Source organism: Mesorhizobium abyssinicae (genome assembly GCF_049887195.1).
Lineage (GTDB): Bacteria > Pseudomonadota > Alphaproteobacteria > Rhizobiales > Rhizobiaceae > Mesorhizobium > Mesorhizobium abyssinicae.
In genome coordinates this window covers 1-57360 of sequence record NZ_JARAKC010000015.1, presented here as the reverse complement: position 1 = coordinate 57360, position 57360 = coordinate 1, and the positions used below count along the sequence as shown (strand labels likewise).

The following is a 57360-nucleotide window of genomic DNA, read 5'->3' as shown; positions in this document are numbered from 1 at the left end:
ACCAATCGTTTCTCAATCAGCTGATGGAGTCCGTCGGCATCGTTCTCAACACCATAGCGGCGACGATGCGGACCGAGGGCCTGCTCAAGCAATCGCAGCTGCTGACGTCCGAATTGCAGGCCCGCCAGACCGAACTGACTAAAAAGCAGGAGGAACTGCACGCCACGAACGAGGAGCTTCAGGAAAAGGCTCAGCTTCTGGAGAACGAGAAGAAGCAGGTCGAAAACAAGAATCTCGAGATCGAGATGGCACGGCGGGCGCTTGAGGAGAAGGCTGAGCAGCTTGCGCTCACTTCAAAGTACAAGTCCGAGTTCCTTGCCAACATGAGCCATGAGCTCAGAACGCCGCTCAATTCGCTGCTGATCCTTTCCAACCTGCTCGCCACCAACCAGCAAGGCAACCTCAACGACAAGCAGGTGGAGTTTGCGCGCACCATAAATTCGGCCGGCACGGACCTTCTCAGTCTCATCAACGATATCCTCGATTTGTCGAAGATCGAGTCGGGTACGGTCTCGATCGACATCAATGACATGCCGGTCGCGCATCTGCGCCAGCATATGGAACGCACGTTCCGCCAGCTCGCCGCCGACAAGGGACTTGGCTTTGCCATAAAGGTCGACCCGGCTCTTCCCGAGACCGTGCGTACCGACGAAAAACGCCTGCAGCAGATCGTCCTCAACCTGCTGTCAAATGCCTTCAAGTTCACGTCCGGAGGTCAAGTCAGCCTGAATTTCCGGCTCGAGAAAACTGGACGCCGCAACGGCACCAGACAGCCCGCCAGGGCCCTGGCCATTGCGGTGACCGACACCGGCATCGGCATTCCGGAAGACAAGCAGAAACTGATTTTCGAGGCTTTCCAGCAGGCAGACGGTACGACCAGCCGCAAGTACGGAGGAACCGGTCTGGGGCTCTCGATCAGCCGTGAGATCGCTCGTCTGCTTGGCGGTGAACTCAGGGTGGAAAGCACCCCTGGCAAAGGATCGACCTTCACGCTCGTCATTCCGATCGACGGTCCAAGGACTACGGCCGCGACGCAGCCGGAATTGCTTCCGGCCACCGAAGCGATTGCCACGACGGCAGCGCCCACCGGTCTGCCGTCGGCGGAGTTGATGGACGACCGCGACGCCATTTCGGCGGAAGACAGGGTGGTTTTGATCGTTGAGGATGATCCGACCTTCGGCGGCCTGCTGCTGGGCCTGGCACGATCGGCCGGGCTGAAAGGTGTCCTGTCGACTGCCGGGTCCGGAACCTTGGCCTTGGCCCGCAAGCTGGTTCCGGACGCGATCACGCTGGATCTCGGGCTGGCGGACATCGATGGATGGGTGCTCTTTGACCTGCTGCGCCATGATCCGAAGACCACCGGCATTCCTATCCATGTGATCTCTGGCGCGGACGACATCGAAGGCCTGGCCACCAAGGGCGCATCGAGCATTTCCACCAAGCCCGTGTCGTCCGACGAACTGATGAAGGTGTTTCAGGATATTCATTCGAGAAAGCTTCGTGTCCAGCGCCGGGTGCTTGTCGCAGACGCCGATCCGGAGCGTCGCCTTTCGCTGGTCGAAACCATCCGGGATGGGGTCACCTCGGTCACTGCAATCGGTCGCGCGGCGACTGCAGATGACATTGACCTGGCCGCGTACGATGCCGTGGTTCTCGGTCTTGGAAGGTCTGCCAAGGACAACGCTCAGGCGCTCGATGAGCTTACCAACCAGCTTTCAGACGGGCTGCCGCCGCTTCTGTTCTTTGCCCCTCATTCCGACGCCATAGAACAGGTGCTGGCGCTCAATCCGGCTTGGATCGATGTCCCGCGGGCCGAGAATTTTGCTCAGTTGGCTCTCCACATATCGGCAACACTCCCAGGAGGATTGCGCGAGGACAATGGGGCAGGGCCCGGGCAAGCTGAGAACAGGTCAAACATCGCTGGCGCAAAAGTGCTGATCGTCGATGACGATATCCGAAACATCTACTCGCTGACGAGCGTTCTCGAGACCTACGACATCGAAGTTCTCCATGCCGAGCGGGGCCGCGACGGGATAGCGTTGCTGGAGGAGAACTCCGACGTCGACGCAGCCTTGATCGACATCATGATGCCCGAGATGGACGGCTACGAGACGATGAGGAGAATCCGCAATACGCCCGCCATAGCCCACATTCCACTGATATCGGTGACGGCAAAGGCAATGAAAGGCGATCGGCAGAAGTGCCTGGAAGCCGGCGCGTCCGACTATATAGCAAAGCCCGTCGATCTCGATCTTCTCATGGCGTTGCTCCGGGTCTGGATCGGTCGTTCCAGAGCGAGGGTCGAGACCTCGCAAAATCTGCTCATGTCCGTGAACTGACAGGTGCCCGATGCAAAAGCTGTCGCCTATCCGTTCGAAAAAAATGGAAATCGTGCAGCCGACCGACAGCCCTGCCAAAGCACGCATCCTCGCCGTCGATGATGACGAACGAAATCTGTTGGCGATTGACGAACTCCTCTCTCCGCTGGCGGACGTCGTCACGGTGCAATCCGGTGAAGAGGCGCTGCGCTGCCTGTTGAAGGAGGATTTCGCCGTCATCCTGCTGGACGTTCTGATGCCGGGTCTCGACGGTTATGAAACAGCAGCGCTGATCCGCCAACGCGAGCAGTCCAAGCGAACGCCTCTCATCTTCCTCACGGCCATCAACAAGGAGGACGCTCATATGCTGCGCGGTTACGACGCCGGCGCGGTAGACTATGTGTTCAAGCCATTCGACCCGGTCATGCTGCGATCCAAAGTGGCCGTATTTGTCGAGCTTCACGAGAAGACGCTCGAAATCCAGCGAAATGCCATCGCCGAGCAGGCGCTGCTGGCGAAGGCCCTCCAGGCCGAAAAACAGAAGCTTGAAGCCGAGCGATCGCTCCGCACCGCGGAGGAGCGACAGGAAGCCATTCTTGGATCATTGCCCGTCTGCTTTCACGCGAGGGCCGCCGAGCCGCCTTTTGCAGCTCGTTTTGTCACCAAAGGTGTCGAACGTCTGACGGGATTTCCTCCCGAGCGACTGACATCCGATCCACGTTTTGGCCTGAGCCGGGTGCACCCGGACGATTTGCCCAAAGTGCGGGAAGCATTGCTGGCGGCAAAAGCAACAGGCTCCTACACATGCGAGTTCCGCTGGCAGTGCGCCGACGGCAAATATCGCATCTTTCTGGACCAGGGCGTCGTGTCGAAAGGTGCCGACGGGCGCCGTCCCGAAATCCTTGGCACCTTGCTCGACATAACAGAGCGCCGTGAGCTCGAAAATCAACTCCTGAAAACTCAGCGCCTGGACGCGATCGGAAAACTCACCGGAGGGCTGGCCCACGACTTCAACAACCTGCTCGCTGCGATTCTAAGCGGGCTAGGTCTGCTCGAGCGGCATGCCACGCTCGACAATCAGGGGAAGCAGATCGTTGAATTGACCCGCCGCTCCGCCAAACAAGGCGCTGAGCTTGTCACGCGCATGCTCGCCTTTTCTCGGCGACAGAACCTGAAGCCTGCCGCGGTCCGTCTTGCGGCGCTGGGGGACACGATGAACGGGCTGGTGGCACCGGTACTGGGAGGCTTGATCCGGTTTGAATGGATGGTCGACAACTCTGTTTGGCCCGCTCATGTCGACGTCGGCCAACTGGAGCTGGCTTTGATGAACCTGGTTTTCAATGCGCGCGATGCCATGGCCTCCGGGGGAACAATTACAGTGCACGCACAGAACCGGACGATCACAGCAGCATCGGAAGATTTGACGGCGGGAGACTACGTCGTCCTTACGGTCAAGGACACCGGCGCAGGCATCCCCCCGGATGTTCTGGCAAGGGTCGTCGAACCCTTTTTCACCACAAAACCGCTCGGCAAGGGGACCGGCTTGGGCCTCAGCACCGTCGACGGCTTCATGAAGCAATCCGGTGGTTCACTCCGAATAATCAGCGCCGTCGGCCGCGGGACATCAATGGAGCTTTGGTTGCCTCGTTCGGCAGAGTTGCCGGCAGATAATGCGGCCGAGTTCGACGCGGAGCCGGTGATGGGCGAGGCTGAAAAGGCGCTTCCGTCCCTGCTTTTGATCGACGACAGCAGCAGCCTGCGGCAACTGACAGCAGAATCTCTTCGGCAACGCGGCTTCGCAGTCACCTGTGCTGCAGGTGGTGCCGAAGCACTGGCGATTATCGAACGGACACCCCACGACTTCGACGTCATTGTCACGGATTTCGCCATGCCTCTCGTGTCGGGCGTCGAGGTAATTCGCTTTGCGCGCAACCTGCGCTCGAATTGGCCAGCGGTGATGATAACGGGATACGCCGACGCCGACGCCATCGCAAACCGTCCTCCGGATGTTCCATTGGTCAACAAGCCCTTTCGCGAAAAGGACCTCATAGAGAACATCCTGCGCGTCAACGCTGCCTACGCGATCAGCTGATAGCAAGCCAGCGTCCACAGCTATGGTGCGTGCACCACACCGGTTGGGGTCCGCTCGCTTCAGCCTGAGGTCGTCATGTCGTTCATGGAGCATCAGTGCGACTTTTCCGCCGGCATCATGGCCACAATTTTGCAGGTAGGATAGCAACGCTGGCGACGAGGCTCGATGCCGCAAGCGGCCGAAGCGAAGGAAACGATCGATGAAATCCGCGAACGGAATTGCCGAGGTGAGCCGACTGAAAATCGGCTTTGTGCTCGCGCGTTCGTTCACCCTTTCAGCCTTCGCCCTGTTCGTCGATACGCTGCGTCTGGCCAGTGACGAGGCGGACCGGTCGGGCCGCATCTTTGCCGATTGGCAGGTTCTGGCCAGCACTCGGCACCTGATCACCTCCAGCTGCGGCGTGCAGGTCGCGCCGACATCGGATCTCGTGGACCCCAATCTGTTCGACTATATCGTCGTCGTCGGCGGGCTGTTGAACACCGAGTTCCCGGTCGACGACGAGACCGTTCGCTATCTCAAGAAGGCAGCCGCCAGCAAAGTGCCGTTGATCGGCGTCTGCACCGGGACCTTCGTGCTTGCGGACGCCGGCCTGATGAAGTTCCACCGGACCTGCGTCAGCTGGCTGCACTACCAGGCATTCCGCCAGCGCTTCCCGGATCACGAAGTCAGGTCGGACCGCATCTTCAACCTCGATCGGACCAGGGGATCGTGCGCCGGCGGCAGCAGCGCGGCGGACATGGCCGCATCGATCGTGAGGCGTCACATCAGCGAACGCGCCGAGAGAAACGCGCTCGAGGTCCTGCAGATCGACAAGGCGCGCCCGGCCTTGCACATCCAGCCGCGCCGGCCGCTCTCGATCGAATGCAACGATCCGCGGCTTCAGGCGGCGCTGATCGCGATGGAAAACCATATCGAGAATACAATCTCGATATCCGAGATCGCGGCATCGGTTGGATTGTCGCGACGGCAGCTGGAACGCTTGTTCATGGAGAAGACGAAAACCTCCCCGGCGCTCGTCTACAAGAAGGTGCGCCTCGAGCGGGCAAAGCAGCTTCTCCTCGAGACCAGCGTGCCGATGCTCGACATCGCCATCGAAGTCGGCTTCGAAAACGCGTCGCATTTCTCCAGGGTTTTCCGGGAGACATTTGGAATGCCGCCGAGCAAATTGAGATCGGCAGTTGCCGGCGGCACGAGCCTTGTCGATAGATAGACTCAATGCCATCAGGCGCTGCAGTGCAGCGAGTGACGGCTTCAGGTCACATGTTGCTGCAAGGTCGGATCGGCGGTCGTGGCTTGAACGGAAGAGGCTGGCGCCGGAGGGGAACGTCGGCGAGCGACGACCGGATGGGTTTGACGGCAGCAGTGGGTTGAGCGGCGGCTACACGCCTGGCGAGCAGCCCCGCCGACATTGCGGCGAGCTTGGATGCGATACTCAAGGACGACTCCTCCCAGGAGAACTCCAGCACATCCCAATCTACCACGCCCGCCGCCGCGCACGCAGTTACATTTGCTAATCCAGGGAGGATAGGGTCAACCGGTGCGAAGTCTTTCCGTTCTGGCGGACTCAATCTTCCTCAGCCGTGCCTTGGCCTCGCTCACGCGCCGCTGCGCGCCTCTGATCCTGCAGCACAGGGCCAAATTGACGGCGACGTTGCCGTCACCATCCAGGAGTTCTTCCGCCCGTTCCAAGGCCAGTTCCGCTCGGCCGGCACGCTGCCTCGCCTTGTCCATTTCCAAGCTGTAAATTTCAACCATCTTTCCGCTCGCGTTGCGGTCCCTTCAAGATCGAAACCAGTGCCGGTTGGATTGGTTCCGACACGGCGCGCGACAGCTTGTCACAATGCGGGGCGCGTTTAACCGGGAAGCCGGTGGTGCCGTTGGCTAGGATCGTCAGGTCGTTTGATATGCGCCCGGCAGGAGCACTAGCTTTCCCGCCTGGAAGCCCCCTGCAGCCGCAAATGGCGTGGCAACGCTTCTGCGAACCCGTCCTTTCGGCACCTTCTTCCGGTATCTTTTGTGCAGCAGTCGAAACAGTCGTATCCTGTCCCGCCGCGACGGTCGCGGACGAAGCATGAAGGTCTCGATGGGCGAGCAAACTCTACGTTCTTCGCGGGAGCGCATGACGATCCTCGGCGATGTCGAGGCGGCATCGTTTGTTCCGTGGATCGAGCGTCATGCCTCCAAGCTCGGGCTCGCGCAGGCAATATGCGCTGCCGGTCCCGACCGGATCGAACTCGACATTGCCGGTCCGGCCGAACTCATCGACATGATGGAGATGGGGTGCTCCCTTGGACCAATCGATGTCTGGGTCGAGGCCATCCGCCGGGCGCCGATCGAGAGCGAATCGGGCTAGGTTTGCAGCCGCTTGCGAAGCGGCGTGCACCTTTTTTAGGCATTATTGCCAGTGAGGAAATGTTGTGCAAACGTAACCGGGCTTATTAGCATGTCCTTGACCGCGAAGCCGCGCTCGGGAAGATGCTGGTGTCGTTTGAAAGTTGATGCATGCCGCCCTATCCGACCGGCTCATGGATGCCTGTTGCCCTCTCCGCGGACCTGCCGGCGGGAACCGTAATGCCGGCGCAATCCCCAGCCGGGCCGGTTGCCCTTTGGCGAAGCCGTTCCGGCCGTGCGGCGGCCTTCGCCGACAGATGCCCGCATCGCGGCATGCGGCTTTCCCATGGCTTCGTGCGCGGTGAGACCCTGTCCTGCATCTACCACGGCTGGGGCTATGCCCAGGCGGGAAACTGCCTGCGCATTCCGGCCCATCCGGCACTGACGCCGCCGGACACGATCCGTGTCGCGACGCAGCCCGTCGAGGATGGCGGCGGCATCATATGGATTTCCGTAGGCGAGCCCGCCGCCGGGCCGCCCCGGTTCGAGGGCCTTGCTCCGCTGCGCTCGATGATGGTGGAAGCGGACATCGCGGCGCTGGAGGCGGTCGCGGGCACCAAGGCCGACGGAGACCTGCTCGACTACACCGGGAATGCCCCGACCATCCGCCTGCTGCTTGCTCCGCAAGGGCAAGCGCGCACGCTGGTGCATGTTCTGGTGGCCGAGGGCAGCAGTCAGGCCGAGCGTATCGCCGCATCGAGAGCCGCCGAGGCGCTGCGGCGGGCGGCCGAGGATATTGCGCACGGTGGGATCGCCCGATGACCCGCAACGCGATGATCGACGAATGGTATCCGGTCGGCATTGCCGGCCAGCTTGATGCGCACGGGCGCAAGACGGCCCTCATGGGCGAGCCGATCGAGGTGGGGCGCGGCGAAGATGGGAACGCGAAGGTCACCGGCGCCAACGGACGTGCCCTGCCGGCCTGCATCCGCTATGGCCATGTCTGGTCGTCGCTCGGCGACCCGCAAAAGCCGCTGTTTGCGATCCCCGAGGCCGATCAGCCGGGCCGCCGGCTCGTCGATGTCGGGGTGGTGCGTGTGCGCTGCTCGCCGCTGCGCGCGGTCGAGAACTTCCTCGACATCGCGCATTTTCCGTTCGTGCACACCGACATATTGGGGGCCGAACCGCACACCGAGGTGCAGAACTACAAGGTCGAGATCCGGGAGGACGAAGACGAGGTTTGGGCGACCCAGGTGAAGTTCTATCAGCCGCAGGCCGCCAAGTCGGCGGAAGGCGGCATAACCACCGAATACATGTATCGCGTGCCCGCGCCGACCTGCTCGATCCTCTACAAGACATGCCCGCCGCGCCCGGGTGAATGGGACGTCATCACGCTTTTCGTGCAGCCGCTTGCCGAGGACCTGTGCGACGTCTGGCCATGGATGGCGCTGTTCGACGACGAAACGCCGATGACGGACCTGATCCATTTCCAGCAGACGATCTTCGTCCAGGACCGGTCGATCCTCGAAAACCAGATTCCGGGGCTGCTGCCGCTGGATCCCGGCATGGAGATCCCGACGCGAGCGGACCTCACCTCGGTTGCCTACCGGCGCTGGCTGAAACGTCATGGCTACACCTACGGCGCGCAACTGGTGGCGCAATGAAGCTCTACGACTACGTGCTTTCGCCGAGCTGCTACAAGGTGCGCCTCATGGCTGCGCTGACCGGGGTGACGCTCGACATCCGCCCCGTCGACTTCCATCCCGGTGTCGAGCATCGCGGTCCTGAGCTCATGGCGCTGAACCCGGCGGGGTCGATCCCGATCCTGGAGGATGGCGATCTCGTCCTGACCGAATCCTCGGCCATGCTGGTCTACCTCGCCGCCAAGGCGGCGCCGCAATGGCTGGGCAACGATACGGCCGGGCAGGCGGCGCGCGTCCAGCAATGGCTTTCCTTCTCGCATCGGCTGACCGCCAGCCTGGGAGCCGCGCGCCTGCACGAGATGCTGCTGCGTCCGGGCAATATCGCTGTCCTCCAAGGGCAGGGGATAGCGGCCCTGCGGGAGCTGGAGGCTGGCCTTGTCGAACAGCAGATCCGCGGCCAGCGCTTCCTTGCATCCGACCGGCCGACGATCGCCGACGTCGCCTGCTTTCCCTATGTGGCGCTCGCACCGGACGGCGGCGTTTCGCTCGATCCCTATCCCGCGATCCGGCTCTGGTCGCGGGCGATCCGCGCCATCGATGGCTTCATCGAGATGCCGGGCATCCACCGGCTGCACGAGTTGAAACCCGAGCCCGTCCCAGAAGTCGGCGAGGCCTGAGGTGGCGGGCTATTTGCTGAAGAACTGCGCTGCGGTCATCGTCGACGAGGGCAACGGCCCTCACGTCCGGCGCAATGTCGATGTCCTGACCGATGGCCCGGCGATACGGGCCATCGGCGAAGGCCTCGACAAGGCGGAGCTGCCCGCCGGTACCGTCGCACGCGACGCCGCCGGCTGGTTCGTCTATCCCGGCCTCGTCAACACCCATCACCACTTCTTCCAGTGCTTCGTCCGCAACCGCGCCGATCTGGACTGGACGAAGCTGTCGGTCATCGAATGGCTCGACCGCATCTATCCCGTTTTCTCGCGGCTGACCGAGGAATGCTTCTACCACGCATCGGTGACCGCGATGGCTGAGTTGATAAAGCACGGCTGCACGACGGCATTCGACCATCAGTATTGTTTTCCGCGGCATGCCGGCAAACGGCTGATCGACCGGCAGTTCGAAGCCGCCGAACTTCTCGGCATGCGCTTCCATGCCGGACGCGGCGGCAACACGCTGCCGAAATCGCAAGGCTCGACCATCCCCGACGCCATGCTGGAAACGACGGACGAGTTCATCGCCGACTGTGCCCGGCTGATCGACGCCTATCATGACGCCGGTCCTTTCAGCATGCGCCAGCTCGTCGTCGCGCCCTGCCAGCCGGTCAACTGCTATCGCGAGACCTTCGTGGAATCGGTGGCGCTGGCGCGCGACCGCGGGGTGCGCATGCATACCCATGTCGGCGAGGGCGAAAGCCCGGTCATCGAAGCCCGTCACGGCATGCGCACGGTGGACTATTGCGCCGAGATCGGCTTCTGCGGGCCGGATGCCTTCTATGCCCATTGCTGGGAACTGACCCACGACGAGTTGCGCAAGATGGCCGCGAGCGGCACCGGCGTCGCGCACTGCCCGGAGCCGGTCTATCTAGTCGGCGCCGAGATCACCGACATCCCGGCGATGTCGGCCTTCGGGCTCAATGTGGGGCTGGGCTGCGACGGTGCCGCATCGAACGACAATTCCAACCTGATGCACTGCATCCATTCCGCCTACATGCTGCAATGCCTGGCGGCATCGACACGCGGCCATCCGGTTCCGCCGCCGGCCGATTTTCTCGGCTATGCGACGACCGGGGGCGCGGCGCTGCTCGGGCGCCGCGACATCGGCAGGCTGGCGCCCGGCATGGCCGCCGACCTTTTCGCCATCGATACGCGGCGCATGGACTATGTCGGCACCAGGCACGATCCGCTGAGCCTGCTGGCCAAGGTCGGCATCGGCGCGCCGACCGACATGACCATGATCAACGGCCGCATCGTCTGGGCCAAGGGCGAATTCCCGGGGCTCGACGAGGCCCGGCTCTTCGCGCAAGCCGAGGCGGCGCTCGCCACAGTGGAATTCTAGCAACCAAAACAAGGGGAACCGATATGCTGACAAATCTTACCCGCAGAACATTGATGAAGGGCGCGGCCGCCACCGGGCTGGTCGCGACGATGGGCGGCCGCGCGCTTGCAGCCGACGAACCTCTGGGCATCGTGCTGGTGGTCCCGTCGCCGGTCGGCGATGTCGGCTGGGGCCGGGCGCTTGCCGACGGGCTCGAGCCGGTGAAGGCGGCCTATGGCGACAAGGTGAAGGTGACCATCATCGAGAACATACAGGAAGGACCCGACGCCGACCGGATCATGAACAAGGCGGTCGCCGACGGGAACAAGTTCCTGATCGCCGGCTCCTTCGGCTACCAGAACGGCGCCCTGCAGATCGCGCGCCGCAATCCGGACGTCACCGTTCTGCATGCCTCCGGTTTCCAGGTGGCGCCGAACTTCTCGCCCTTCGCGGCCCAATATTCCCAGGGCACCTACCTGATGGGCATGGCGGCGGCCGCGCTTTCGAAGACCGGCAAGCTCGGCTCGGTTTCCGCCTTCGCCATTCCCGAGCTGATCACTTCGATCAACGCGTTCACGCTCGGTGCGCAGGCGGTGAAGCCCGATGTCGAGGTTTCGGTCGTATGGGTGAACTCCTGGTTCGATCCGGCCAAGGAGCAGGAGGCCGCCAAGGCGCTGCTGGCGCAGAAATGCGACGTGATCTTCTCCAACGCGCAGGACACGCCCTCGGTGATTTCGGCTTGCGAGGAGGCCGGCGTCTCCGCCTTCAACCTCAACTCGTCGATGAAGAAATACGCGCCAAAAACCTATCTCGGCTGTGTTGCGACCGACTGGTCGCCCTTCTTCAAGGCCTCCGTCGACGCCCACATCGCCGGCAACTTCAAGGGCGCCAACGCTTTCCTGGGTGTCGGCGACAAGGTTGTCGAGGTCGTCGACTGGAACCCGGGCATCCCGGCCGACATGATGACCAGGATCAAGGAGGTCGAAGCCAAGATCGCCGCCGGCAGCTTCTCGCCCTTTGCCGGTCCGATCGCCAAGGCCGATGGCAGCGAGGGCGTCCCCGCCGGCAAGACGATGACCGAGGCCGAGATCGTGGCAATGGACTGGCACGTCAAGGGTGTCACCACGCCGCTGCCCAAGTGACCATGACCGTCCCGCTCCTGTCGCTGCGCGGCATCTCCAAGAGCTACGGCCAGATACATGCCAATCGAGACATCGATCTGGACGTGGCTCCGCGCTCGATCCACGCGATCCTTGGCGAAAACGGAGCGGGCAAGTCGACGCTGATGAAGCTGATCTACGGCGTCGAGCAGCCCGACGCCGGAACGGTGATCTGGAAAGGCGAACCCCTGGCCCTCGCTTCCCCCGCGGATGCGAGGCGCAAGGGGATCGGCATGGTCTTCCAGCATTTCTCCTTGTTCGAGACGCTGACGGTGGTGGAGAACATCCGCCTAGTCGTGCCCGCAAGCAAATCGGATCTGGCGCAACGCATACGTGCGCTCGGCCGCGACTTCGGACTTCAAGTCGATCCGCTCGCCCATGTGCACGCGCTCTCGGTCGGAGAACGGCAGCGGGTGGAGATCATCCGCTGCCTGATGACCGAACCCCAGCTTCTGATCCTCGACGAACCGACCTCCGTCCTGCCGCCGCAATCGGTCGACAAGCTGTTCGAGACCTTGCGGCGGCTGCGCGACGGCGGCGTTTCCATCCTCTTCATCTCGCACAAGCTGGAGGAGATCCGCGCGGTCTGCGACCGTGCGACCATCCTGCGTGGCGGGCGCGTCACCGGCAATGTGGACCCGCGCGACCACGACGCGCACGACCTCGCCCGCATGATGATCGGCCGCGACATGCCGCAGCCCATGCCGGCGATCGCGCATTCCGGCGGCGACACGCGCCTCGAGATCGTCGGCCTCGACCATCGGCCGGACGATCCCTTCGCGGTGCCGCTTTCCGACGTCAGCCTGACGGTGCGGGCTGGCGAGATCCTCGGCATCGCGGGCATATCGGGCAACGGGCAGAGCGAACTCGCGGCGCTGATTTCGGGCGAGACGGTGCTGCCGCGCGAAAAGTCCGACCGTATCTTCATGATGGGAAAGGATGTCGGCGCGCTCGATGCGGCGGCCCGGCGCCGGCTGGGCTTGGCTTTCGTTCCGGAGGAACGGCTCGGCCGCGGCGCGGTGCCCGAAATGTCGCTTGTCCTCAACAGCCTTCTGACCGCCCATCCGTTCGGCCTGCTGAAGCGCGGCCTCGTCGACACGACGCGGGCGAAGGCTTTCACCGAGGACTGCATCCGCCAATACGACGTGCGCACGCCCGGTTCCGAAGCGGAGGCCGGCGCGCTCTCGGGGGGCAATCTGCAGAAGTTCATCGTCGGCCGCGAGATCATGCTGTCGCCGAAATTGCTGTTCGTGGCGCAACCGACCTGGGGCGTGGACATCGGCGCGGCCGCCGCCATCCGCCGGCGCCTTGTCGCCCTGCGCAACGATGGCGTGGGCATCCTCGTCATCTCGGAGGAACTGGAGGAGCTGTTCGAACTCTGCGATTCGATCCAGGTGATCCATCAGGGCCGGCTTAGCCCGCCGCTGGTGACGCGCGACACCAGACCCGAGGAGATCGGCCGCTACATGATCGGCGCCCATTCGACGGCCAGGAAAGTCCCTGCATGATCGCTTCCTCCAGGCCGTTCCTTCCCGTTCTGGTTCGCCGGGAGCATGCCTCGCTTACCGTCAAGCTGGTCGCCCCGCCCGTGGCGCTCGGCCTGGCGACGCTCCTCAATCTCGGGCTCTACCTGCTCATGGGCCGCGATCCGGTTGCCGTTTTCCACGCGATGCTTCTGGAACCCTTCCTGTCCTGGGCCTCGTTCTCGGAAGTCCTGCTCAAGACCGGGCCGCTCCTGCTCATCGCGCAGGGGCTTGCCATCGGCTTTCGCGCAAAGGTCTTCAACATTGGCGCCGAGGGCCAGTTCATCCTCGGCGCGATCTTCGCATCGGCTATCCCAATCTGGTTTCCAGCCGCGACGGGCCAGTGGATCTGGCCCTCCATGCTCGTCATCGGCGCGCTGGGCGGCGCGCTGTGGGCATCGCTCACCGCCTTCTGGCGCGTCAGGCTCAACGCAAACGAGATTCTGGTGTCGCTCATGCTGGCGCTCGTCGCCGCGCAATTGCTCAACTATCTGCTTCTCGGCCCCTGGAAGGATCCGGCCGGCTTCAACTTCCCGCAATCGGTGATGTTCCAGTATGACGCGATGGTGCCGATCCTGATCCCCGGCACCCGGGTCAACGTCTCGCTGCTTGTCGCCTTCGCATTCTCCCTCGCGGCCTGGGTCTTCATGCAGAGGAGTTTCGCTGGCTACAAGCTGCAGGTCGGCGGCCTCGCGCCGCACGCGGCCGGATACGCCGGCTTCAACGAAGGGCGCGCGATCTGGCTTTCGCTGCTCATCGGTGGTTTCGCTGCAGGCCTCGCAGGAGCGGCCGAGGTGGCCGGGCCGCTTGGCCAGTTGCAGCGCTCCATCTCGACCGGTTACGGCTACGCCGCCATCATCGTCGCCTATCTCGGTGGCCTTCACCCGGTTGGCATCGTCTTTTCCGCGCTGCTGATGGCGGCCCTCTATATCGGTGGCGATAATGCCATGGTCTCGGCAAATCTGCCGGTCGCAGCGGTCCGGGTCTTCCAGGGCAGCCTGCTGCTTGCCTATCTCGTCGCCATCGCCTTCGTCCGCTACCGGCTCGTCTGGCGCCATGCCGCCCACGGAAGCACCTCATGAACGCCGTTGAGTTCATCGTCGCCGGGATGCTGGCGGCAGCCACGCCGTTCCTTCTGGCGGCGCTCGGCGAACTGGTGGCCGAGCGGGCCGGCGTCCTCAATCTCGGCGTCGAGGGACTGATGGCCCTCGGCGCCGTGATTGCTTTCATCGTCGTCTATCAGGGCGGCGGGCATCTGCTCGGATTCCTCGCCGCCGGCCTTGCCAGTGCCGCGCTTTCCCTTGTCTTTGCCGTCATCGCGCTGGGATTCCGCGCCAACCAGGTCGCGGTCGGCCTCGCCATAGGCATACTCGGCCAGGGCCTCTCGGCGCTGTTCGGCAAGAGCTACGAGAGCCTCACGGTCAGGGGGCTGCCGAAGCTGTCATTGCCCTGGCTGTCGGATATCCCGGTCGTCGGCGGCCTGTTCGCTCAGGACATTGTCGTGTGGCTTTCGCTTGCCGCGACCGTCGCCATCTGGGCGACGTTCGCCTACACCAAGACCGGTCTCGTCGTCCGCGCCGTCGGCGAGAACCCCAAGGCGGCGCATGCGCTCGGCTATCCGGTGATCGCCGTGCGCTTTGCCGCCGTCGCCTTCGGCGGCGTGCTGGCGGGTTTTGCCGGCGCCTACGCAGCCGTGGTCTACACGCCGCTGTGGGCCGATGGCATGATCGCCGGGCGCGGCTGGATTGCGATTGCGCTGGTCGTCTTCGGCACCTGGCTCACCAGCCGTATCTTTTCCGGCGCGTGTCTCTTCGGCGCCGTGTCCCTGGCAAGTCTGGCGGCACAGGCGACCGGGCTGGGCGTTTCCTCGCAACTTCTGTCGAGCCTGCCCTATCTCGTGACAGTCATCGTGCTTGGCATCATCTCGTCGAACCGGCGGCTGCTCAAGCTCAACGGCGTTGCCTCGCTGGGAGAGCCTTTCGAGCGCTAGCACCACGGATGCGCCGCAATGCGGCCAATGCCATCTGCCCCGGCGAAACGGCAACGCCGATGGTCGGGTGCCAGTTCGGGGCTGCCGGCCTGCCACGCCGCCGACAGCCCCCGGCAGACCCCTCATTGCGGCGGAAAGAAGCACCGCAACCAGGAGAGTCGACATCGCATGAGGATATCACTATATACCGGCGGCTTCGGCGACGCGCCCCGGGTATTGGGCGGTCGACGGCGCTGCGAATGTGCTGACACCTATTGTGATGCAAATCGGTCTGAAAACCGGAAAAGCAAAATAGAAACAATAGCATGATGCTGGGTATCCCAGCCGCCTCCACCATCATCCTCAACGATCAGAACGTGTCCCTTGACGCTTCCCTCCTCTCGCACGCTGTGGACCTCGGGCAAGATCAACTTGCCGGGAGATGCCGACTCGGCTGGAATGGGTGCATGCATCCTTTGCGGGGTGCCGACGTTTATGATTACCAACCGGCATAGCCGCTAGGGAAAAGCAGTATGAGTGAACATGCGATCGAGTTCTTGCGGGGGTGGATTGGCGAGAAGGTCCATTGCCAGCACTCGCCGGTAAAGATCGACACGCAGGCCGAGACCCTCGCCAGGGAATGCGCGGCCAAGGCGGCCGAGGAGGGCATTCTTCTTGAGGACATCCAGGAAGAGGTCGGCGACATCAAGGAATTGATCGCATCGCGCCTCGAAGAGGCCGCCGAGGCCGAGCAAGAAACCCATCCGGACAAGCCGTCCGAGTGAGCTAGACCCGGGCGGGGCGCGCCTGTCCCAGGCAGCGACTACCCTTTCGGGAATTTGGCCTGAAGCCAGGCCTTCGGCAGCGCCGGCACGAAATTGCCATCCCGCCCTGTCATGTCCTCATTGGCGACCAGCGCGTTGAGGATCGCTTCCTCCACCCCTTGCACCACCGCATCGAAAAACGGATCGATATCGACGTCCGGAACGAAATCGGCACGCGCGATCCGTCCTGACGGTCCGAGCGCAGCCTCCGGGTTGGCGGTCGAGAAGGCGAGAAAAATGTCACCCGAGCTGTGGTAGCCGTAGCCGCCGGTCATGGCGATGCCGAGCGGCACACGCCTTGCCTGCCGCTTCATCTGATGCGGCAGGAACGGCGCGTCGGTGGCGACGATGGCGATGATCGAACCCTTTTCGGCGCGCGGCGTGCCCTCGCGGATCGCCGGTTCGGCGAGATCCGGCCCGACGCGCTGGCCGCGCAGGGTGAAATTGCGCCGCTTGCCGAAATTCGCCTGCACGAACACCCCGACGGTGTAGCGGCTGTCCTGCCATGCGACGATGCGCGATGCGGTGCCGGACCCGGCCTTGAAGCCGAAGGTGATCATGCCGGTGCCGCCGCCGACGCTGCCTTCCTCGATAGCGCCGATGGCAGCGCTGTCGAGCGCGCCGGCAACGTCGTCGAAGTTGACGTGATGGCCGTTGATATCGTTGAGGAAGCCGTCAAAGGTCTCCGCCCCCACCGGCAGGCCCCAGCCTGTGTCGAGCGCGGCCGGCAGCACCTTGTGCATCCAGCGCAGCGTGCCGTCGCGGGTGACGCCGCAGGAATGCGTGTTGGTGATGGTGACCGGGAAATTGAAGGCGCCGGTCTCCTCGATGATGTGCGTTCCCGTCAGTTCGCCGTTGCCGTTCTGGCTGAAGACGCCGGCAAAGACCGGCGTCGCGAGTTCAGCAATCGGCCTGGGCAGGATGGCGGTCACGCCGGTGCGCACCGGCCCCTTGCCGACGACCAGCGGCCCGTCGCCCGAGATCAGCGTCGTATAGCCCACCGAAACGCCCGGCACGTCGGTGATGGCATTGAACTCCCCGGGCGTGCCGTCGAAGCCGATGCCGAAAGCGCGGGCGCGCTGCTTTCGGGACGGCGTCAGGAGATGCGGATCATGTCCTGTCATGCCGCGCCTCAGAACAGCGAGCCTTGATTGCCCGGCTCCCTTGGCTTGGCTGGTTTGGCCGACGCCTTGGGCCGCGCGCCGCCGCCGGTGGCGACCGCGTCGGCGCTGCCGTCGGCGAATTCCAGCGACAGCGCCGCCCCTGGTACCACGTCCGCCGCCAGCTTGATCACCGCGCCTTCGGCATCCTTGACCAGCGCGAAGCCGCGCGCCAGCACCGCCTTGTGCGACAGCGTCGACAAAAGCCGGTCGGCCTGGGTCAGGTTCGCGCGCAACCGGTCCAGCCGTCGCGCGATGGCATGGTCCTGGCGCCGCGTCAGCCCGGTCAGAGTGTCGCCTTGAGCCTTCTGACGCCTGACGATCGGCGCCGGCGACAGCCTTGCGGCGGTGCGTTTGAAGCGTGCCCGCCTCTCGCGCGCGATGGCAAAGAACGCCGCCTGTGCGCGGGCGAGATCGCGGCCGGTCAGCGTGCGCGCTTCGTTGATGCGGCGGGAGAGTGTGGCGGGCGTCAGCCGCTGCCGCTCCAGCCTTGCGCGCTTGCGCTCGATGCTCACCGTCAGGGCCCGGCCGAGCCGGCTCGTCGCCTCGTCGAAGCGGCGGCGTGGCAGGGCCAACAACTGGTCGGGCGAGGGCAGCGCCCGCGCCGCCGCGCGCACCGCTTGGCGCTTGCGTTCGAGATTGCGCGAGGCGCAAGCTCTGAGCCGTGCTGCGAGGCTTGCCAGCGTCGCTTCGAGGTCGGCCCTGACCGGCACGGCGATCTCGGCCGCGCCCGTCGGCGTCGGCGCCCGCATGTCGGCCGCGAAGTCGATCAGCGTCCAGTCCGTCTCGTGGCCGACGGCGGAGATGACCGGAATGCGCGAGGCGGCGACCGCGCGCGCCAGGGCCTCGTCGTTGAAGCCCCAGAGATCCTCGAGGCTGCCGCCGCCGCGCGCCACGATCAGCACGTCGGGATGAGGGATGGCGCCATCCCGGGCGAGCGCGTTGAAGCCGTTGACCGCGGCGGTCACTTCCGCGCCCGCCGTCTCGCCCTGCACCCTGACCGGCCAGACCAGTACGTACAGCGGGAAGCGGTCCTTGATGCGGTGGATGATGTCGCGGATCACCGAGCCGGTCGGCGAGGTGACGACGCCGATGACCCCGGGCATGAACGGCAGCCGCCGCTTGCGGCCGGCATCGAACAGGCCCTCGGCCTGCAGCCGGCGCTTGCGTTCCTCGAGCAGCGCCATTAGCGCGCCGGCACCGGCCGGTTCCAGATTGTCGATGACGATCTGGTAGTTGGACTTGCCGGGATAGGTCGTCAGCCTGCCGGTGGCGATCACCTCCATCCCTTCCTCGGGGCGGAATTTCAGCCGGCTCATCGTGGTCTTCCACACCACGGCATCGAGCCGCGCGCGGTCGTCCTTCAATGCGAAATAGGCGTGGCCGGACGAATGCGGGCCGCGGTAGCCGGAAATCTCGCCGCGCACCCGCACATTGCCGAACGCGTCCTCGACCGTGCGCTTCAGCGCGCCGGAGATCTCGCTAACCGTGTATTCGGTGGCATTGCTGCGTGATTCGGATGCCGTATCGCTCATCGGCCGATTGAGGGGTGGTTGCCCGTCCGCGTCAAGGCGGCGCTCAATCCGCGCTAATATTATAACGCGATCTTAAGCCCGATTTGCTTTGACTTGTCGGCAACGCAGCTGGCCAGGAACGCATGAGCGCACGCGCAAGCAACAGCCCATTGACGCATCAGGTCACGCTGACCGTGCTGATGCTCGCCGCCTTCGCGCTGGCCATGGTCTTCGGCTTCGGCTTCTACGCCACTGCCCAGGCCGATCATGTCTCGCTCGAGCGGCAAAAGATATTCTTTGCCAATGGTTTGAAGGATCAGATCGCGGCGGTGGAGCGCGAGCAGGAGAGCGTGACCGTCTGGGATGATTCCATCATCAACGTGAAGGCGGGAAACCAGGCCTGGATAGAGGAGAACCTCAGCGTCTGGATGTACTCCTATTACGGCCACAACCGGGTCTATGTGCTGGATGCCGCAAACCATCCGGTTCACGCCATGCGGGAAGGCAAGGTGCTCGATCCGTCCGTCTATGGCGAGGACGCGCCCGCATTGCTGCCCACCATCGAAAGTCTGCGCGCCAAGATGGCCGAGCCGCCGAGCGAGGACGCTTCGGCCGTGCCGGCGAAGATGGTCGGCGAGGACCTGGTGTCGCTCGGCGGCAAGCCGGCCATTCTCAGCATCATGCCGCTCGTCCCCAGCACGAACCGGCTCACCCAGGCACCGGGCAGCGAATACCTCCACATCTCGGTCGAGTTCATCAGCGACAAGGTGATCGGCAAGATCGCCGAAAAATATCTGCTGGACGGCGCGCATCTGCTGCCGCTGTCGCAGCCGACCGGCTCGGCTGCCATTCCGCTGTTGGATTCTCGCGGTGTCATCCTCGGCTATATCGGCTGGGACCAGGAACGGCCCGGCCTGACGCTGGTGCGCAAGGCGGCCCCGGCCTTGGTAATCGGCCTGCTGCTCGCGGCGAGCGTGCTCGCCTTCCTGCTGCGCCGCCTGCGCCGCGCATCGTCGGCGCTGCAGACCAGCCAGGACGAGGCGCAATACCTCGCTTTCCACGACACGCTCACGGGTCTGCCCAACCGCGCCCTGTTCGAGGATCGGCTCCGGCGGGCCCTGCTCAGGACTACTCACGACACGGCCGGTCACGATATGGGGAAAGTGGCGCTGCTCTACCTCGATCTCGACCGCTTCAAGCATATCAATGACACGCTCGGCCATCCGGCTGGCGACGAACTGGTGCGCCAGACGGCGGCCAGGCTCCAGCATACCGTTCGTGAAGTCGACACCGTGGCGCGCCTGGGCGGTGACGAATTCGCGCTGATCCTCATCGACATCCGCGATATCCGCGCCGCGGAGGATATCGCCGAGCGGCTGCTGCAGAAGCTGCAGGAACCGTTCAAGCTGATCGACGATCAGGTCTTCATCAGCGCCAGCATCGGCATCGCGCTGTCGGTCGGCGCCGAGATCGATGCCGACGATCTGCTGCGCAAGGCCGACATCGCGCTTTACGAGGCCAAGAAGAATGGCCGCGGCCGGCACCAGGTCTTCGCCGGCGACATGGACGACCTTCTCTTGCGCAAGCGCAAGGTCGAGACCGAGCTTCGCAAGGCCCTCGATGGCGGCACCGGCATCGGGCTCGCCTACCAGCCGGTGTTCGCGGCAAACGGCAAGACGATCCTTGGCGCGGAGGCGCTGATCCGCTGGGGGCATGAGGTGCATGGCGCATTGCCGGCGGCGCAGTTCATCGCCATTGCCGAGGAGCGCGGCATGATCGGCCAGCTCGGCGCATGGGTGCTGCAGGAAGCCTGCCGCTTCGCCGTACGCACCGAATTGCCGTGGCTGGCCGTCAATGTGTCGCCGCTGCAGTTGCGTGACGCCGGCTTTGCCGAACAGGTTGCATCGATCCTCGCCGATACCGGCCTGGCGCCGCAGCGCCTGCAGCTCGAGATCACCGAGAGCGTGCTTCTGGAAAACAGCGATGCCTCGCGGGCGGCTCTGACGGCCTTGCGCGAGTCCGGTGTCGGCATCGTGCTCGACGATTTCGGCACCGGCTATTCGTCGCTGAGCTATCTGCGCCGCCACGCCATCGACAAGCTCAAGATCGACCGCTCCTTTGTGCGGCTGCTCGACGGCGAGGCCAATGCGGCGGCGATCGTCAAGGCGCTGATCGACCTCGCCGTCGCGCTCGGCGTCGACGTCACCGCCGAGGGCGTCGAGACCGAGGCGCAGAAGATCCTGCTGGTCGCCATGGGCTGCCGGCAGTTCCAGGGCTATTTCCTGTCGCCACCGCTCGAACCGGCCCAGTTGCTCGGCCTTTCCGGCCTCGCTTCGCCGCACGACGTCGTGCCAGCGGCCGCGCGTGCCTAGGAAAGACCCTACCAGCCCGGCATGATCTGGTTCGGCTTGGTCCGCTTCATCTTGGTGAAGGCGAGCGCGGCGAAATCGAAGCTTCCCGTCTCTTCGCCGAGCGGCACCGATATGTTGTCGAGGCTTTCGCAGATGTGGCGGGCAAGCGCGTCGACGATCTCCGGCTGCGAGGTCTGGCCGCGCATGATGCCGATGCGGCAGTCGGGCAGGGTGCCGAAGCCGTCGGCCTCGCCGAGCACGCGCATGCCGGGCCGCAGCGCGCATTCGGGCAGCACCGAGATCGCGAGGCCGGAAAGCACCGCGGCGGTGATGACGGTCGCCGAGAAGCTGGAGAACAGGATGCGGTACTCGCGGTTCTGCCGGTCGAGCACGTCGACGGCGGCGCGGCGCCAGATGCAGTTCGGCCGGCCGAAGGCCATCGGCAGGATTTCCTGCTCATGCGTGGCATGGTTTGCCGAAGTCACCCACAACAGCGGCTCGCGCCGCACCACTTCCGACTGGCCGCGCGTGTCGTTGTGCGTCACCAGGGCCAGGTCGAGATTGCCGCGCTTGATGTGTTCGACAAGTCCGGGCGTCGGCTCGCAGATGACGGTCAGCTCGACCCGCGGATTGGAGCGCGTGAAGCGCGCCATGATCTCGGGCAGGAAGCGGTCGGCGTAGTCGTCCGGCGTGCCGATGCGGATCGTGCCTTCCAGCCGCTTGTCGTCGAAGGCGGCCAGCGTCTCCCGGTTGAGGAAGATCAGCCGCCTTGCATAGGAAAGCAGCCTGTCGCCTTCCTCGGTCAGCTTGTTGGTGCGGCCGTCCTTTTCGAACAGCGGCTTGCCGATCCGCTCCTCCAGCCGGCGCATCTGCATCGACACCGCCGACTGCGTCCGGTGCACCTCTTCCGCCGCGCGGGTGAAGCTGCCGGTATCGGCGATCGAGATGAAGGTCTGCAACTGATCGAGATCGAGCGGCGCTTTCATCGGTCCAATCCATCATTGATGTTGATGCTAAAGATTAGAAACATTCGTTGGATTAATCAATCGCACGGTGGCACATTCTCCAACATCCACATGAAGGCATGTGAATCGAGACCGGAACGGCGCTCCTCCCAGCGACGTTTGCCCGGCTTCGTCTGCTCGACTCTGAAGGAGGACTGACATGACCACGTTTGATTTCGCCACCGAGACCTCGCGCATCACCACGCGTCCGGCCGTTGCGACGCGCGTGCTCAATGCCGTCGCCGATGCCTACCGCGCCTGGAAAAACCGCCGCGAATTCTATCGCCTCGGCGAGATGTCGGACGCCGAGCTCGCCGACATCGGCCTGACGCGCGCCGACCTCCACGTCGCCGTTGCCGTGCCCTTTGGCCGTGATCCGACCGTGAAGCTGCGCGCGATCGCCAGCGACCGGGTCGACACGATCGAGGATCTTGCCCGCAAGGTGGCTTGATCGAGCCGGCGGCGCATTCAGGTCGCCCGGAACCTTTTCAAGGGGCGCGGCGACCAAGGTTCATGCAGGCTCCCCACTCCCTGCCGGTTCCCCCCGGCCTGCCTGCACGCTGCCCGGTCCTCCCAAGGACCGGGCTTTCTTTTCGGGCTATCGTCGATCCATGCCCCGCTTGAACTGATCGAAGATCGTCTCCATGCCCTTCTGATACTCGTCGCGCTGCTGCGCACCGGTTTCGAACATCTTGCCGAAGATATCGTCGAACGGGTTCCGCGGCCTGCCGCTCGGATTGGTCTGCGGCTGCGGCGCCTGGCGTGGCTGAGACGCCTGCGGTTGCTGCGGCGCCGGCTCGGCCCCGGGCAAGCCGAAACCGCCGCCACCTTGCCGCAGCATCTCCTCGAACATCTTGCCCAGCGGGTTGTCGCCATAGGGGCTTTGCGTCTGCGGCTGCGTCCGGCCTTGCGGCTGTTGCGCGCCGCCGCCGAACATGTCCTGCAGCACCTTGCCGAGCGGGTTGTCGCCATAGGGATTGGGCGCCTGCTGCGGCTGGCTCTGCGGCTGCTGCGCGCCGCCGCCGAACATGTCCTGCAGCACCTTGCCGAGCGGGTTGTCGCCGTAGGGATTGGGCGCCTGTTGCGGCTGCTGCGCGCTACCGCCCGCCTGTCGCATCATCTGATCTATGATCTCGCCGAGCGGATTGCCGCCGCCGCCGAAGCCGCCCGCCGCCTGCATCTGGTTGGTGGTCTGCTTGAACAGCCCGCCCATCATCATCGAGGCCATCGCCGGCAGCATCTGCTGCAGCACCTGCTGGCTGAGACCGGTCGCTTGCGCGGCCTGGCTGGCGACGGCCCGCGACAGCTCCTTCGAGCCGAACAGATGGCCAAGAATGCCGTTGCCCTCGTTGATGCCTTGCGGCGAGAAGGCCCGGGTCGCGTCCTCGAAATATTTGGCGTGCTGGCCGCTCGCCATCGCCGTCATGAAAGCGCCGAGCCCGTAGGGGTCGGCCGTGTTGCGCTGCAGCCCTTGCGAAAAGGCCGGCAGCAGCGCCTCGACCGCGGCCTGGGTCTGCTGCATCGAAAGCCCGAACTGCTGAGCCAGCGCCTGCATGCCGGCGCCGTTCTGGGCCTGGGCGAATATGTCGAACAGGGAAGGCATTGGGTTCTCCTCCGGGAACATCCTCGTTGGAGAAGCCTAGTTCGTTTCCATCGCTGATTGAAGCGGCTTTTGCCGCCCTCTCCGCCGGGCGGACGGCGAAGGGTCAGTAAGCATATTCCATGAACACGGGCTCGATCGAGCCGCCCCAGCGCGTGTGGTAGGCCGACAGCATTTCCTCGGCGCTGGTCGTGCCGCGCGCCACGACTTCGTCCAGCGTGTTCAGGAACGAGGTCTCGTCATAGCCGTCGCGGTTCTTGCGGGCGCGGTTCTTCAGCCCCGAGCGCGAAATGGCGAGCACGTCGCGGGCGACATCGCGCAAGGTCGTGTTGCGGAACGGCGCCGAAATGCCCAGCTCCGGCACCGCGTTGCGCATTGCCAGCACTTCCTTGTAGGTCCAGCTCGCGGTCAGCGCCTCGGCGGCCTCCAGCGCCGCCTCGTCGTAGAGCAGCCCGACCCAGAAGGCCGGCAGCGCGCAGATGCGTCGCCACGGCCCGCCGTCGGCGCCGCGCATTTCGAGGAAGCGCTTCAGCCTGACGTCGGGGAACAGCGTCGACAGATGGTTCGCCCAGTCGCCCATCGTCGGCAGCCCGTCCGGGACCTCATTGCGGGCGGCCCCTGCCATGAACTGGCGGAAGGTGATGTGCGTCATGTCGTGATAGTGGCCGTCGCGGATGACGAAATACATCGGCACGTCGAGCGCCCATTCGACATAGTCGGCGAAGCCGAAATCGGGCGAGAAGCAGAATTCGAGCAGGCCGGAGCGCTGGTTGTCGGTGTCGCGCCAGATATCGCCGCGCCAGCTCTGCAGTCCGTTCGGCCGGCTTTCGGTGAAGGGCGAGTTGGCGAACAGCGCCGTCGACAGGGGCTGCAGCTTGAGCGAGACCTGCATCTTGCGGCGCATGTCCGCCTCGCTCTCGAAGTCGAGGTTCACCTGGATGGTGCAGGTGCGGTACATCATGTCGAGGCCCCTGGTGCCGACCTTCGGCATGTAGCGCGTCATGATCTCGTAGCGCGACTTCGGCATTTTCGGCGTTTCGGCGAGCGACCATTTCGGGCTGCCGCCGAGGCCGAGGAAGCGGATGCCCAGCGGTTCGGCGATCTCGCGCACCTGGGAGAGGTGCGCGTTGCCCTCGCGGCAGGTCTGGTGGATCGACTCCAGCGGCGCGCCCGACAGTTCGAACTGGCCGCCGGGCTCCAGCGAGATCGCCCCCTGGCCGGTCGGCTCGACCAGGCCGATGATGCGTCCGTCGTCCAGGATCGGGTCCCAGCCGAGTTTTTGCTGCATGCCTTCGAGAATGGCGCGGATGCCGCGCTCGCCGCCATACGGCACCGGCGCGTTGCCGTCGACATAGAACGGAAACTTCTCGTGCTCGGTGCCGATGCGCCATTGCTCGCGCGGCTTGTTGCCTTCGGCAAGATAGGCGACGAGCTCGTCGACGCCCTCGATGGGCCGGAAATCGGTTGTGTCGCGCGCCATGGGAAGCCCTCCGCAGCGGCTATCTCGCCGCCGGGCGCTAAATGGACGAAATGTCAGTAGCCGATCAAGCGAAAAATCCTGAGCCAAGGCTCAACTGGATTTGATCACCAGTCGCCGATCGTGGCCTGCATCACCGCGAGCGCGGCCACCGCGGCGGTGTCGGCGCGCAGGATGCGTGGCCCGAGCGGGATGGCGGTGACGAAAGGCAATGCCCTCAGCATCTTGCGCTCGTCGTCGGAAAAGCCGCCTTCCGGCCCGACCAGCAGCGCGAGCTTTGTCTCGCCGACCGCCTGCAGCGCCGGCAGAGGGTTGTTGGTCGAGGCATCCTCGTCGCAGAAGATCAGCCGCCGTTCCTTGTCCCAGCCTGTCAGCAGGCGCTCGAACTTTTCCGCCTCGCGCACCTCGGGCACGGCGAGAATGCCGCATTGCTCGGCCGCCTCGACGACATTGGCGCGCAGCCGCTCGATGCTCGGTTTTGCAACCTGCGTATGCTGGGTGATCACCGGCTGCAGGATACCGGCGCCCATCTCGACCCCCTTCTGCACCAGATAATCGAGCCGCCCCTGCTTCAGCGGCGCGAAGCAGTAGACGAGGTCGGGCAGCGGCGGCTGCGGCCGCTGTTGGTCGAGCACCTTCAGCCGCACCGCCTTCTTGGATCTGGCGGCGATCGCCGCCGACCATTCGCCGTCGCGGCCGTTGAAGACCAGGATCTCGACGCCTTCGGAAAGACGCAGCACATGCATCAGGTAATGGCTTTGCTGCTGCCCGGCATCGAATTCGATGCCCGCTCCGAGGTCGTCCGGCACGAACAGCCGCTGCATCTTGTAATTGGCGCGCATCGCCGAGCAATGGGCGAGGCGGACTTTGCCGTCAAGCCTCGGCCGAAGGGTGCCATGCCGGCGCGTAGCCTTGCCGCAGCACCGAGATGGTGGTCGCCGGTGTCAGCAGGCGAAGCGGCCGGCCAGCCAGGTCGCCAAAAGCGGCCGGTGTGCCATAGCCCGCGAACGACCAGCGCAGCGCCTTGCCGCCACGCAGCGCATAGGCCGTGTTGCCGTCCGCGATCATGCTGCCATCGGGCAGGGCGGCCAGCTCTTCCGGCTTGACCGTTGGCGGCTGGCCGCCCGAGGCCAGCCGCTCCTTGTGCAGCCGCTTGTCGAGCATCGGCGCGCGCGGCTCGGCGATGGCGGAGGCCTCGCCGAACCGGCGGACGAAGTCGCTGGCCCGTTCGCGCCGGCAAAAGAAGCAGGGCCGATGGCCGGCGGCCAGCGCCGTCACCTCGTCGAGGAAGAACAGTTCGGTCCAGCCCGCCTTGCCGCCCGGCCTGTTGCGGCCCATCGGCTCGCGTCGCACATTGCGAAATTGGCACACGCAGATGATCCAGGCCTGTAGCGCCCAGCGCTTCTTCAGCAAGGTCTTCGTCTCGGGGTCGTGGATGATGCCGCGATTGCCGGTGAACAGGCCGCGTTCGGGCACGGCATGGATGGCGCCGAACGGGTCGACCCGGTTCTGCAGTGGCATAGGCGTTCCTTCTTGGCTGCGATGCGGGCGCCATGATATCGCTCGCGGGCTCAATATTATGTCAGCAGGGTTTCGATGCGCGTCCTGGTCGTCCAGAATTTCGACAATGAAGGCCTTGGCCAGATCGGCGCAGCGCTGGTCGAGGCCGGCGCCGATATCGATCTGCGCAAGCCCTACAACGGCGAGGCCTTGCCCGTGCACAGCGGCGAGCATGACGCCATGGTCGTGCTCGGCGGCGCCCAGAACGCGCTCGATGACGAGCTTTGCCCCTATTTCCCCGAACTGCTCGATCTGACCCGCGACTTCGCCGACAGGGACCGCTCGGTGCTCGGCATCTGCCTCGGCAGCCAGTTGCTGGCGCGGGCCTTCGGCGGCGAGAACCAGATCGGCGGTGCCACCGAGTTCGGCTGGCACCAGGTGTCGCTGACGCCGGCGGCGAAGACCGATCCGGTGCTGGCTGCCTTGCCGGAGAATTTCCCGATCTTCGAATGGCACGACGACACCTTCGTGCTGCCGCAGAATGCCGTGCGGCTGGCAGGCAGCGCCGTCGCCGAGAACCAGGCCTTCCGCCTTGGCCGCGCCGTTTACGGCTTCCAGTTCCATTTCGAGGCGGACACGCCGATGGTGCGCGACTGGAGCACGTCCTTCGCCTCCCTCATCGCCGAGCGCCATCCCGACTGGAACGACCGGCTCGACGGCGAAATCACCCGCAACGGTTCCGATGCCGACGCCGCCGGTCTGGCCATTGCCCGCGCCTGGGTGGCGACCATCTGAGGAGTGTCGATATTCGGGTGAGGCCGGCCTGCAAACAATGGCTTCCTGCGCTTCCGGTGCTCGCGTACTTCAAAGTGCGCTCCGCTCCGGTTCTCAAAAGCCATAGTTTTCGGCTCGGCCTGACCTGAATCTCAACCCACCTTGGCGCACACCGACCTGGGGCGGCGTGACATTATTGGCACGCCACGGCAGTTCCGGCTGGGGAAAACCCTTTTCATCCTTGGTTTGTGTCCGCGCGCCATCCTAGAAGGCGCGCGCTTTGTATCGCCGGTGCAACCGCGATGAACCTTCTGTGTGATCCGCGCGACACATCGGCGATACGGAATCTGCTTAGAAACGCGAAATCGTCGAAACATTGAGACGCATTTTATCGTTTCAACGCATTGGTAACCGGGTCGTGCACAGATGCAGGAAGCTCAACCAGAGATGACGTCCGTGAAAGCAGCGCTTCTGTCCTTTGTCATGCTGTCTGCCATCGTCCTGTGCGGCCTCGGCATCTATTCGGCCGACGCCGCCAACAATCACCAGGCCGTCGACGGCTACGGCGTCACCGCCGCCCTTCGCTAAAGCCTGGTCCTTCCCGACAAACGGAAAGCTGATCCCATAGCCGGGATCATGACTGGAACCGCTGCGCTTCGACCGTCAGGATGCGCTTATCCGCGCCGTCGACGACGAGCGCGCTGAGCGTTCCCGAATGCCATGCGAGCGTGTCGACATTGACGCGGTTGGCCATGATTTCGGCCTCCGGCACCGGTGTGTGCCCATGCACGATCACCTTCGGATAAAGGCCGGGGTGATCGTGAAAGGCGTCGCGAATCCAGATCAGGTCCTGCGGACTCTGGCTTTCGAGCGGTACGCCTGGCCGAATGCCGGCATGGCAGAAGAAGAAGTCGCCGAACGCCACCGAAAACGGCAGTGAGCGCAAGAAGTCGACATGGGCTCGCGGTACGGCCGCGACCAGGGTCGCGTGTCCCTCCCGCAATGCCGTCTCCGCCGTGCCGAACCAGCCACTGGCCGCGGGCAGCGTCACGCCGTAGGACTGCGCCGTTTGGATGCCGCCATAGCGCATGAACAGGCCGTCCGCGTCGGGCTCGGCGAGAAAGTCGAGGAAGCCGACATCGTGGTTGCCGGCAAGCATCAGACGGCGCGGGTCTCGTGCCCTTGCGTCGAACAGGAAATCGATCACGCCCCTGGAATCCGGGCCACGGTCTGTATAGTCGCCGAGATGGATGACGCGCCAGTCGGCGGTCGGCTTGTATTCGAGCTCGCTTTCGATCCGGCGGTGCATGGCGGCCAGAAGGTCGAGCCGGCCATGCACGTCGCCGATGGCGTAGAGCCGCATGCCTTCCGGCCCGCGCGCGTCGAGATAGTGGATGCCGGTTTCGGTCACGGCGAGCGTCTTCCCGTATCGATCATCACGGGAAACTAGGGCGGATAGGTGAATAGGCCCTAGCGCCTCAGCTGGTCCTTGCCCATGTCGGTTACCAAACGCTTACCGCACAGCGCCAGCGTGATGTCCATCTCCTTGCGGATGATCTCCAGCGCCTTGGTGACCCCGTCCTTACCCATGGCGCCGAGGCCGTAGAGGAAGGGCCGCCCGATATAGGTGCCCTTGGCGCCGAGGCAGAGCGCCTTGAGCACGTCCTGGCCCGAGCGGATGCCGCCATCCATGTGCACCTCGATCCTGTCGCCGACGGCGTCGGCGATCTCCTCTAGCACCTCGATCGACGAGGCGGCGCCGTCGAGTTGGCGTCCGCCATGGTTGGAAACGACGATCGCATCGGCGCCGGTCTGGGCCGCCATCAGCGCGTCCTCCTTGTCGAGGATGCCCTTCAGGATCAGCTTGCCGCCCCAGCGTTCCTTGATCCAGGCGACATCCTTCCACGAAAGCTGCGGATCGAACTGCTCCGTCGTCCACGACGACAGCGAAGAGACGTCGCCGACCCCCTTGGCGTGTCCGACAATGTTGCGGAAGGTGCGGCGCTTGGTGCCAGCTATGCCCAGGCACCAGCGCGGCTTGAGCGCCAGGTCGATGATGTTGGCGAGCGTCATCTTCGGCGGCGCCGACAGCCCGTTGCGGACATCCTTGTGGCGCTGGCCGAGGATCTGCAAGTCGAGCGTCAGCACCAGAGCCGAGCAATTCGCCGCCTTTGCCCTGTCGATGAGGTTGAGGACAAAGTCCTTGTCGCGCAGCACGTAGAGCTGGAACCAGAACGGCTTTTTCGTCACCGAGGCGACATCCTCGATCGAGCAGATACTCATCGTCGACAGCGTGAACGGCACCCCGAACTCCTCCGCCGCCTGGGCCGCCAGCATCTCGCCATCGGCGTGCTGCATACCGGTCAGCCCGGTTGGCGCCAGCGCCACCGGCATCGCCACCTTCTCGCCGATCATGGTCGTTTCCAGCGAGCGGTTGCTCATATCGACCAGCACGCGCTGGCGGAACTTGATTTTGGCGAAATCCTCCTCGTTGGCGCGGTAGGTGCTTTCGGTCCAGGCGCCGGAATCGGCGTAGTCGAAGAACATCTTCGGCACGCGGCGGCGCGCCAGGTCCTTCAGATCGGCAATGGTGAGGATGTCGCTCATGGTCTTTCCCGCTGGGTGTTCGCTAATTCGTTGTCTTGGCGCCGTCGCCGGCGTCGGAGCGCTGTCTCAGCCTCAGCCGTGACACGCGCTGCCAGTCGCCGCTGCGTTCGGCCTCGAGCATCGAGCGCTCGACATAGGAGATGTGGTCCATGGCCGCTTGCCGGGCAGCCGCCGGATCGCCGGCCTTGATCGCCGCATAGATCGCCCGGTGCTGGTGAAGCAGCGCCTCGCGCGCGCCGGGCACGCTGAACACCAGAAGCCGGTTCTGGAACACGCCTTCCGACAACAGCCGGTAGCAGGAGCGCAGCGTATGCAGCAGGATGATGTTGTGCGCGCATTCCGAGATGGCGTGGTGGAACTCGATGTCGATCTCGGCCTCGTCGTCGAAATCGCCGGTGCGGTGCGCCTCGTCCATGCGCGCCATGATGCTGTCGAGCAGCGTAAGGTCCTCCGGCGTGGCGCGCCGCGCCGCATATTCGGCGGCGACAGCCTCGATCTCGCGGCGATACTCCAGATAGTCGGTCACCGCCTTGCGGTGCATCGAGATGAGGTCGGTCACCGGCTTGGTGAACAGCTGGCCGATGACGTCGGCGACATGGGTGCCGCCGCCGGCCTTGGTCGTCAGCAGCCCGCGCCCCTCCAGCGCCTTCAGCGCGTCGCGCAGGATCGGCCGCGACACGTCGAACTGGCGCGCCAGCTCGCGCTCGCCCGGCAGCCGATCGCCGGTGCGCAGCACGCCTTCCAGGATCAGGCTCTCGATCTGCTGCACCACCTCGTCGGCGGTGCGCGAATGCTCGATCCTGGAGAAAATATCGCTCAACGGGGGCGCCTGGGAAAGGGAAGCGGTTGTCGCCCAGATTAGAGCCTCTGTCCCCAACTGGTCAAATTATTTATCCAATTCCTCCGATGTGGCTCGCTGCCGACGCCGCCTTCCTATATGCCCGTCAGCTAAACTTTGTTGTTTGCGTCTCCGGGCGATTGGCCCTAGAGGACGCCGATACACGCAGGGTCAAGAACAAGGGGGACCGGCCGTGTCGGACGAGACGTCCAATCTCGAATTCCAACCACGCGCCCAGGGCAGCGTCATGGGTTTTCCGGCGCATGGTGGCCGCGCCGGCGCGCTTGGCGAGGTCCATGCCCGACCGCATCCGCTGATCGAGAAGTCGCGCGTGCTGATCCAGCTTTCCTTCATGACCGAAGGCGGCTCCGGCGTCGACCACGCGGTGCTTTCGGAGATGTCGCGACGCCTTGGCATCGCCGCCCCCGACCGCCAGGCCCGCCACCATGCCATGAAGTGGGGCAAGGGCTCGTTGCGCTGGGAACGGCACACCGAATTCTCCACCTACCTGTGGGAAGGGCCGCTTGCCGAAAGCGCCGGATCGCCGGAAGATTCGCCCTTCGGTAACGGGTTTTCGCCGCCGGGCACGGTCATATCCGGGATCAGGCTCGAGATCCGTAAATGGACGCAAACCAGCGAAAAGCTCATTGCCGATTTCGACCCGACCAGCCTCTGCTACTCTCTGGTCGGCCGAGGCAACGCGGCCATCGTCACCGACTTCCGCCAGGACGGCGACGGCCTGACGCGCATGCTGGTGCTCGACCGCGGCCTGACGCCGGCCAGCACCGGCGCGCTGTCACAGCGGCTGCTCGACATCGAGACCTACCGGACGCTGGCCATGCTTGGCCTGCCGCTGGCGCTGACGCTCTCCGGCCGCGCCCGCCGCATCGAGGACCGGCTGGCGCAGACGACGCTGGAAATGAAGGGGGCGGAGACCCGCGACAGCCAGACGCTGCTTGCCGACCTGACCGAGCTGGCCGCCGAATTGGAGGCGGATGCCGCCTCCAGCCTTTATCGCTTCGGCGCCAGCCGCGCCTATGACGGCATTGTCGTCGAGCGGCTCGAGGCATTGGAGGAAGAGCCGGTGTCCGGCTACGACACCTGGGCGGGCTTCCTGCAGCGGCGCATGGCGCCGGCCATGCGCACCTGCCGCTCGGTCGAGGAGCGGCAGGCCAACCTGTCGCGCAAACTCACCCGCGCCACCACGCTCCTGCGCACCTGGGTCGATGTCGAGGTCGAGAAGCAGAACCGCGACCTGCTGGCCTCGATGAACAACCGCGCCCGCCTGCAGCTGCGCCTCCAGCAGACGGTCGAGGGGCTTTCCGTTGCCGCCGTTTCCTATTACGTCGTCGGCCTCATCTCCTATCTCGCCAAGGGCGCCTCGATCTTCGGCCACGCCTTCGCGCCCGAAATCGTCACCGCCGCCGTGGTGCCGGTCGCCGTGCTGCTGGTCTGGTGGGGTGTGCGCCGCGTGCGGCGCATGCACTCTGAGCCGGCGAAGCATCCGGGCGAGTAGTCTCCCCCCTCGAGGGGGAGATGTCGCCGAAGGCGACGGAGGGGGTCGCCTCGCGTGGGGCGCCAACCTCGTTCGCGACGGAAGATGCGCTGGCGATCTGTGCGAAACGACCCCCCTCTGACCGCTTCGCGGCCATCTCCCCCTCAAGGGGGGAGAACATCAGCGGCAGATTGCCGCTGCGGAAGCACGGCCTGCACCCATTGTCTCATCCCGACCAAAGCGGGGTTTGCAACAAACGCGCTTCACTGGTAAAAGATTTTGACCAGTCGAGTGGAGGAAAGCGCCGATGTCCGGCCTTGCCATGCCGAAGCCAGATGCCGCCACCATGCGCCGGCGTGCCGAGATCGTCGCCGACATGCGCATCATCGTGCCGGGCGAGGGTGTCGTCGACGCGGCCAATGAAATGCGCGCCTTCGAGAGCGACGGCCTCACCGCCTATCGGCAGTTGCCGCTTGTCGTCGTGCTGCCGGAAACGGTGGCGCAGGTCTCGCGGGTGCTCAAATATTGCAACGATCGCAACATCCGCGTCGTGCCGCGCGGTTCGGGCACTTCGCTGTCGGGCGGTGCGCTGCCGCTCGAGGATGCGGTGCTTCTGGTGATGAGCCGCTTCAATCGCATCCTTGCGATCGACTATCCGAACCGAATTGTCGTTGCCCAGCCCGGTGTCACCAATCTCGGCATCACCACCGCCGTCGAGCAGGAGGGCTTTTATTACGCCCCCGATCCATCCTCCCAGATCGCCTGCTCGATCGGCGGCAATGTCGCCGAGAACTCCGGTGGCGTGCACTGCCTGAAATACGGGCTGACCGCCAACAATGTGCTCGGCATCGAGACGGTGCTGATGAATGGCGAGGTGGTGCGGCTAGGCGGCAGGCATCTAGATGCCGAGGGCTACGACCTGCTCGGCGTCATGACCGGCTCGGAAGGCCTGCTCGGCGTCGTCACCGAGGTCACGGTGCGCATCCTGAGGAAGCCGGAGACGGCGCGCGCGCTGCTGATCGGCTTTCCGACCAACGAGCAGGGTGGCCAGTGCGTCGCCGACATCATCGGCGCCGGTATCATTCCCGGCGGCATGGAGATGATGGACCGGCCGGCGATCCACGCCGCGGAGGATTTCGTCCATGCCGGCTATCCGCTCGACGTCGAGGCGCTGCTGATCGTCGAGCTCGATGGACCAGGCGTCGAGGTCGATCACCTGATCGGCCTCGTCGAGGCGATCGCCTATCGCAACGGCTCGACCACCTGCCGCACCTCGCAGTCGGAGCAGGAACGGCTGAGTTTCTGGGCCGGCCGCAAGGCGGCCTTCCCGGCGGTCGGCCGCATCTCGCCCGACTATTACTGCATGGACGGCACCATACCGCGCAAGGAACTGCCCCGCGTGCTCGCCGGCATGCGCGACCTGTCGGAGAAATACGGGCTCGGAGTCGCCAACGTCTTCCATGCCGGCGACGGCAATCTGCATCCGCTGATCCTCTACGACGCCAACGTGCCGGGCGAGCTCGACAAGGCCGAAAACTTCGGCGCCGACATTTTGCGCCTCTGCGTCGCGGTTGGCGGCGTGCTGACCGGCGAGCATGGCGTCGGCGTCGAAAAGCGCGACTTGATGCCGGAAATGTTCAACCAGGTCGACCTCGACCAGCAGATGCGCGTCAAATGCGCCTTCGACCCCAACCACCTGCTCAACCCCGGCAAGGTCTTCCCGCAGCTCCGCCGCTGCGCCGAGCTGGGGCGCATGCACGTGCATCGCGGGCAGGTGGCGTTTCCGGACATTCCGAGGTTTTGAGTGGCTAAGTTGGCGCTTGAACACCCCCCTCTGTCCTGCCGGACATCTCCCCCTCAAGGGGGGAGATCGGCAGCGTCTGCGCCTCGCCTTCCCGCCAACGTGGGAGATTGGCGAAACCCTGCGCGACGTCTGATCTCCCCCCTTGAGGGGGAGATGTCCGGCAGGACAGAGAGGGGGGCGAAGGAGTGCGACCTATCACCTCTCCCCCGCTTTGCGGGGGCGAGGAAAGGTGCCAAGCCATGACCACCTTCACCCCATCCACCGCCGCCGAAGTCCTCTCCACCGTCCAGTGGGCGGCGGCGGAGGAAGCGCCACTGGAGATCCTCGGCCACGGCTCCAAGCGTGGCATCGGGCGTCCGCAGCAGAGCGAGCACACGCTCGACCTTTCGAAACTTGCCGGCGTCACCCTCTACGAGCCCGCCGAGCTGGTGCTGTCGGCCAGAGCCGGCACGCCGCTCGCCGAAATCGAAGAGCTGCTCGCCGAAAACGGCCAGCAATTCGCATTCGAGCCGATGGACTATGGCCCGCTGCTCGGCGGCGAGCCGGGCCAAGGGGGCAAGGGCGGCACGATCGGCGGCGCGCTTGCCGCCAACCTGTCAGGCCCGCGCCGGCTGAAGGCGGGGGCCGCGCGGGACCATATTCTCGGCATATCGGCGGTTGCCGGCCGCGGCGAGGCCTTCAAGTCTGGCGGTCGCGTCGTCAAGAACGTCACCGGCTACGATCTGTCGAAGCTGATGGCGGGAAGCTGGGGCACGCTCGCCGTGCTCACCGACGTCACCTTCAAGGTGCTTCCGGCGGCGGAGACCGAGGTGACTTTAGCCATCCGCGGCCTGCTTGACGATGCTGCCGTCGCGGCCATGGCGCTCGCGCTGGGCTCCAGCGCCGAAGTGTCGAGCGCCGCCCACCTGCCGGAGCGCATCACAGCGCGCGTCGCCGGTGGTAAGCATGGCGGCGATGCCGCGACGCTGCTGCGCGTCGAGGGTTTTGGCCCTTCCGTGGTCTATCGCATCAAGGCATTGAAGCAGCTGCTTGGCAAAGCAGGGCCGCTGGAGGAGATCGCCAGCGAGGCGTCGAAGGCCATCTGGCGCGATATCCGCGATTGCATACCCTTCGCCGATGGCGGCGCGAGACCGGTCTGGCGCGTCTCGATGGCGCCGTCGCAGGCGCATCACATGGTGATGGCCCTGCGCATGCAGGCGGCGGTCGACGCTTTCTACGATTGGCAGGGCGGTCTGGTCTGGCTGTCGATGCGCGAGAACGACCCCGAGGCCGACCTGCTGCGCAGCCTGATCCGCAAGCATGGCGGCGGCCACGCGACGCTGGTGCGCGCCGCACCCGCGCATCGCGCCGCTCTGCCGGTGTTCGAGCCGCAACCGCCGCATCTGGCGGCGCTGTCGACGCGGCTGAAGGCCGAATTCGACCCCAAGCATATCCTCAATCCCGGCCGAATGGCGCCGGGTTCCAGCTCTGCTACTCTGGCACACTCATCGGAAGGAGCAGCGCAATGAGCAACATCAATCAAGGCCCGGGCGGCGGACCTCGCCAGACCGATCGCTGGCTGGAGCCGGGTTCGACCAACGCCCTGGTTATCTATATCCTCTATCTCGCCGGCCTCGTCATTGGCGTCACCGGCATTGTCGGCATCGTGCTTGCCTACATCAACCGCGGCAAGGCCGGCGGCTTCGTCGAAAGCCACTACACCTTCCTGATCAGGACCTTCTGGATCGGTCTGCTCTACGCGCTGATCTCCGTGGTCCTGATGATGCTCGTGATCGGCTTCCTGCTGATGTTTGCCGCTGCCGTCTGGTTCATCGCCCGCTGCATCCTCGGGCTGCAGGCGCTGCAGCGCGGCGAGCCGGTCAAGAACCCGCAAAGCTGGCTCCTCGGACAATAGGACTCCCCGGTGCAGACCAACTTCTCAGCCGCCCAGCTTGCCGATCCGCACGTCGCGGAATCGGAAAAGATCCTGCGCAAATGCGTGCATTGCGGCTTCTGCACCGCCACCTGCCCGACCTATGTGACCTTGGGCAATGAGCTGGATTCGCCGCGCGGGCGGATTTATCTCATCAAGGACATGCTCGAGAACGGCCGGCCGGCCGACAAGGAGATCGTCACCCATATCGACCGCTGCCTGTCCTGCCTCGCCTGCATGACGACATGCCCCTCGGGCGTCAACTACATGCATCTGGTCGACCATGCCCGCGCCCACATCCAGCAAACTTACAAGCGGCCGCTGCTCGACCGGCTGACGCGTGCCGTGCTGGCTTTCGTGCTGCCCTATCCCTCGCGCTTCCGCGCCGCATTGAAGCTGGCCGGGCTCGGCAGGCCGTTCATCGGCCTGTTCGAAAAGCTGCCGGCGCTGAAGCCTGTCGCCGCCATGCTCAGGCTTGCGCCATCCTCGATCCCGGCGGTGTCGGCAATGGCCTTGCCTGGCGTGCACGCCGGGCAGGGCACGCGCAAGGGCCGCGTTGCCATCCTGACCGGTTGCGCGCAGTCGGTGCTCGATCCGGCCATCAACGAGACGACCATCTCGCTGCTGACAAGGCTCGGCGTCGAGGTCGTGGTGCCGGAAGGCGAGGGCTGCTGCGGCGCGCTCGTCCACCATATGGGCCGAGAGGAGGCAGCCCTTGCCTCGGCGAGGCGGAACGTCGACGCCTGGATGCGCGCCATCGACCAGGGCGGGCTCGATGCTATCGTCATCACCGCATCGGGGTGCGGCACCACGATCAAGGACTACGGCTTCATGCTGCGCCTCGATCCGGCCTATGCCGAAAAGGCCGCGCGGGTCTCGGCGCTGGCCAAGGACATCACCGAATATCTGGCCGGTCTCGACCTGCCCGAACCGCTGCGCAAGCCGGGCACCGTCGTCGCCTATCATTCGGCCTGCTCGATGCAGCACGGCCAGAAGATCACCCGCCAGCCGAAGGAGCTGCTCGCCAAGGCAGGCTTCGTCGTGCGTGCGCCGCGCGAAGGGCATCTTTGCTGCGGCTCGGCCGGCACCTACAACATCCTGCAGCCCGAGATCTCGGCAAAACTGCGCGACCGCAAGGTGAAAAACATCGAGGCGACAGGCGCTGAAATCGTCGCCACCGGCAACATCGGCTGCATCACCCAGATCGCCTCCGCCGCGAAGCTGCCGGTGGTGCACACGATAAAACTGCTCGACTGGGCCTATGGTGGTCCGAAGCCGGAAGGCGTTTCCGACTCGACGATGGTCGCGGCAGAGTGATGCAGTTCCTCCAGGTTTCGACTTGGCCAGATAATTCTTCGGACTGTCGGCGCTGCCCCTCACCTGCCTGCCGGCGTCCTCTCCCCGTAAGGTGACGGGGAGAGGGGCGCTGTCATGGCTGATTTCGCCAATCACCAGCGTTGCAAGAGGGTCGCCGCCGTCGCAGCCAGCCCCTTCTCCCCGTCACTATACGGGGAGAAGTGCCTGGCAGGGCGATGAGGGGCGGCGCCAGCTTCGACAATTGGCGTGTCTGCACAAAACTGGAAACGGCTTGGTTGACGTAACAGCCTCGGGCGTGTGACCGCGTTACTCCGCCGCGAGCTTGTCCGCCACGCCGTAGGTCGCCTGGTAGAGGGCGCGCTGGCGGCTGAGCGCCACCATCGTGTTGCGCAGCAGGATGGCCACCGTGATCGGGCCGACGCCGCCCGGCACCGGCGTGATCCAGGAGGCGACCTCTTTGACGCTGTCGGTGTCGACGTCGCCGACGATGCGGGTCTCGCCGTCCGGTCCGATCTCGGAATTGATGCCGATGTCGATGACGGCGGCGCCCGGCTTCACCATATCGGCCTTGATCAGCCGCGGCTTGCCGACGGCGACGAACAGCGCATCGGCGCGCCGCGCATGCGCTGCCACCGAGCGCGTCATGTGGTGGCACACGGTCACCGTGGCGCCCTCGCTCATCAACAGGAAGGCGATCGGCTTGCCGACGATCTCGGAATGGCCGACGACGACCACCTCGAGCCCCTTGAGGTCGAGGCCGGTTTCCTTGAGCAGCTCGACCGAGGCGGCCGCCGTGCAGGGCGCCAGATCGAGCTGGTTGTAGACGATGTTGCCGATCGAGGCCGGATGCATCCCCTCGACGTCCTTTAGCGGATGCACCGCCGCCTGCAGCGTCTTGATCGGGATGTGAACCGGCACCGGCCGCTGGATGATGATGCCGGTGACGCGCGGATCGGCATTGAGGCCGTGGATCGCGGCCTCCAGTTCGCCGGCGGTGATGTCGGCGGCAAAGCGCCGTTCCTCGAAGCCGATGCCGGCCAGTTCCGCCTTGGCGCGCTGGTTGCGCACATAGACGTCGACCGCGGCAGTGTCGCCGACGGTGATCGACACCAGCTTCGGCGGAAAACCTTCGGCGGTGGCGATCGCGGCGTCCTCGCGCACGGAGGCGATGATGCGCTGGGCCACCGGCCCACCCTTGAGATAGCGGCTGTCGTCGGACCGGGACATGGCTGACCTTTGGTGTCGGGAATTGTGCGCTGCAATAGCAGAGGCCGTCCGGGAAATCAGCCTCCGAAAACGAAACGCATTGCCTTCAGCGCGACGCGTTTTGCTTCGAAAGGCGAAAGGGCAGCGCGGTTTCCCGCGCTGCCCTTTCGTGACCGGCCGCATCCCCACACGGCCCGTCCCCCGTTAACTCGTTGCCAGTCTAAGCACGTCTCCCGAATATGCGCTATGGCTTGGGAGCAACAGCTGGCGCCAAAATTAGTCGGCGCTGCCTGACCGGCAGATTCTCAGTCCCTATATCACCACCACCGTCGTTCCGACATTGACACGCTCGTAGAGGTCGACGACGTCCTCGTTGCGCATGCGGATGCAGCCGGAAGATACGGCGCCGCCGATCGTCCATGGCTGGTTGGTGCCGTGGATGCGGTATTCCGTCGTGCCGAGATAAAGCGCACGGGCGCCAAGCGGGTTCTCCTCGCCGCCGGCCAGATAGGTCGGCAGATAGCGGCCCTTGGCGGCCTCGCGCTTGATCATCACCGCCGGCGGGCGCCAGTCGGGCCAGACGCGTTTGTCGGTGATCTTGTGCGTGCCCGACCATTCGAAGCCCGGCTTGCCGGTGCCGACGCCGTAGCGCCGCGCCTTGCCGTCCTTCTCGACCAGATAGAGGAAATTCTGGTGTGTATCGATGACGATGGTGCCTGGCTTCTGCGGCCCGTCGAACGCGACTTCCTGCGGCAGGTAGATCGGGTTGATCTGCGGCCGCATCGCCTGGCGCCGGGCCGGCTGCTGCACCGCTGCCGTGCGCTGCTGGTCGGGCTGGACCTGCAGATAGCGCCGCTGCGGCTGCTGCACCATCTGGCGGCTTTGCCGCACGATACCAGGCGCATGGCCGAGCTGCAGCACCCAGGGCGCCGAAAGGTCGGGGCTCACCATCACCGGCGGCCGGTCGGCATAGCGGTCATCGGCATTGGAGGAGGTGGCGCCGGCGGCAAGAACCGCCGCGGCACCCAGCAGGGAAAACAAGACTGTCTTCATCGGAACGCACCTTGATCGTCGAACGGACGGAGGCACGAAACCGCCCCCGGTTGCGCGATCCTTGGCGCGAAGCGGCAACCGAAACATGAATCGGAATGCGTAAAATGCCGATGTGTCAGTAAACCTTTTGGTGTGGTTACCGGCCGGTTCAGGAATCTGGTAAAGCCACGGTAAAACAGGCGCCGAGGCGCATTAACGAATGGATTTCTGGCAATGGGAACTGAAAATGCCGGCCTGCTCGACGGTCCCGACGGCAAGGCGCGCTGCTTCTGGCACGGCAATCTGCCGGACTATATGCACTACCACGACCGCGAATGGGGCCGCCCGGTAACCGACGACCGGCGGCTGTTCGAGAAGATCTGCCTCGAAGGCTTCCAGTCCGGCCTTTCCTGGCTGACCATCCTGCGCAAGCGCGAGAATTTCCGCGAGGCCTTCGCTGGCTTCGACTTCGACAAGGTGGCTCAGTTCACCGACAAGGATGTCGAGCGCCTGCTCGGCAATGCCGGCATCATCCGCCATCGCGGCAAGATCGTCTCGACCATCAACAACGCCAAACGTGCGCGCGAAATGGTTGACGAATTCGGCTCGCTGGCCGCCTGGTTCTGGAAGTTCGAGCCGGGGGCCGTCGAACGGCCCGAAATCGTCGACCTCGCCCATCTGCGCGCCAATCCGACGACGGCGGTCTCGGTCCGCATCTCAAAAGAGTTGAAGAAGCGCGGCTGGAGCTTCGTCGGCCCGACCACCGTCTATGCGTTCATGCAGGCGATGGGCCTGGTCAACGACCATCTCGAAGGCTGCGTCTGCCGCAAGGAGGTCGAGGCGGAGCGGAAGAGGTTCAAACGGCCGAAGTGATTTCCTTCCCCTTCTCCCACAACAAGGGGAGAAGGTCAGGTCGCGCCTCAGATGCCGCTGGCGCCGGTCAGGAACAAGCCGGCGACGATCGCTGCCAGCGCGGCGAAGGCCGGATAGATGACCAGCAGGCCGGTCATCAGCGCATCGCGCATCGACGAGCCCTGGCGCGGCTCCACCTCGAACGGGCCCGCCATCTGGCTCACCGTTACGAGCGCCTGGCCGTCGGACGGCCGCAGCCGCGCGGGCAGTTCGCGCGCGCCGCTGTCGATTGTGTCGAATTGTCCCGTGGTGCTCATAGCCCCGAACCCGTTGGTTTCGGTGCGCTTTATCGGCTGCGATTGTGTCGGCACGATGCCGCGCTGATGGCGGAATTGTTTCCTTTTTGGTGGGGTTGGTTTCAGAAATGCCTCAGGCGTTCCAAACTACTAACCACAGCAATTGGTGCTTACGTCTTCAGCTGCCCGGCGCTGCCCCTCATCGCCCTGCCGGGCACTTCCCCCGTATAGTGACGGGGAGAAGGATGCTGTCATCGCCGATTTCGCCAATCGCCAACGTTGGAATTGTAGCACCGGCGCCGAAGTCTCTCCTTCTCCCCGTCACTATACGGGGGAAGTGCCCGGCAGGGGCGGCGCGGCGTTCGCAAACTGTCCGAACTCAAGCCTCGTTGCGGATCGAGCCGCAAACCCTTGCCGCACCAAGCGGCATCGGCTAGGACACGCCCGCCGTGGAAAGCGGCAATTTAACCGGCCCACGCAACGCCACGAAACACCGAGTACCCATCCCATGGCCGACAAATCGGAAAAGACGAAAGCGCGGCTGCCGCGCGGGTTTGCGGACCGCGGCGCCGATGACATCCGCGCCGTCGAGAAGATGATGGCGACCATTCGCGGCGTCTATGAGCTCTACGGCTTCGAGCCGGTCGACCAGCCGATGATCGAATACACCGACGCGCTCGGCAAATTCCTGCCCGACCAAGACCGGCCGAACGAAGGCGTCTTCTCCTTCCAGGATGATGATGAGCAGTGGCTGTCGCTGCGCTACGACCTGACCGCGCCGACGGCGCGCTTCGTCGCCGAGAATTTTGACAAGCTGCCCAAACCCTATCGCAGCTACCGCTCCGGCTGGGTGTTCCGCAACGAAAAACCCGGACCCGGCCGCTTCCGCCAGTTCATGCAGTTCGACGCCGACACGATCGGCACGCCGGGCGTCGCGGCGGATGCCGAGATGGCGATGATGATGGCCGACGTCATGGAAGCGCTCGGCATCAAGCGCGGCGACTACGTCATCCGCGTCAACAATCGCAAGGTGCTGGACGGCGTGCTGGAAGCGATCGGGCTCGGCGGTGACGAGAATGCGGGGCGCCGGCTGACGGTGCTGCGCGCGATAGACAAACTGGACAAGCTCGGGCCGGAAGGCGTGAGGCTCCTGCTTGGTCCGGGGCGCTGGGATGGCGGCAAGGAAGGCGAAGGCGATTTCGCGAAGGGCGCCGGACTGAAAGACACGCAGGCCGAAGCTGTGCTGCTTGCAACGGCGAGGAACGGACAGGGTGGCCAGGATAACAGCGTCAGTTCCAACGCCGTCTACCAGGAAGGCGTCGCCGAACTTGCCACGATCGAAGCTCTGGTCAGAGCGGCAGGATATGGCGAAGACCGGGTCGCCATGGACCGCTCCGTCGTGCGCGGTCTCGAATACTACACCGGCCCCGTCTTCGAGGCCGAGCTGCTGGCCGAGATTCCCAACGAGGACGGCCAGATCGTGCGCTTCGGTTCGGTCGGCGGCGGCGGCCGTTATGACGGGCTGGTCTCGCGCTTCCGCGGCGAGCCGGTACCGGCGACCGGCTTTTCCATCGGCGTCTCGCGTCTGATGACCGCGCTGAAGAACCTCGGCAAGCTCGACATCTCCGATGTCATCGCTCCGGTCGTCGTGCTGGTCATGGACAAGGACACGGAAAGCCTCGGCCGCTACCAGAAGATGGTCGCCGAGCTGCGCGCCGCCGGCATCCGCTCCGAAATGTATCTCGGCGGCGCCGGCATGAAGGCGCAGCTGAAATACGCCGACCGCCGCGGCAGCCCGGTCGCCATCATCCAGGGCGGCGACGAGCGTGCCCGGGGCGAGGTGCAGATCAAGGACCTGATCGAAGGCGCGCGCCTGTCGGCCGAGATCACCGACAACGCCGAATGGCGCGCCGCACGCCCCGCACAGGTGACGGTGGCGGAGAGCGAACTGGTTGCCGAGGTGAAGAAGATCCTGGCGGCTCAGGCGGCTGATCGCGCGAAAGGTGGCGCTTGAGCCCCCCTCTCTGGCCTGCCGGCCATCTCCCCCTCAAGGGGGGAGATTGGATGTCGCCTGCGCTTTCGCCACTCTTCAGGGCCGAAGAAAAAGCGCCGCGCTTTGAGCTGCTAATCTCCCCCCTTGAGGGGGAGATGTCCGGCAGGACAGAGAGGGGGGCCTCGCGCCCAACCTATCCATGACCTCCCGCTACCCCGCCATCGCCGCCGACATCGCGAAACTCTTCGCCGCCAGCGACACGCACGCCGTCGAGGTCGCCGTGCTGCAGCCGGCCGATCCGTTCCTCGACATGGCCGGCGAAGACCTGCGCCGCCGCATCTTCCTCACCGAGAGCGAGACCGGAAAGACGCTGTGCCTGCGCCCGGAATTCACCATTCCCGTCTGCCTCGACCATATCGCCAGCCAGGCCGGCACGCCGCGCCGCTATTCCTATCTCGGCGAAGTGTTCCGCCAGCGCCGCGAGGGCGGCAATGAATTCTTCCAGGCCGGCATCGAGGATCTCGGCGACCGCGACACGGCGGCTGCCGACGCCCGCTCGCTGGCCGACGCGCACGCGCTGCTGACGCTGGCCCTGCCAGGCCAGGCGCTGGCCGTCACGCTTGGCGACCAGACCGTCTTCGAGGCGGTGCTGGCAGCCCTTGGCTTGCCGCGCGGCTGGCGCATGCGGCTGGCGCGGGCCTTCGGTTCGGCGCCGATGCTGGAGGCGGCATTGGCCGACCTCGCCAACCCGCCGCGCAACAGCCAGCTTTCCGGCCCGGTCGCGGCGCTGGTGCTCGACGGCGACCTCGACGGCCTGTCGGCGCACATCGCCGGCGGCATGGAGGAAGCCGGCCTGTCGGCATCGGCCGGCCGCTCGCCTTCCGACATCGCGCGGCGGCTGATCGAGAAGGCCGAGCTGCGCAGCGTCAGGCTGTCCAACGAGGCGTTCTCGGCGCTGAAAGGGTTTCTGGCGATCGACGTGCCATTGGATGGCGCTGCTCAGGCGCTGGAAAGCTTCGCTTCCGGCGCCGGCCTTTCCCTGGGCGCGGCGCTCGACAACTTCGCCGCCCGCGCCAGGGCGATCGAGACGCACGGCCTGCCAACGGCGGATATCCGCTACGATGCCGCTTTCGGCCGTCCGCTCGACTACTATACCGGCCTCGTCTTCGAGATCGCGGCCGAAGGTGGTGAGAGGCCGCTCGCCGGTGGCGGCCGCTACGACCGCCTGCTGACGCTGCTCGGCGCGAAGACGCCGATCCCCGGCGTCGGCTTCTCGGTTTGGCTCGACCGCATCGAGGCGTTGCGGGAGAAGGCCAAATGATCACGCTCGCGCTCCCGTCGAAGGGCCGGCTGAAGGAGCAGGCTCTGGACGTGCTGGCCAAGGCCGGCCTCACCGTCAGCCTGCCCAGCGACGAGCGCAAATACCGCGCCCGCATCGAGGGCATGGAGGCCGTCGAGGTCGCCTTCCTGTCGGCCTCCGAGATCGCCGGCGAGATCGGCCAGGGCTCGGTCGATCTCGGCATCACCGGCGAGGACCTGCTGCGCGAAAACCTGGCCGACTGGGAAGCGCGCGCCGAGATCGTCGCCCGCCTCGGCTTCGGCCATGCCGACGTCGTGGTGGCGGTGCCCGACATCTGGCTCGACGTCGAGACCATGGCTGATCTCGACGATGTCGCCGCCGACTTCCGCCAGCGCCACGGCAGGCGGCTGAGGATCGCCACCAAATACTGGCGGCTCACCCAGCAGTTCTTCTCGCAAAAGCACGGTATCCAGGTCTACCGCATCGTCGAGAGCCTGGGCGCCACCGAGGGCGCGCCGGCGCAAGGGCTGGCCGACGTCATCGTCGACATTACCACCACCGGCTCGACGTTGCGCGCCAACCACCTCAAGGTGCTGGCCGACGGCGTCGTGCTGCGGTCGCAAGCCTGCCTTGTGGCGTCGAGGAAGACGCGTGGAGCAGCGGACCAAGCCGTCTTGCGCGACATAGCGGCGAAGATGGCGTCAGTGAACGGATAGCAACCGAGGTCGGCGCCGCCCCTCGGCGTCGCGCCCTTACTCCCCGTCACCATACGGGGAGAAATGCCCGGCAGGACAACGAGGGGCAGCGCCAACATATCGAAACATAATCACGGTGACGGGCATTCGAGCCTCAGGCGATTGCCCTCCATACCATCGGCCAGTTCCCACCGCCGCCGTCGACTGATAGGCTCGGCTAATCCCGGGAGGAGACGGCGATGGCGATCAAACTCGACGAGCTCATGAACGCCACCAATCTGCGCGGGCGCAGCGCAAGGGGCACCTTCATTGCTCCGGTCGATGGCAAGGCGCATGTCTCGGGCGACCATTCGGTGCCCTTGCTCGACAAGACCATCCCGGAACTGTTTTCCGACACCGTCAGCAAATACGGCACGCTCGACGCCGCCGTCTTCGTCGGCCAGGACAAGCGCTTCACCTGGAGCGAGCTGTCCGACACGGTTGACGCGCTGGCCGCTGGATTCCTGGCACTGGGCCTCGAAAAGGGCGACCGCGTCGGCATCTGGTCGCCCAATCGCTGGGAATGGCTGGTGACGCAATTCGCCACCGCGCGCATCGGCCTGATCCTGGTCAACATCAATCCGGCCTACAGGCTGACCGAGCTTGAATATGCGCTGAACAAGGTCGGCTGCAAGGCGCTGGTCACCGCCGCCAGTTTCAAGACGTCGGACTATCTCGGCATGATCGAGACGCTGGCGCCCGAGATCGCCAAGGCCGAACCCGGCAAGCTCAAGGCAAAGAAGCTGCCGGCGGTGAAGATCGTCATCCGCATGGGCGAGGACAATTCGCCCGGCATGTTCAATTTCGGTGACGTGCTGGCCATGGCCGGGCGCGACGAGCACGACAGCCTCGACCGCATCTCCGAGGGGCTGAAGCCCGGCGAGGCGATCAACATCCAGTTCACCTCAGGCACGACCGGCGCGCCGAAGGGTGCCACGCTCACCCATTTGAACATCGTCAACAACGGCAATTTCGTCACCTCGGCGATCAAGCTCACCGTCGACGACCGGCTCTGCATCCCGGTGCCGCTCTATCACTGCTTCGGCATGTCGATGGGCACGATGGGCTGCGTCACCAAGGGCGCCACCATGGTGTTCCCGGGCGAAGGCTTCGATGCCGGCGCCACGCTGAAGGCGGTGGCGCAGGAACGCTGCACCGGCCTCTATGGCGTGCCGACCATGTTCGTCGCCATGCTCGACCATGCCGATTTTTCGTCCTTCGACCTCTCCAGCCTGCGCACCGGCATCATGGCCGGCTCGCCATGCCCGATCGAGGTGATGAAGAAGGTGGTGTCGCTGATGCATATGTCTGAGGTGACCATCGCCTACGGCATGACCGAGACCAGCCCGGTCTCCTTCCAGAGCGGCGTCGACGAACCGCTGGAAAAGCGCGTCTCCACCGTCGGCCGCATCCAGCCGCATGTCGAGGTCAAGGCCATCGATGCCGACGGCGCCACGGTCGCGGTCGGTGCGCCGGGCGAACTCTGCACGCGCGGCTATTCGGTGATGAAGGGCTATTGGGACGACGTGGAAAAGACCCGCGAGGCAATCGACGCCGACGGCTGGATGCACTCCGGCGACCTCGCCACCATCGACGCCCAGGGCTATTGCAACATCGTCGGCCGGGTCAAGGACATGGTCATCCGCGGCGGCGAGAACGTCTATCCGCGCGAGGTCGAGGAGTTCCTCTACCGCCATCCCAAGGTCAAGGAAGTGCAGGTGTTCGGCATTCCCGACGACAAATATGGCGAGGAGCTGTGCGCCTGGATCGTGCTGAAGCCCGGCCAGATCGCCACCGCGGAGGAGATCAAGGCCTTCTGCGCCGGCCAGATCGCGCACTACAAGGTGCCTCGCTATATCCGCTTCCGCACCGAACTGCCGATGACGGTCACCGGCAAGCCGCAGAAATTCCTGATGCGCGACGCGATGATCGAAGAACTGGGTTTGGTGGTGCAGAAGACGGCGTGAAACGGCATTTATGGACAACGAGTTTCCGAATTTCGCGGCGCTGAAGGCCGCCAAAACCGAAAACATAGATTATCGCATAGTCGTCCGGCGCGGAGCGCGAACCGGCAGTGCGATCGTCATGGCCCCGCATGGCGGCAAGATCGAGCCCCGCACCTCCCTGATCACCGAGACGATAGCAGGGCGCGATCTCGACATGTATTGCTTTGAAGGGCTCATGCCGGAAAGCAACCGAGAACTGCACATAACATCCAGGAACTTTGACGAGGCAACCGCGCTGGAACTGTTGCGGACCAAGTCGACGGTCGTCGCCATCCACGGTCGTCAGGATCGGGACGATCCCTCGACAGTTTACCTCGGCGGCAAGGACGCCGCGTTGGTTTCGGAGATAGCCTGGCGTCTGCAGGACGTCGACTTCCAGACGCAAAAGGACAACCATCCCTTTCCAGGTATCCAGGATTTGAACATCGTCAACCGAGGCTTGACGGGGAAAGGAGCACAGCTGGAAGTGCCCTTGTCGTTGCGCCGTCGACTGGGGGGCGAGTTGGAACTTCTGGAACGATTTTGTGGGGCGGTTCGCAAGGCCATCGAGACATTCGATGCGCAAAACGGTGCCCAGGCCTCAATCGTGTTTTGAATGGTGCGCCTGGCAGGCAAAGATGCCTGTGAGAGGTGCCCCCGCCGCGCTTTTCCGCTAAGTTCGCGGAAACGCGCGGCGTTCGGGGAGGGGCTCGGATGACAGGTTTCGGACGATCGGCAACGTCCTACGCGATGCCCTTGGCCGCCCTGGCGATGGCCGTCGCGGTCAGGGCCAGCGGGCTCTCCGTGGACGTAGGGTCGCCGAGCGTCAGGATCCTCGTCGGAGCGCTTTCGAGCGCGATCATGTTCATCACCATCTTTGTGGTGCTCGAGCATGCCGAGGCGGTGGCCCGGCGGGTCGGCGAGCCTTATGGCACGCTGGTGCTGACCTTTGCCGTGACGGCGATCGAGGTGTCGATCATCGTGTCGATGATGCTGCATGGAGAGAACAACCCGACGCTTGCGCGTGAGTCCGTCTTCTCGACGGTGATGATTACCTCCACCGGCGTTGTCGGCACTTGTCTCGTGCTTGGCGGCTGGCGTCATCGCAAGCAGGCGATCGTTCGCCAGGGGACCAGCGCCTATCTGGCGGTTCTGGTCGCGCTGACGGTCATGACGCTTGTTCTGCCGACCTACACGCGGACCACGGATCCCGGCACGTTCTCAGCCGCTCAGCTCGGCTTTGTCAGCGTGCTTTCCGTGCTGCTCTATGCGGCTTTTGTGTTCGCGCAGACCGTCCGCCACCGGGAAGACTTCATCGAAGCACAGGCCCACGAGGTTTCGATCCGAACCGCCCCGCATGAAGGCGTCTACGCCAGCGCCCTGCTGCTGTTCGTCGGGCTGATTGGAATTGTCATGCTGGCCGAGCAGGTCGCCGCGAGTGTCGAAGACACGCTCGTTGCCTACGAGGTGACCCAGGCCGACAGCATTGTCGGGGCATTGATCGCGGGGCTGGTTCTGATGCCGGAGGCGATTTCGGCGGTTCGCGCTTCCCTCAACAACGAGCTGCAGCGCGGCCTGAATGTCGCGATGGGCTCTGCCTGCGCCACAATTGGCTTGACGATACCGGCGGTCGCGGCAGCCAGCTTGCTGACGGGACGAGGGCTGACCCTGGGGCTCCCGGCGGCTGACGCGGTCCTTATGGTCCTGGCGCTTTTCGTATGCAGCATCAGCTTCAGCACCGAGAGAACCACGTTCCTGACCGGCATGGTCCATGTCGTGGTGTTTTTTACCTATGTATTTCTGATATTTGTGCCGTGAACGCTTTTTGCGAAAACGGGCAAGTCGCGGAAGGTCCTGGCACGAGAGCCGATCGTCGAGAAGCCGGTAGCGTAGTCGGCGCACCCTCACGCGGCCAGCACCGCCGCATCCAGCCCGCGAATGATCTTCGCCAGTTCCAGGCATTCGTCGTGCCGCGCCTTGTTGCGGCGCCAGGCGAGGCAGATCATGCGCTGCGGCATCGGCTCCTGGAACGGCACGATCTTGAGGTCGGGGATGGTGCCGGCGGGCCGCATCGCCATCTCCGGGACCAGCGTCACGCCCAATCCATGCGCCACCATCTGCAAGAGGGTCGTCAGGCTGGTGGCGCCGTAGCTCGCCATCGCCACCGGCCGCACACTGCCGCAGACGGCCAGCGCCTGCTCGCGCAGGCAGTGGCCTTCCTCCAGGAGCATCAGCCTTTCCAGCGCCGGGCTTTCCGGCGGCACCGGCGGCGAGGCGAAGGCCGGATCGCCTGACGGCACCGCAAGGAAGAAACGGTCGGGGAAGAGCTCTTCGCTGACCAGGCCGGGATGGTCGAGCGGCAGAGCGGCGATGAACGCGTCGAGCCGCCCGGAGGCAGTGTCGTCGACCAGCGACGCCGTCACCGCCTCCCGCAGTTCGAGCTGCAAGACCGGGAAATGCCGCCTCAGTTCCGGCAACGCATGCGGCAGCAGATAGGGCGCGACTGTCGGGATGATCCCTAGCCGGAAGCGTCCTTCCATTGCGGGGCGGCCGCGCCGCGCCGTCGTCTCGACGTCACGGATATCGGCGAGGATGCGCTCGATGCGTGGCTGCAAGGCCAGCGCCTCGTCGGTCATCCGCACCGTCTTGCCGCCGCGCTCGAACAGACGGCAGCTCAGCCGCTGCTCCATCTCCGCGATCTGGGAGGACAGCGCCGGCTGGCTGACGCCGGCGAGCTTGGCGGCGCGGCCGAAATGCAGCGTCTGCGCCAGCGCGTCGAAATATTGCATCTGCCGCACGGTGAGGCCAATCATAAGAAAATCCTATCGGAAAAAACAGGAAAGGCAATTTGTCTTTATCAACTCGCCGGCCTAGTCTGGAATCGTTCCAGATTGGCGCGGCCGCTGGCCGCCCCTGGTGAAAAATCAAATCTCGGTAAAAATCGGAGAGTAAGATGGACGCGAAAACCGACGACAACAGCGCGGGCAAATGCCCCGTGCCGCATGGATCCGCCGGCAGGACCAATCGTGACTGGTGGCCGAACCAGCTCGACCTCGGCGTTCTTCACCAGCAGTCGAGCCTCTCGGACCCGATGGGCGAAGGCTTCGACTACGCCAAGGAATTCAAGAGCCTCGATCTCGATGCGGTGGTCAAGGACCTGCATCAGGTGATGACGGATTCGCAGGACTGGTGGCCGGCCGACTTCGGCCATTACGGGCCGCTGTTCATCCGCATGGCCTGGCACAGCGCCGGCACCTATCGCATTGGCGACGGCCGCGGCGGCGCCGGCGCCGGGCAGCAGCGTTTCGCGCCGCTGAACAGCTGGCCGGACAACGCCAATCTCGACAAAGCGCGCCGCCTGCTCTGGCCGGTCAAGCAGAAGTATGGCCGCAGGATCTCCTGGGCCGACCTGATGATCCTCGCCGGCAACGTCGCGCTGGAATCGATGGGCTTCAAGACCTTCGGCTTCGCCGGTGGCCGTGCCGACGTCTGGGAGCCCGAGCAGGACGTGAATTGGGGTTCCGAGGCCAAGTGGCTGGGTGACGAGCGTTACTCCGGCGATCGTGAGCTGAGCGGCCATCTTGGCGCCGTGCAGATGGGCCTGATCTACGTCAATCCGGAAGGACCGAACGGCAAGCCGGATCCGCTCGCCGCGGCGCGCGACATCCGCGAGACCTTCCGCCGCATGGCGATGAACGACGAGGAGACCGTGGCGCTGATCGCCGGCGGCCACACCTTCGGCAAGACGCACGGCGCCGGCGATGCGGCGCTGGTGGGCGCCGAGCCGGAAGGCGCCGGCATCGAAGCGCAGGGGCTCGGCTGGTCGAGCAAGCATGCCACCGGCATTGCCGGCGACGCCATCACCTCCGGCCTGGAGGTCACCTGGACCACGACGCCGACCAAGTGGAGCAACAACTTCTTCGACAATTTGTTCAACTACGAATGGGAGCTGACGAAGAGCCCGGCGGGTGCAAACCAGTGGACGCCGAAAGGCGGTGCCGGCGCCGGCACCGTTCCGGACGCGCACAATTCGTCGAAGCGCCATGCCCCGGCCATGCTCACCACCGACCTTTCGCTGCGCTTCGACCCTGCATATGAGAAGATCTCGCGGCGCTTCCACCAGCATCCCGAGCAATTCGCCGATGCCTTCGCCCGCGCCTGGTTCAAGCTGACCCACCGCGACATGGGTCCGGTCGTGCGATATCTCGGCCCGCTCGTGCCGAAGGAAGAGCTGATCTGGCAGGATCCGATCCCGGCGATCGACCACGAACTGGTCGGCGAACAGGATATCGCCGCGCTGAAGGCGAAGATCCTGGCCTCCGGCCTGTCGGTCTCCGAGCTGGTCTCGACCGCCTGGGCCTCGGCCTCGACCTTCCGCGGTTCCGACAGGCGCGGCGGCGCCAACGGCGGCCGCATCCGCCTTGAGCCGCAGAAGGACTGGGAGGTCAACCAGCCGGCCGAACTGGCGAAGGTGCTGGCGAAGCTCGAGGCCGTCCAGGCCGAGTTCAATGCCGGCGGGAAAAAAGTCTCGCTCGCCGATCTGATCGTGCTCGGCGGCGTCGCCGCCGTCGAGAAGGCGGCGAAGGACGGTGGACATGACGTGAAGGTGCCGTTCACGCCGGGCCGCACCGATGCCTCGCAGGAACAGACCGACATAGTCTCCTTCGCCGCGCTCGAGCCGGTCGCCGACGGTTTCCGCAACTATGCCAGGGGCAAGCAGGTGCTCTCGGTCGAGGCGCTGCTGGTCGACCGGGCGCAGCTTTTGACGCTGACGGCGCCCGAACTGACGGTGCTGGTCGGCGGCCTGCGCGTGCTTGGCGCCAACACCGGCAGGTCGAAGCACGGCGTGTTCACCGACCGGCCGGGCACCCTGACCAACGACTTCTTCGTCAACCTGCTCAGCATGGCGACGATCTGGGACCCGGCCTCGGGCTCAGACGGCGTGTATGAGGCGCGCGACCGCAAGACCAAGGCGGTCAAGTGGACCGGCACCCGCGCCGACCTGATCTTCGGCTCGCACGCGCAGCTGCGCGCGCTGGCCGAGGTTTACGCTTCGGGCGACGCCAAGGAGAAGTTCGTCAAGGATTTCGTGAAGGCGTGGACCAAGGTGATGAACCTCGACCGCTTCGAGATCGCCTGACGCCAAGCATTCACTGCAAAGAAAAGGCGGGGGGCCAGCCCCGCGCCTTTTTTTTCCTCAGGCTTCGAAAATCACTCCTTTTCGAAGATGCGCGCCTTGGCTACGACGCCGGCGATGGCGCCGCCGATCAGCGGCGCGACGATGAACAGCCACAGCTTGCTGAGCGCGGCACTGCCCGAAAACAGCGCCGGACCGATCGAGCGGGCCGGATTGAGCGAGGTGCCGGTGACCGGGATGATGGCGAAGTGCAGCCCGGCCAGCGTCAGGCCGATGACCAGCCCGGCGAAGGTCGTGCTGTGGTTTTGCGCCGTGACGCCGAGGATCACGGTGACGAAGGTGAAGGTTCCGATCAGCTCCCACAGGAAGGCCGAGCTGACGCCCCATTTCGCCTCGTCCCAGCCATTGGCGCCGAAGCCGCCGGTGTGGCCGCCGACCTGGCCGGAGACGATGATCCACAGCGCCAGCGAGGCGATGATGGCGCCGATGATCTGCGCGATCCAGTAGGGAACGACATCCTTTGCCGGCAGCCGGCCGGCGAGGAAGGCGCCAAGCGTCACCGCCGGATTGAGATGCGCGCCCGAGATCGGCCCGATCGCATAGGCCGCCGCGATGAGGCCGATGCCGAACGCCAGGCCGATGCCTTCCTGGCCGAGCGGCAGCGCGCCGCCAAAGCCGCCCGTGACCACAGAAGCCGTGCCGATGAACACCAACAGAAAAGTGCCTAGAACTTCCGCAAGATAAGTCTTCATTGCCCTCTCCTCGTATCGATCCGCAAATCCGCTTTTCCTGCGTCGCGAATCACAGCCAAAAGAGTATTCGCAACCTGAAACCTTGGAAAGCAGAGCACTTGCTCCACGCGGCATGCTTGTGCCCGCCAGTCGCGCCCATTAGAGAGCTTTCATATATTGGATGAATTGTTCCGTTCGCGCTGGCGGATGCCCGGTTTGTCGAGAGCTCGCAGCCTTCGCCGGGATTGCTCCGGCCGCCGGCAAATTGAGTTGGTTCAAATCGGGTGTGAAAGGCTCTAAGAGCAGGGCGGAATTAATTTGCTCGGAAAACGGAAGACAAGAGAATGCGATTGGGCGGAAGGCTGGCGGCGGCCATCGAAGTGCTGGAGGACATTGGCCGGCGTCATCGGCCGGTGGCCGATGCACTGCGCGACTGGGGCCTGTCGCATCGCTTCGCCGGCGGCGGTGACCGCGCCGCGATCGGCAACATCGTCTACGACGCGCTGCGCCATAAGCGTTCCGCCGGCTGGCTGCTCGGCGAGGACACGCCGCGCGCCATCGGCTTCGGCGCGCTTCTGCTCGAATGGGGGCAGACGGCGCAGTCGCTGAACGACGCCCTCGAAGGCGACAAGTTCGCGCCGCCGCTGTTGAGCGACACCGAGCTCAAGGCGGTTGCCGACCGCCGGCCGGGCGACGCGCCCGATGCGGTGCGCGCCGATATTCCCGAATGGTGCGTGCCGCTGTTCGAGCAGGCTTTCGGCGAGGCCTGGGTCGCGGAAGGATCGGCACTCGCCACCCGCCCGCCGCTCGACCTCAGGGTCAACACGCTGCAGGCCAACCGGGCCAGGGTGCTGGCCGAACTCGACGGGACGGGCGCGGCACCGGCCAGCATTGCCGCGCAAGGCATCCGCATCCCGCCGATCGACGGCGACGGCAGGCATCCGAATGTCCAGGCCGAACCTGCCTTCCAGAAGGGCTGGTTCGAGGTCCAGGACGAGGGCTCGCAGATCGTCGCGGCGCTCGCCGGCGCCGAGGCCGGAATGCAGGTGCTCGACTATTGCGCCGGCGCCGGCGGCAAGACGCTGGCGCTGTCGGCCGAGATGGGCAATACAGGCCAGATCTTCGCCCACGACGCCGAAAAGGCGCGGCTGGCGCCGATCTTCGACCGCATCCGCCGTTCGGAAAACCGCAACATCCAGATCGTCAGCAAGCCGGCCGAGCTGGCCCCGCTGTCAAGCCACATGGATATCGTGCTGGTCGACGCGCCCTGCACCGGCAGCGGCACATGGCGACGCCGCCCCGATGCCAAATGGCGGCTGACGCAAAAGCAGCTCGACCAGCGCCGGGGCGAGCAGAGCGAAATCCTCGACGCGGCCAGGGCCTTCGTCAAACCGGGCGGGCTGCTGGTCTACATCACCTGCTCGGTGTTCGACGCCGAGAACGGCGAGCAGGTCGCGGCGTTTCGTGCGCGCCACGGCGATTTCACGCCGGTCGACCACCGCAAGCTCTGGGACAGCCGCTTTCCAGGCCATCCGGCCGCCGCGCGCCTGGGCAGCGACGGTGGCATCTCGCTGTCGCCGGCGCTGAGCGGCACCGACGGCTTCTATGTCTGTGCGCTGCGCAGGGCGGGATCAGGCCGGTGAGAACGGCCGCGCGGCGGCATTGTTGCACTGCAACATAAGAGATTGCCTGCGCTGCGTGCCTCTGCAATAAGCTTTCCCAGGAAACAAGGGCGATGGCCATGGCAGCAAAGATCGTACCCGCTTCGGACTATGAGGATCGCGTCCGGACTTCTTTCGCCCGGCAACAGGCGATGACGACCATCGGCGCCGAACTGACCCTTGTGACGCCCGGCATCATCGAGATCGAGATGCCCTATTCGGCGGCGCTCACCCAGCAGCATGGCTTCCTACATGCCGGCGTCATCTCGACGGCGCTGGATTCGGCCTGCGGCTATGCGGCGTTCTCGCTGCTGCCGCAGAATTCCAGCGTGCTGACCATCGAGTTCAAGGTCAATCTGCTGGCGCCGGGCAGGGGCGAGCGCTTCCTGTTCCGCGGCTCGGTGACCAAGCCCGGCCGCACCATCGTCGTTGCAGATGGCCAGGCATATGCCTTTGCCGCCGACGGCGAGGCCAAGCTGATCGCCACCATGACCGGCACGATGATGACGGTCGTCGGACGGGACGGGATCGAAGGGTGAGGAGCGGTCCGCGCAGCGGACGAAAAGCCCCCAAATGGGCTTTTCGAGCGACGAACGCCCCGAGCCCTAGCGAAGGGCCGGCAGGCGGCGAGGGCACATTGTCCTTTCCCTTCGTAGTGGCAACAAACAGGGGGTAGGGGCCGTCATGACCGTCAAAGTGTCACGTCTGTCCGGCAGCGACGTTCTCTTCGTCATGGCCGTGGAGGCCGAATACGGCCCGCATCTGAGAAAGCTGTTCACGCCGCTGATGACCGGCGTCGGACCGGTCGAGGCCGGGATCAGGCTGGGCGCCGAGCTTGCCAGGCTGAAACTGGAAAACGCGCTGCCGGATCTCGTCGTCTCGCTGGGCTCGGCCGGCAGCCGAAGGCTGGAGCAGGCGGAGATCTACCAGGCCGTTTCGGTCGCCTATCGCGACATCGACGCCTCGCCCTTGGGCTTCGAGAAGGGCGCCACGCCGTTTCTCGACCTGCCGGTCACCGTGCCGTTGCCGATACGCATTCCGGGCATCAGGGAGGCATCGCTGTCGACCGGCGGCGCGGTCATCTCCGGCGTCGCCTATGACGCGATCGCCGCCGACATGGTCGACATGGAGACCTTCGCCTGCCTGCGCGCCTGCCAGCTCTTCGGCGTGCCGCTGATCGGCCTGCGCGGCATTTCCGACGGTGCGGCGGATCTGAGGCATGTCGGCGACTGGACGGAGTATCTCCACGTCATCGACGAGAAGCTGGCCGGCGCCATTGGCCTGCTGGAGCAGGCGATCGCATCCGGAACGATCCGGCTTGGTTCCCGGCAAGGACTGGATTGAGCCAGACGCCCCGCAACCCATTGCGCCGACTCGTTTCTTTCTCTAAACGCTCGCCATGAAAACAGCCAATCGCTCCGACACCGTCCTGATTGTCGACTTCGGCAGCCAGTTCACGCAGCTCATCGCCCGCCGCATCCGCGAGGCCGGCGTCTTTTCCGAGATCGTGCCGTTCCAGTCGGCCGAGGCGGCTTTCAAGCGCATCAATCCGAAAGCGGTGATCTTGTCCGGCGGCCCGGCCTCGACCTCCGATATCGGCAGCCCGCGCGCGCCGCAGATTGTCTTCGAGGCCGGCGTGCCGGTGCTCGGCATCTGCTACGGCCAGATGGCGCTCTGCGTGCAGATGGGTGGCGTCGCCGAAAGCTCCAACCATCGCGAATTCGGCCGCGCCTTCGTCGAGATCGAGAAGGAAAGCCCGCTGTTCGAGGGGCTGTGGGCGCCCGGCCAGCGCCACCAGGTGTGGATGAGCCATGGCGACCGCGTCATCTCCTTGCCGGAGGGCTTCGAGGTGTTCGGCAGATCGGAAGGCTCGCCCTTCGCCATCTTCGGCGATGTCGAGCGCAAGATGTACGGCATCATGTTCCACCCCGAAGTGGTGCACACGCCGGATGGCGCCAGGCTGCTCCGCAATTTCGTCCACAACATCGCCGGCATCGAGGGCGACTGGACAATGCGCGCCTATCGCGAGCATGCCGTCGAGGCGATCCGCAACCAGGTCGGCAAGGGCAAGGTGATCTGCGCGCTGTCGGGCGGCGTCGATTCCTCGGTCGCAGCGCTCCTCATCCACGAGGCGGTCGGCGACCAGCTGACCTGCATCCTCGTCGACCACGGGCTGATGCGCAAGAACGAGGCGGCGAGCGTGGTGGAGATGTTCCGACAGCACTACAATTTGCCGCTGATCCTGGTCGATGCCTCCGACCGTTTCATCTCGGCGCTGGAAGGCGAGTCCGATCCGGAGAAGAAGCGCAAGACCATCGGCCGGCTGTTCATCGAAGTGTTCGAGGAAGAGGCAAAGAAGCTCGGCGGCGCCGACTTCCTCGCCCAGGGCACGCTCTATCCCGACGTCATCGAAAGCGTCTCCTTCTCCGGCGGCCCGTCGGTGACGATCAAGTCTCACCACAATGTCGGTGGCCTGCCCGAGCGCATGAACATGAAGCTGGTCGAGCCGCTGCGCGAGCTGTTCAAGGACGAGGTGAGGGCGCTGGGCAAGGAACTCGGCCTGCCCGAAAGCTTCATCGGCCGCCATCCGTTCCCGGGCCCCGGCCTTGCCATACGCTGTCCGGGCGGCATTTCCCGCGACAAGCTGGAGATCCTGCGCGAGGCCGACGCCATCTATCTCGACGAGATCCGCAAGGCCGGTCTCTATGACGCCATCTGGCAGGCCTTCGCCGTGCTCTTGCCGGTGCAGACCGTCGGCGTGATGGGTGACGGCCGCACCTACGAGTTCGTCTGCGCGCTGCGCGCCGTCACCTCGGTCGACGGCATGACGGCCGACTTCTACCACTACGACATGAACTTCCTCGCCGCCGCCGCCACCCGCATCATCAACGAGGTACGGGGCATCAACCGCGTTGTCTACGACGTGACGTCGAAGCCGCCCGGGACGATCGAGTGGGAATGATTCAGGTCTATCCGAACGTCGCCGAAATTACGCCAGAAATCGATCTAACTAACTGAAATTAAAAATAATTTTTGCCAGCAGCTTTCGCTGCCTATGTGGCGCGTCTCGATGCAGAAGACCGGGAAGCCAGCTTTTGCCAGCCCTTCGAACAGCCATTGCGATAATGGTCCAGCTTCAAGGCCCACTCTATCCAGACTGAAGGCCGGATCGCCCAGGATGGC

The 57360-nt window shown here is 65.0% G+C and carries 50 protein-coding genes and 1 pseudogene (1 of these 51 only partly in view); 34 read left to right on the top strand and 17 right to left on the bottom strand.

All coding sequences use genetic code 11. The features are described 5' to 3' along the window. The 3 genes from PU724_RS25240 to PU724_RS25230 form a co-directional block, all read left to right on the top strand. Positions 1–2339 carry the 3' end of a HAMP domain-containing protein gene (locus PU724_RS25240; protein ID WP_354424234.1) on the top strand. Its footprint begins 3376 nt before the window's first position, so only the last 2339 of its 5715 coding nucleotides appear in the window; its start codon lies beyond the left edge, outside the window; it ends in the stop codon at positions 2337–2339. Positions 2340–2349: 10 nt separating this feature from the next. Then, complete coding sequence (locus PU724_RS25235; protein WP_354424186.1) at positions 2350–4410, top strand: response regulator; 2061 nt, start codon at positions 2350–2352, stop codon at positions 4408–4410. A 199-nt stretch (positions 4411–4609) separates the two neighbouring features. Next, on the top strand, positions 4610–5620 hold the full coding sequence (locus tag PU724_RS25230) for a GlxA family transcriptional regulator (RefSeq protein WP_127392473.1): 1011 nt from the start codon (positions 4610–4612) through the stop codon (positions 5618–5620). A 320-nt stretch (positions 5621–5940) separates the two neighbouring features. On the opposite strand, the gene PU724_RS25225 is transcribed toward PU724_RS25230, so the two are convergent. Then, positions 5941–6165: a hypothetical protein gene (locus PU724_RS25225; protein WP_127285434.1), complete on the bottom strand. Its 225-nt coding sequence runs from the start codon at positions 6163–6165 to the stop codon at positions 5941–5943. A gap of 316 nt (positions 6166–6481) precedes the next feature. Between PU724_RS25225 and PU724_RS25220 the strand changes: the two genes are divergently transcribed. From PU724_RS25220 to PU724_RS25175, 10 genes are all read left to right on the top strand, one after another. Next, positions 6482–6763: an acylphosphatase gene (locus PU724_RS25220; RefSeq protein ID WP_354424183.1), complete on the top strand. Its 282-nt coding sequence runs from the start codon at positions 6482–6484 to the stop codon at positions 6761–6763. Between the two features lie 149 nt (positions 6764–6912). Continuing rightward, a complete protein-coding gene (locus tag PU724_RS25215; protein WP_127392472.1) occupies positions 6913–7563 on the top strand; it encodes an aromatic ring-hydroxylating oxygenase subunit alpha in 651 nt (216 codons plus the stop codon). Continuing rightward, positions 7560–8405 carry an aromatic ring-hydroxylating oxygenase subunit alpha gene (locus PU724_RS25210; RefSeq protein WP_127285431.1) on the top strand — a complete coding sequence of 282 codons (846 nt, stop codon included), beginning with the start codon at positions 7560–7562 and terminating at the stop codon, positions 8403–8405. The genes PU724_RS25215 and PU724_RS25210 overlap by 4 nt, the downstream gene beginning before the upstream one ends. After that, positions 8402–9061, top strand: coding sequence for a glutathione S-transferase family protein (locus PU724_RS25205; protein ID WP_128274680.1), 660 nt, complete (start codon positions 8402–8404; stop codon positions 9059–9061). The genes PU724_RS25210 and PU724_RS25205 overlap by 4 nt, the downstream gene beginning before the upstream one ends. A 1-nt stretch (position 9062) precedes the next feature. Continuing rightward, positions 9063–10442, top strand: a complete 1380-nt coding sequence (locus PU724_RS25200; RefSeq protein WP_354424180.1) for an amidohydrolase — start codon at positions 9063–9065, stop codon at positions 10440–10442. A 26-nt stretch (positions 10443–10468) separates the two neighbouring features. Beyond that, positions 10469–11563 carry a BMP family ABC transporter substrate-binding protein gene (locus tag PU724_RS25195; protein ID WP_320255838.1) on the top strand — a complete coding sequence of 365 codons (1095 nt, stop codon included), beginning with the start codon at positions 10469–10471 and terminating at the stop codon, positions 11561–11563. Between the two features lie 2 nt (positions 11564–11565). Then, positions 11566–13089 (top strand): ABC transporter ATP-binding protein, encoded by a 1524-nt coding sequence (locus tag PU724_RS25190; RefSeq protein ID WP_354424178.1) that lies wholly within the window; start codon positions 11566–11568, stop codon positions 13087–13089. Beyond that, complete coding sequence (locus PU724_RS25185; RefSeq protein WP_354424176.1) at positions 13086–14186, top strand: ABC transporter permease; 1101 nt, start codon at positions 13086–13088, stop codon at positions 14184–14186. The genes PU724_RS25190 and PU724_RS25185 overlap by 4 nt, the downstream gene beginning before the upstream one ends. Next, positions 14183–15094, top strand: a complete 912-nt coding sequence (locus PU724_RS25180; RefSeq protein ID WP_354424174.1) for an ABC transporter permease — start codon at positions 14183–14185, stop codon at positions 15092–15094. Before PU724_RS25185 ends, PU724_RS25180 begins: the two co-directional genes overlap by 4 nt. A gap of 512 nt (positions 15095–15606) precedes the next feature. Next, positions 15607–15858, top strand: coding sequence for a DUF768 domain-containing protein (locus tag PU724_RS25175; RefSeq protein WP_127286754.1), 252 nt, complete (start codon positions 15607–15609; stop codon positions 15856–15858). 38 nt (positions 15859–15896) lie between these two features. On the opposite strand, the gene PU724_RS25170 is transcribed toward PU724_RS25175, so the two are convergent. After that, the gene (locus PU724_RS25170) at positions 15897–17021 is read right to left on the bottom strand and encodes a DmpA family aminopeptidase (RefSeq protein WP_354424172.1); all 1125 of its coding nucleotides are present in this window, start codon (positions 17019–17021) and stop codon (positions 15897–15899) included. A gap of 8 nt (positions 17022–17029) precedes the next feature. Continuing rightward, the gene (gene xseA, locus PU724_RS25165; RefSeq protein WP_354424170.1) at positions 17030–18592 is read right to left on the bottom strand and encodes an exodeoxyribonuclease VII large subunit; all 1563 of its coding nucleotides are present in this window, start codon (positions 18590–18592) and stop codon (positions 17030–17032) included. 122 nt (positions 18593–18714) lie between these two features. On the opposite strand from xseA, the gene PU724_RS25160 reads away from it, so the two are divergent. Continuing rightward, the gene (locus PU724_RS25160) at positions 18715–20943 is read left to right on the top strand and encodes a bifunctional diguanylate cyclase/phosphodiesterase (RefSeq protein WP_354424168.1); all 2229 of its coding nucleotides are present in this window, start codon (positions 18715–18717) and stop codon (positions 20941–20943) included. Positions 20944–20951: 8 nt separating this feature from the next. On the opposite strand, the gene PU724_RS25155 is transcribed toward PU724_RS25160, so the two are convergent. Beyond that, positions 20952–21908: a LysR substrate-binding domain-containing protein gene (locus tag PU724_RS25155; protein ID WP_127283821.1), complete on the bottom strand. Its 957-nt coding sequence runs from the start codon at positions 21906–21908 to the stop codon at positions 20952–20954. Positions 21909–22086: 178 nt separating this feature from the next. On the opposite strand from PU724_RS25155, the gene PU724_RS25150 reads away from it, so the two are divergent. Next, a complete protein-coding gene (locus tag PU724_RS25150) occupies positions 22087–22377 on the top strand; it encodes a DUF1127 domain-containing protein (RefSeq protein ID WP_127393045.1) in 291 nt (96 codons plus the stop codon). A gap of 147 nt (positions 22378–22524) precedes the next feature. Here PU724_RS25150 and PU724_RS25145 read toward each other — a convergent pair whose 3' ends face one another. From PU724_RS25145 to PU724_RS25130, 4 genes are all read right to left on the bottom strand, one after another. Then, positions 22525–23529: a DUF937 domain-containing protein gene (locus PU724_RS25145; RefSeq protein ID WP_354424165.1), complete on the bottom strand. Its 1005-nt coding sequence runs from the start codon at positions 23527–23529 to the stop codon at positions 22525–22527. A 103-nt stretch (positions 23530–23632) separates the two neighbouring features. Beyond that, positions 23633–25006: a glutamate--cysteine ligase gene (locus PU724_RS25140; RefSeq protein ID WP_127283818.1), complete on the bottom strand. Its 1374-nt coding sequence runs from the start codon at positions 25004–25006 to the stop codon at positions 23633–23635. Between the two features lie 104 nt (positions 25007–25110). Next, the gene (locus PU724_RS25135) at positions 25111–25845 is read right to left on the bottom strand and encodes a 16S rRNA (uracil(1498)-N(3))-methyltransferase (protein WP_354424163.1); all 735 of its coding nucleotides are present in this window, start codon (positions 25843–25845) and stop codon (positions 25111–25113) included. A gap of 31 nt (positions 25846–25876) precedes the next feature. Continuing rightward, positions 25877–26524: a hypothetical protein gene (locus PU724_RS25130; protein ID WP_127310494.1), complete on the bottom strand. Its 648-nt coding sequence runs from the start codon at positions 26522–26524 to the stop codon at positions 25877–25879. A gap of 75 nt (positions 26525–26599) precedes the next feature. On the opposite strand from PU724_RS25130, the gene PU724_RS25125 reads away from it, so the two are divergent. Both PU724_RS25125 and PU724_RS25120 read left to right on the top strand, forming a co-directional pair. Then, positions 26600–27298 (top strand): type 1 glutamine amidotransferase, encoded by a 699-nt coding sequence (locus tag PU724_RS25125; RefSeq protein ID WP_354424160.1) that lies wholly within the window; start codon positions 26600–26602, stop codon positions 27296–27298. Between the two features lie 435 nt (positions 27299–27733). Then, positions 27734–27865 carry a hypothetical protein gene (locus tag PU724_RS25120; protein WP_280110155.1) on the top strand — a complete coding sequence of 44 codons (132 nt, stop codon included), beginning with the start codon at positions 27734–27736 and terminating at the stop codon, positions 27863–27865. A 46-nt stretch (positions 27866–27911) separates the two neighbouring features. Here the strand turns inward: PU724_RS25120 and PU724_RS25115 are convergent, their stop codons facing one another. From PU724_RS25115 to PU724_RS25105, 3 genes are read right to left on the bottom strand one after another with little or no spacing between them, the layout of a single operon-like run. After that, positions 27912–28688, bottom strand: coding sequence for a metallophosphoesterase family protein (locus PU724_RS25115; RefSeq protein ID WP_354424158.1), 777 nt, complete (start codon positions 28686–28688; stop codon positions 27912–27914). Between the two features lie 59 nt (positions 28689–28747). Then, positions 28748–29884 carry an alpha-hydroxy acid oxidase gene (locus PU724_RS25110; RefSeq protein WP_127310491.1) on the bottom strand — a complete coding sequence of 379 codons (1137 nt, stop codon included), beginning with the start codon at positions 29882–29884 and terminating at the stop codon, positions 28748–28750. Positions 29885–29906: 22 nt separating this feature from the next. Further along, on the bottom strand, positions 29907–30704 hold the full coding sequence (locus tag PU724_RS25105) for a FadR/GntR family transcriptional regulator (protein WP_126056410.1): 798 nt from the start codon (positions 30702–30704) through the stop codon (positions 29907–29909). Between the two features lie 211 nt (positions 30705–30915). Between PU724_RS25105 and PU724_RS25100 the strand changes: the two genes are divergently transcribed. The 5 genes from PU724_RS25100 (at position 30916) to glcF (ending at position 37250) form a co-directional block, all read left to right on the top strand. Beyond that, complete coding sequence (locus tag PU724_RS25100; RefSeq protein WP_354424156.1) at positions 30916–32238, top strand: DUF3422 family protein; 1323 nt, start codon at positions 30916–30918, stop codon at positions 32236–32238. Positions 32239–32524: 286 nt separating this feature from the next. Beyond that, a complete protein-coding gene (locus tag PU724_RS25095; protein ID WP_354424154.1) occupies positions 32525–34021 on the top strand; it encodes an FAD-linked oxidase C-terminal domain-containing protein in 1497 nt (498 codons plus the stop codon). A gap of 239 nt (positions 34022–34260) precedes the next feature. Beyond that, entirely contained in the window at positions 34261–35529 is a 1269-nt protein-coding gene (gene glcE, locus PU724_RS25090; RefSeq protein WP_354424152.1) for a glycolate oxidase subunit GlcE, read from the top strand. Next, positions 35526–35915, top strand: coding sequence for a DUF4870 family protein (locus PU724_RS25085; RefSeq protein ID WP_126056406.1), 390 nt, complete (start codon positions 35526–35528; stop codon positions 35913–35915). The genes glcE and PU724_RS25085 overlap by 4 nt, the downstream gene beginning before the upstream one ends. A 9-nt stretch (positions 35916–35924) precedes the next feature. Beyond that, on the top strand, positions 35925–37250 hold the full coding sequence (glcF, locus tag PU724_RS25080; protein WP_354424150.1) for a glycolate oxidase subunit GlcF: 1326 nt from the start codon (positions 35925–35927) through the stop codon (positions 37248–37250). A gap of 306 nt (positions 37251–37556) precedes the next feature. On the opposite strand, the gene PU724_RS25075 is transcribed toward glcF, so the two are convergent. Beyond that, on the bottom strand, positions 37557–38477 hold the full coding sequence (locus tag PU724_RS25075) for a bifunctional 5,10-methylenetetrahydrofolate dehydrogenase/5,10-methenyltetrahydrofolate cyclohydrolase (protein WP_127310603.1): 921 nt from the start codon (positions 38475–38477) through the stop codon (positions 37557–37559). Positions 38478–38768: 291 nt separating this feature from the next. Next, a complete protein-coding gene (locus PU724_RS25070) occupies positions 38769–39509 on the bottom strand; it encodes a L,D-transpeptidase (protein WP_354424148.1) in 741 nt (246 codons plus the stop codon). Positions 39510–39722: 213 nt separating this feature from the next. Here PU724_RS25070 and PU724_RS25065 point away from each other — a divergent pair, with 213 nt between their 5' ends. After that, on the top strand, positions 39723–40361 hold the full coding sequence (locus tag PU724_RS25065) for a DNA-3-methyladenine glycosylase I (protein ID WP_320321749.1): 639 nt from the start codon (positions 39723–39725) through the stop codon (positions 40359–40361). Between the two features lie 47 nt (positions 40362–40408). Here PU724_RS25065 and PU724_RS25060 read toward each other — a convergent pair whose 3' ends face one another. After that, the gene (locus tag PU724_RS25060) at positions 40409–40657 is read right to left on the bottom strand and encodes a hypothetical protein (RefSeq protein WP_320321750.1); all 249 of its coding nucleotides are present in this window, start codon (positions 40655–40657) and stop codon (positions 40409–40411) included. Between the two features lie 487 nt (positions 40658–41144). Between PU724_RS25060 and hisS the strand changes: the two genes are divergently transcribed. The 6 genes from hisS (at position 41145) to PU724_RS25030 (ending at position 48466) form a co-directional block, all read left to right on the top strand. After that, positions 41145–42650 (top strand): histidine--tRNA ligase, encoded by a 1506-nt coding sequence (gene hisS, locus PU724_RS25055; protein WP_354424146.1) that lies wholly within the window; start codon positions 41145–41147, stop codon positions 42648–42650. Positions 42651–42828: 178 nt separating this feature from the next. Then, entirely contained in the window at positions 42829–43950 is a 1122-nt protein-coding gene (locus PU724_RS25050; protein ID WP_354424144.1) for an ATP phosphoribosyltransferase regulatory subunit, read from the top strand. Next, complete coding sequence (gene hisG, locus PU724_RS25045) at positions 43947–44645, top strand: ATP phosphoribosyltransferase (protein WP_127285376.1); 699 nt, start codon at positions 43947–43949, stop codon at positions 44643–44645. The genes PU724_RS25050 and hisG overlap by 4 nt, the downstream gene beginning before the upstream one ends. 218 nt (positions 44646–44863) lie before the next feature. Next, positions 44864–46630: an AMP-binding protein gene (locus PU724_RS25040; RefSeq protein WP_354424142.1), complete on the top strand. Its 1767-nt coding sequence runs from the start codon at positions 44864–44866 to the stop codon at positions 46628–46630. A 10-nt stretch (positions 46631–46640) separates the two neighbouring features. After that, complete coding sequence (locus PU724_RS25035) at positions 46641–47264, top strand: poly-gamma-glutamate hydrolase family protein (protein WP_320321754.1); 624 nt, start codon at positions 46641–46643, stop codon at positions 47262–47264. A gap of 245 nt (positions 47265–47509) precedes the next feature. Beyond that, entirely contained in the window at positions 47510–48466 is a 957-nt protein-coding gene (locus PU724_RS25030; protein WP_320321755.1) for a calcium:cation antiporter, read from the top strand. A gap of 86 nt (positions 48467–48552) precedes the next feature. Here the strand turns inward: PU724_RS25030 and PU724_RS25025 are convergent, their stop codons facing one another. Then, on the bottom strand, positions 48553–49461 hold the full coding sequence (locus tag PU724_RS25025) for a hydrogen peroxide-inducible genes activator (protein WP_320321756.1): 909 nt from the start codon (positions 49459–49461) through the stop codon (positions 48553–48555). A gap of 140 nt (positions 49462–49601) precedes the next feature. On the opposite strand from PU724_RS25025, the gene katG reads away from it, so the two are divergent. Next, positions 49602–51788 carry a catalase/peroxidase HPI gene (katG, locus tag PU724_RS25020; RefSeq protein ID WP_320321757.1) on the top strand — a complete coding sequence of 729 codons (2187 nt, stop codon included), beginning with the start codon at positions 49602–49604 and terminating at the stop codon, positions 51786–51788. A 71-nt stretch (positions 51789–51859) separates the two neighbouring features. Here katG and PU724_RS25015 read toward each other — a convergent pair whose 3' ends face one another. Then, a complete protein-coding gene (locus tag PU724_RS25015) occupies positions 51860–52537 on the bottom strand; it encodes an MIP family channel protein (RefSeq protein WP_354424139.1) in 678 nt (225 codons plus the stop codon). A 323-nt stretch (positions 52538–52860) separates the two neighbouring features. On the opposite strand from PU724_RS25015, the gene PU724_RS25010 reads away from it, so the two are divergent. The 4 genes from PU724_RS25010 to guaA all read left to right on the top strand — a co-directional run bounded on the left by PU724_RS25010 (position 52861) and on the right by guaA (position 57139). Continuing rightward, entirely contained in the window at positions 52861–54159 is a 1299-nt protein-coding gene (locus PU724_RS25010) for an RsmB/NOP family class I SAM-dependent RNA methyltransferase (protein WP_320321759.1), read from the top strand. A 98-nt stretch (positions 54160–54257) separates the two neighbouring features. Beyond that, positions 54258–54716 (top strand): PaaI family thioesterase, encoded by a 459-nt coding sequence (locus tag PU724_RS25005; RefSeq protein WP_354424232.1) that lies wholly within the window; start codon positions 54258–54260, stop codon positions 54714–54716. A gap of 145 nt (positions 54717–54861) precedes the next feature. Next, the gene (locus PU724_RS25000; RefSeq protein ID WP_127392342.1) at positions 54862–55521 is read left to right on the top strand and encodes a 5'-methylthioadenosine/S-adenosylhomocysteine nucleosidase; all 660 of its coding nucleotides are present in this window, start codon (positions 54862–54864) and stop codon (positions 55519–55521) included. Positions 55522–55576: 55 nt separating this feature from the next. Beyond that, positions 55577–57139: a glutamine-hydrolyzing GMP synthase gene (gene guaA / locus PU724_RS24995; RefSeq protein WP_354424136.1), complete on the top strand. Its 1563-nt coding sequence runs from the start codon at positions 55577–55579 to the stop codon at positions 57137–57139. A gap of 92 nt (positions 57140–57231) precedes the next feature. Here the strand turns inward: guaA and PU724_RS24990 are convergent. Continuing rightward, positions 57232–57360, bottom strand: a pseudogene (locus PU724_RS24990) (IS110 family RNA-guided transposase); the annotation flags it as partial.

Excerpts from the sequence above, each read along its gene's own strand:
- PU724_RS25125 (WP_354424160.1), top strand. The coding sequence starts at position 26,600 with ATGCGCGTCCTGGTCGTCCAGAATTTCGACAATGAAGGCCTTGGCCAG.
- hisS (WP_354424146.1), top strand. The coding sequence starts at position 41,145 with ATGGCCGACAAATCGGAAAAGACGAAAGCGCGGCTGCCGCGCGGGTTT.
- PU724_RS25015 (WP_354424139.1), bottom strand. The coding sequence starts at position 52,537 with ATGAAGACTTATCTTGCGGAAGTTCTAGGCACTTTTCTGTTGGTGTTC.
- PU724_RS25180 (WP_354424174.1), top strand. The coding sequence starts at position 14,183 with ATGAACGCCGTTGAGTTCATCGTCGCCGGGATGCTGGCGGCAGCCACG.
- PU724_RS25150 (WP_127393045.1), top strand. The coding sequence starts at position 22,087 with ATGACCACGTTTGATTTCGCCACCGAGACCTCGCGCATCACCACGCGT.
- hisG (WP_127285376.1), top strand. The coding sequence starts at position 43,947 with ATGATCACGCTCGCGCTCCCGTCGAAGGGCCGGCTGAAGGAGCAGGCT.
- katG (WP_320321757.1), top strand. The coding sequence starts at position 49,602 with ATGGACGCGAAAACCGACGACAACAGCGCGGGCAAATGCCCCGTGCCG.
- PU724_RS25190 (WP_354424178.1), top strand. The coding sequence starts at position 11,566 with ATGACCGTCCCGCTCCTGTCGCTGCGCGGCATCTCCAAGAGCTACGGC.
- PU724_RS25185 (WP_354424176.1), top strand. The coding sequence starts at position 13,086 with ATGATCGCTTCCTCCAGGCCGTTCCTTCCCGTTCTGGTTCGCCGGGAG.
- PU724_RS25070 (WP_354424148.1), bottom strand. The coding sequence starts at position 39,509 with ATGAAGACAGTCTTGTTTTCCCTGCTGGGTGCCGCGGCGGTTCTTGCC.
- PU724_RS25140 (WP_127283818.1), bottom strand. The coding sequence starts at position 25,006 with ATGGCGCGCGACACAACCGATTTCCGGCCCATCGAGGGCGTCGACGAG.
- glcE (WP_354424152.1), top strand. The coding sequence starts at position 34,261 with ATGACCACCTTCACCCCATCCACCGCCGCCGAAGTCCTCTCCACCGTC.
- PU724_RS25135 (WP_354424163.1), bottom strand. The coding sequence starts at position 25,845 with ATGCGCGCCAATTACAAGATGCAGCGGCTGTTCGTGCCGGACGACCTC.
- PU724_RS25075 (WP_127310603.1), bottom strand. The coding sequence starts at position 38,477 with ATGTCCCGGTCCGACGACAGCCGCTATCTCAAGGGTGGGCCGGTGGCC.
- PU724_RS25010 (WP_320321759.1), top strand. The coding sequence starts at position 52,861 with ATGCGATTGGGCGGAAGGCTGGCGGCGGCCATCGAAGTGCTGGAGGAC.
- PU724_RS25110 (WP_127310491.1), bottom strand. The coding sequence starts at position 29,884 with ATGAGCGACATCCTCACCATTGCCGATCTGAAGGACCTGGCGCGCCGC.
- PU724_RS25235 (WP_354424186.1), top strand. The coding sequence starts at position 2,350 with ATGCAAAAGCTGTCGCCTATCCGTTCGAAAAAAATGGAAATCGTGCAG.
- PU724_RS25220 (WP_354424183.1), top strand. The coding sequence starts at position 6,482 with ATGAAGGTCTCGATGGGCGAGCAAACTCTACGTTCTTCGCGGGAGCGC.
- PU724_RS25215 (WP_127392472.1), top strand. The coding sequence starts at position 6,913 with ATGCCGCCCTATCCGACCGGCTCATGGATGCCTGTTGCCCTCTCCGCG.
- PU724_RS25130 (WP_127310494.1), bottom strand. The coding sequence starts at position 26,524 with ATGCCACTGCAGAACCGGGTCGACCCGTTCGGCGCCATCCATGCCGTG.
- xseA (WP_354424170.1), bottom strand. The coding sequence starts at position 18,592 with ATGAGCGATACGGCATCCGAATCACGCAGCAATGCCACCGAATACACG.
- PU724_RS25085 (WP_126056406.1), top strand. The coding sequence starts at position 35,526 with ATGAGCAACATCAATCAAGGCCCGGGCGGCGGACCTCGCCAGACCGAT.
- PU724_RS25000 (WP_127392342.1), top strand. The coding sequence starts at position 54,862 with ATGACCGTCAAAGTGTCACGTCTGTCCGGCAGCGACGTTCTCTTCGTC.
- guaA (WP_354424136.1), top strand. The coding sequence starts at position 55,577 with ATGAAAACAGCCAATCGCTCCGACACCGTCCTGATTGTCGACTTCGGC.
- PU724_RS25050 (WP_354424144.1), top strand. The coding sequence starts at position 42,829 with ATGACCTCCCGCTACCCCGCCATCGCCGCCGACATCGCGAAACTCTTC.
- PU724_RS25160 (WP_354424168.1), top strand. The coding sequence starts at position 18,715 with ATGAGCGCACGCGCAAGCAACAGCCCATTGACGCATCAGGTCACGCTG.
- PU724_RS25170 (WP_354424172.1), bottom strand. The coding sequence starts at position 17,021 with ATGACAGGACATGATCCGCATCTCCTGACGCCGTCCCGAAAGCAGCGC.
- PU724_RS25225 (WP_127285434.1), bottom strand. The coding sequence starts at position 6,165 with ATGGTTGAAATTTACAGCTTGGAAATGGACAAGGCGAGGCAGCGTGCC.
- PU724_RS25210 (WP_127285431.1), top strand. The coding sequence starts at position 7,560 with ATGACCCGCAACGCGATGATCGACGAATGGTATCCGGTCGGCATTGCC.
- PU724_RS25065 (WP_320321749.1), top strand. The coding sequence starts at position 39,723 with ATGGGAACTGAAAATGCCGGCCTGCTCGACGGTCCCGACGGCAAGGCG.
- PU724_RS25030 (WP_320321755.1), top strand. The coding sequence starts at position 47,510 with ATGTTCATCACCATCTTTGTGGTGCTCGAGCATGCCGAGGCGGTGGCC.
- PU724_RS25230 (WP_127392473.1), top strand. The coding sequence starts at position 4,610 with ATGAAATCCGCGAACGGAATTGCCGAGGTGAGCCGACTGAAAATCGGC.
- PU724_RS25025 (WP_320321756.1), bottom strand. The coding sequence starts at position 49,461 with ATGATTGGCCTCACCGTGCGGCAGATGCAATATTTCGACGCGCTGGCG.
- PU724_RS25155 (WP_127283821.1), bottom strand. The coding sequence starts at position 21,908 with ATGAAAGCGCCGCTCGATCTCGATCAGTTGCAGACCTTCATCTCGATC.
- PU724_RS25035 (WP_320321754.1), top strand. The coding sequence starts at position 46,641 with ATGGACAACGAGTTTCCGAATTTCGCGGCGCTGAAGGCCGCCAAAACC.
- PU724_RS25145 (WP_354424165.1), bottom strand. The coding sequence starts at position 23,529 with ATGCCTTCCCTGTTCGACATATTCGCCCAGGCCCAGAACGGCGCCGGC.
- PU724_RS25040 (WP_354424142.1), top strand. The coding sequence starts at position 44,864 with ATGGCGATCAAACTCGACGAGCTCATGAACGCCACCAATCTGCGCGGG.
- PU724_RS25205 (WP_128274680.1), top strand. The coding sequence starts at position 8,402 with ATGAAGCTCTACGACTACGTGCTTTCGCCGAGCTGCTACAAGGTGCGC.
- PU724_RS25005 (WP_354424232.1), top strand. The coding sequence starts at position 54,258 with ATGGCAGCAAAGATCGTACCCGCTTCGGACTATGAGGATCGCGTCCGG.
- PU724_RS25095 (WP_354424154.1), top strand. The coding sequence starts at position 32,525 with ATGTCCGGCCTTGCCATGCCGAAGCCAGATGCCGCCACCATGCGCCGG.
- PU724_RS25060 (WP_320321750.1), bottom strand. The coding sequence starts at position 40,657 with ATGAGCACCACGGGACAATTCGACACAATCGACAGCGGCGCGCGCGAA.
- PU724_RS25175 (WP_127286754.1), top strand. The coding sequence starts at position 15,607 with ATGAGTGAACATGCGATCGAGTTCTTGCGGGGGTGGATTGGCGAGAAG.